Here is a 54,918-nt window from a genome sequence, read left to right on the forward strand (position 1 = left end):
GTTCGGTGGGCGGGGCGGTCTGATGTCCGCGGGTGCGTCGTGGCTGGTCGCGCCCACGCGGCGGAGCCGCACATCGATGCAGCTGCGCGCCCGTCAGGGGGATTGCGGCGAGGTCTACAGCGCCTGCGGGTAGGTGAAGAAGCGGTTCGGGTCGTACTGCTTCTTCAGGGTCGCGAGCCGCGCCGCCGCATCGCCGTAGTAGGCCTTGCGCCAGTTCGTCAGCGTGGGGTCCGTGTAGTTCTGGTACGCCGCCCCGGAGGCGTACGGCTTCATCGCGTTGTGGGCCGAGGTCAGCCAGGACTGGGCGGTGGAGCCCGTCGTGCCGGCCCGCCAGGACGCGATGTACTGCGCCAGCATGCGGGAGCGGCGGTGGACGAAGGCCGTGGCCGTGGGGGAGACGCGGTTGACCGCGCCGCCGAGGGCCGTCAGGGCGATGCTGCCCGAGCCGCCCCGCACCGACGACATCTGCTTCAGCAGTGTCTGGATTCCAGCGGCCGAGATCGAGCGGTCGAAGAAGTCGGAGCGTGCCGCGTACGTCTCCCTGCCGAGCGCGCCCTGCGGGGAGCGGCCCGGCGTGGGGCCGGGGAGGTGGCACTGCGCCTGGGAGGAGAAGGAGGAGCAGCCGGCGTAGATCTCCATGGCCTCCTCGTAGCCGCGGCGGCGCAGCGAGACGCTGGTCGCGTTCGCGCCGACCTTGTCGGCCAGGCGGTCCACCGCGTTCTTCAGCTCGGCGTAGCCGCCGATGGAGAAGCAGGCGACGGAGACGGTCGGGGTGCCTCCGGCCGCGTTCGCCAGGTGCAGGGAGGACCAGATCTCGTCGGGCTGGCCCGGGCCCCACTCCTGCCAGGCCTTGACCACCGCGGCCGCCTTCGACCAGGGCCAGGTGAGATAGCCCGTCACCGCCTGCGGGGCCGGGTGGGTCTTGAAGTGCAGTTCGGTCACGACGCCGAAGTTGCCGTTGCCCGCGCCGCGCAGGGCCCAGAACAGGTCCTTGTTCTCGGTGGCGCTCGCGACGAGTTCCTTGCCGTCCGCCGTGATCAGCGTCGCCTGGGTGAGGTTGTCGCAGGTGAGGCCGTAGGCCCGGGAGACCACGCCGTGGCCGCCGCCGAGGACCAGGCCGGAGACGCCGACGGTGGGGCAGGAGCCGGCGGGTATGGTCACGCCCTTCGCGGCGAGCCCCCGGTAGACGTCGATCAGCTTGGCGCCGGCGCCGACGACGGCCTGGCCGCCGCTCACCCGGATCTGCTTCAGCCGGGAGACGTCGAGGATCAGCTTGCCGTTGCCGGAGGACCAGCCCGCGTAGGAGTGGCCGCCGTTGCGTATCGCGACCTGGATGTGGTGGGCGCGGGCGTAGGCGAGTGTCGTGCGGATGTCGTCGGTGTGGGCGGCGTAGGCCACGGCCGCCGGCTTCAGGCCGTCGAAGCGGGTGTTGTAGAGCTGGCGGGCCGCGGCCCAGTCGCCCTCGCCCGGGCGTATCAGGGTGCCGTCCAGGTCGTGCGCGAGGGCGGTCCAGTTGGCGGGGGCGGCCAGGGCTCCGGTGGACCGGACCGACGTACCGGTGGACGATGAGGAGGACGACGAACTGCTGGTGTCCGCGTCGGCGGCCCCGCCCTTGCAGGCCGTGGCGACCGCGGCGAGGGCGGCCGCGCCGCCTCCTATGAACGTACGCCGTTCCATGCTGTGCCTCCCGATAGCTCTCGGGGAACGAGACGGCTCGCCGACCTCAGGGGTTCCAGAAGGAAGTGTCACCGCTCTGTCACCGTGGACCGGAACCAGGGTGTGCTCTCCCCGTAAGCATTCCGTGACCTAACCACAACGTCTGCAGGGGTTCACCTGGCGTTCATTTGTGGCCATCGGCGCCTTCACCTGATCTGCCTAATTTCGGCCTTACGCGATGCGGACCGCCTTGCAGGAGGCGCTCCGTGTGTCGCCCAAGTTTTCGACTCCGCACGCCGCCGGATTCAGGACGGCGGCTCCTGGAAGGAACTCTTTCAAGTGAAGCTTCAGCGCATGAATCGGCGGGCCATCGCCCTCGGTGCCATCGCCGCGTCGAGCGCCCTGGTCCTCACGGCGTGCGGCTCGGACGACACCAGCAGCAGCGGCAGCGGCGACAGCAGCGCCTCCGCCACCGGTGCCGCCAGCTCGATCAAGTGTGACAACGCCAAGGGGCAGCTGCTGTCCGACGGCTCGTCCGCGCAGAAGAACGCGATCGACGCGTGGGTCGCGCAGTTCTCCAAGGCCTGTGGCGTTCAGATCAACTACAAGGCCGGCGGCTCGGGCGCGGGTGTCACCTCCTTCACCCAGGGCCAGCTCGCCTTCGCCGGTTCCGACTCGGCGCTGAAGCCCGAAGAGGTCACCGCCTCCAAGAAGGTCTGCTCCGGCGGCCAGGGCATCGACCTGCCGATGGTCGGCGGCCCGATCGCGGTCGGCTACAACCTCTCCGGCGTGGACAACCTGGTCCTGGACGCTCCGACCCTTGCGAAGATCTTCGACAGCAAGATCACCAAGTGGAACGACCCGGCGATCAAGAAGCTGAACCCGTCCGCCAAGCTGCCCGACCTCAAGATCCAGGCGTTCCACCGCTCGGACGAGTCCGGCACCACGGACAACTTCACCAAGTACCTCAAGGCCACCGACCCGACCGACTGGAAGTACTCGGGCGGCAAGGCCTGGCAGGCCAAGGGCGGTCAGTCCGCCGCGCAGTCCTCCGGTGTGGCCGCCCAGGTCAAGCAGACCAACGGCGCCATCGGTTACTTCGAGCTCTCCTACGTCGCCGACGGCATGAAGGCCGTCAGCATCAGCACGGGTGCCAGCGCGCCGGTCGCCCCGAGCAGCGACTCCGCCTCCAAGGCGATCGCCGACGCCAAGGTCGTGGGCACGGGCCAGGACCTGTCGCTCCAGCTGAACTACGCCACCAAGGCCGACGGCGCCTACCCGATCACGCTGGTCACCTACGAGATCGCGTGCGACAAGGGCAACAAGGCGGACACCCTGCCCGCCACCAAGGCGTTCCTGCGCTACATCGCCTCCGAGGACGGCCAGAACGTCCTCAGCGGTCTGAAGTACGCCCCCATCCCCGCCGACATCATCGCCAAGGTCCGCACCACCATCGAGGGCCTGAGCTGATCTGAGTGTGCGGTCCGGTCCCGGGCCACGAACCGGGACCGGACCGCATCGTCCGGTGCACCGCCGCCATGAGCCGTACGTCGCGTACGGCTTCGCAGAGCCACGCGACCCGCACGGCTCCGCAGACCGGAGAACCCGATGGAATCTTCAACACAGATAGCCGACACTCCACCTCCCCCGCCCCTGCCCGCCGGCGCCGAAGAAAAGCGCGCCGCCCGGGGTGCCACCCGACCCGGTGACCGCATCTTCCTCGGTCTCTCCCGCGGGTCGGGCATTCTGCTGCTGGTGATCATGGCCGCGATCGCGGTCTTCCTCACCTATCGCGCCACGCTCGCGATCAGCAAGGACCACACGAGCTTCCTGACCACGTTCGAGTGGAACACCAACATCCAGCCGCCGTCCTTCGGCATCGCGGTCCTGGCCTACGGCACGGTGATCTCCTCGATCATCGCCATGGTCATCGCGGTCCCGATCGCGGTGGCCATCGCGCTGTTCCTCACGCACTACGCCCCGCGCCGCCTGGCCGGCCCCATCGCGTACGTGATCGACCTGCTCGCCGCCGTGCCGTCCATCGTCTACGGGCTGTGGGGCGCGCTGATCCTCGTACCGCACATGAACGGCCTCTTCGGCTGGCTCAACGACTACCTCGGCTGGACCGGGCTCTTCTCCTGGGAGGAGGGCGCCCCGCGCTCGATGCTCACCGTGGGCATCCTGCTCGCGATCATGATCCTGCCGATCATCACCAACGTGAGCCGCGAGGTCTTCCGCCAGGTCCCGCGGATGCACGAGGAGGCGGCCCTGGCCCTCGGCGCCACGCGCTGGGAGGTCGTCCGCATGGCCGTCCTGCCCTTCGGCCGCTCCGGCGTGATCTCCGCCTCGATGCTCGGTCTGGGCCGCGCGCTCGGCGAGACGATGGCCGTCGCGACCGTGCTCTCCCCGGACTTCCTGATCCACGCCAGCCTGCTCAACCCGGGCGGCGGCACCTTCGCCCAGAACATCGCCAGCAAGTTCGGCGAGGCGGACGAGTTCGGCCGTGACGCGCTGATCGCCTCCGGTCTGGTCCTGTTCGTCATCACCCTGCTGGTCAACGGCGCGGCCCGCATGATCATCGCCCGCCGCAAGGAGTACTCGGGGGCCAACGCATGAGCCACGCAGCAGCCGTCACCGAAAAGCGCCCCAGCACCCTGCGCGGCGCCTCCCTGCCGAAGTGGTCGCCGTGGGCGATCGCCGCCGGCTCCGTGGTCGTCGCCATCGGCATCGGCGTGGCCGCCGGCCTCGACAGCAAGGTCCAGTGGGGCCTGATCGCCGCACTGCTCTTCCTCGTCGGCACCTACACCATCGCCGCGAGCGTCGAGGGCCGCAGGCAGGCCAAGGACCGCATCGCGACCGGACTGGTCTGGACGGCCTTCCTGCTCGCCCTCGTACCGCTGGTCTCCCTGCTCTGGACGACCATCGCGCGCGGCGTCAAGGTCCTGGACGTCTACTTCCTGACCCACTCGATGGGCATCGTCGCCGACTCCCAGCCGGGCGGTGGCATCTACCACGCCATCATCGGCAGCATCGAGCAGGTCGGCCTCGCCACGATCATGGCGGCGCCGGTCGGCGTGCTCACCGCGATCTACCTCGTCGAGTACGGCCGCGGCGCTCTCGCCCGCTCGGTCACCTTCTTCGTCGACGTCATGACCGGCATCCCGTCGATCGTCGCGGGCCTGTTCATCCTGTCGCTGATGCTGATCTTCGACATGCAGCCCTTCGGCTTCGCCGGCTCGCTGGCCCTGGCCATCCTGATGATGCCGATCGTGGTCCGGTCCACGGAGGAGATGCTCAAACTCGTCCCGAACGAGCTGCGCGAGGCGTCCCTGGCGCTGGGCATCCCGAAGTGGCGCACCATCCTCAAGGTGGTCCTGCCGACCTCGATCGGCGGCATCACGACCGGCATCATGCTGGCCGTCGCCCGTATCGCGGGTGAGACCGCCCCGGTGCTGCTGCTCGTGTTCGGAAACCGGTTCATCAACAACAACCCCTTCGAGGGGGCGCAGCAGTCGCTGCCGCTGTACATCTACCAGCAGTACGCGAACAGCGCAGGCGCGAACGCGGCGTACGACCGGGCCTGGGCGGCCTCTCTCACGCTGATCGCCTTCGTGATGATCCTGAACCTGGTGGCCCGGGCGATCGCCCGCTGGAAGGCCCCGAAGACCGGTCGCTAAGGCGACAACTTCCGGCTCCGCCGGGCGGGGCCTATCGGCGACTGAAGAATTCTGGAAGTGAAGTAGTCATGGCCAAGCGAATCGACGTGAGCGGTCTCACCGCCTACTACGGCTCCCACAAGGCGATCGAGGACATCTCGATGACCGTGGAGCCCCGCACGGTGACGGCCTTCATCGGCCCCTCCGGCTGCGGCAAGTCGACGTTCCTGCGCACCCTGAACCGCATGCACGAGGTCACCCCGGGCGGCCGGGTCGAGGGCAAGGTGCTGCTGGACGACGAGGATCTGTACGGCACCGGGATCGACCCGGTGTCCGTGCGCCGGGAGATCGGCATGGTCTTCCAGCGTCCGAACCCCTTCCCGACGATGTCGATCTTCGACAACGTGGCGGCGGGGCTGCGGCTGAACGGCAGCTACAAGAAGAGCGAGCTCGCGGACATCGTGGAGAAGTCGCTCAAGGGCGCGAACCTCTGGAACGAGGTCAAGGACCGGCTGAACAAGCCGGGCTCCGGCCTCTCCGGCGGTCAGCAGCAGCGGCTGTGCATCGCGCGTGCGATCGCGGTCGAGCCCAAGGTGCTGCTCATGGACGAGCCCTGCTCCGCCCTGGACCCGATCTCGACCCTCGCCATCGAGGACCTGATCGGAGAGCTGAAGGAGCGCTTCACGATCGTCATCGTGACGCACAACATGCAGCAGGCGGCGCGTGTCTCGGACCGTACGGCGTTCTTCAACCTCGCCGCCGTCGGGCAGCCCGGCAAGCTGATCGAGATCGACGACACCGAGCGGATCTTCTCCAACCCGTCGGTCCAGGCGACCGAGGACTACATCTCCGGCCGCTTCGGCTAGGCCGGTACGGACCCCCGCGGTGCTGCATGGCGGTGCCACCGCGGGGACGATAGGGGCCCGCCCCCGGCTCCCGGGGGCGGGCCCGTCGTCGTATCCGCAGCAAAAAGGTCCCTACAGGAACGCCAGGTCCACGATCCAGTACGCCACCGCCGCCACCAGGGCCGCGGCCGGCATGGTGATGAACCAGCCCATGACGATGTTCTTGGCCACACCCCAGCGGACCGCGTTCACGCGCTTGGTGGCGCCGACGCCCATGATGGCGGAGGTGATGACGTGGGTGGTGGAGATGGGGGCCTTGAAGAGGAAGGCCGTGGTGAACATGATCGCCGCGCCGGTGGTCTCCGCGGCGAAGCCCTGCGGCGGGTCCAGCTCGATGATCTTGCGGCCGAGGGTGCGCATGATGCGCCAGCCGCCGGCGTAGGTGCCCAGCGAGAGCATGATCGCGCAGACGAGCTTGACCCAGACCGGGATCGGGTCGCCGTAGGTCTCGTGGCCGGAAATCACCAGTGCCATGACCACGACGCCCATCGTCTTCTGGGCGTCCTGGAGGCCGTGACCGAGCGCCATGCCCGCCGCCGAGACCGTCTGGGCGATACGGAAGCCGCGCTTGGCCTTGTGCGGGTTGGACCGGCGGAAGAGCCACAGGATCGCCGTCATGACGAGGTAGCCGACGATCAGACCGACGATCGGCGACAGGAACATCGGGATGACGATCTTGTCGATCACGCCGTGCCAGATGACCTCCGTGCCGCCCGCGAGGGCCGCGCCCACCAGACCGCCGAACAGAGCGTGGGAGGACGAGGAGGGCAGGCCGAAGTACCAGGTGACGAGGTTCCAGACGATCGCGCCGACCAGGCCGGAGAAGAGGATGGCCATCCCCTTCGAGCCCTGCGGGGTCTCGATCAGGCCCTCGCTGACGGTCTTGGCGATCCCGGAACCCAGAAAGGCACCCGCGAGGTTCATCACGGCGGCCATCGCGAGCGCGGCCCGGGGGGTCAGTGCACGCGTCGACACGGACGTCGCGATCGCGTTCGCCGAGTCGTGGAAGCCGTTGGTGTACGTGAAGAAGAGCGCGACCGCGACGGTCACGATCAGAGCGAAGGTGTCCATCGACGCCTCAGGACTCCTTGACGGCGATGGTCTCCACCGTGTTCGCCACGTGCTCGAAAGCGTCCGCGGCCTCTTCCAGCACGTCCACGATCTGCTTGAGCTTGAGCACCTCGATGGCTTCGTACTTGCCGTTGAAGAGGTGGGCCAGCAGCTTGCGGTGGATCTGGTCGGCCTGGTTCTCGAGCCGGTTGACCTCGATCCAGTACTCGGTGAGGTTGTCCATCGTGCGCAGGTTCGGCATGGCCTCGGCGGTCAGCTCGGCCGCCCGCGCCAGGACCTCGATCTGCTGCTCCACGCCCTTGGGGAGTTCCTCGACGTTGTAGAGGACGACCAGGTCGACGGCCTCCTCCATGAAGTCCATGATGTCGTCGAGGGACGAGGCGAGGTTGTAGATGTCCTCGCGGTCGAACGGCGTGATGAACGAGGAGTTCAGCTGGTGGAAGATCGCATGCGTGGCGTCGTCACCTGCGTGTTCCGCGGCCCGCATACGCTCTGCGATCTCGGCCCGGGCAGGTGCGTCCGCCCCGAGCAGTTCCATGAGGAGCTTCGAGCCCGTGACGATGTTGTCCGCGGACGCGGCGAACATGTCGTAGAAGCTCGTCTCCCTGGGGGTCAGACGAAAGCGCACGTGGGGTCCTCTAGGTGCTTCGGTTTCGGTCAGGCTGATGCTAGGCGCATCATCCGGCCACGGCTAATGGGCCGTCCCCCAGTGTCGCCCATCGGTCGGAGTGATCGGCACGGGGGCGGTACGGGGCTTCGATTCCGGTGTCGGCCAAGGGCCCTATACCCAGCAAAGTTCGATACGATATACCCACCTGGGGTATATGTCCGCACGTCTTGTGGGAGGACGCGATGACGACCACCGAGGCCGGCGCGACCGCGCCCTCCGACAACAGCGCACAAAACGTGACGCATGGGTACCACAAGCAGAAGGACGAACACCTCAAGCGCCTGCGCCGGATCGAGGGCCAGATCCGGGGCCTTCAGCGGATGGTGGACGAGGACACCTACTGCATCGACATACTCACCCAGGTGTCCGCCTCCACGAAGGCCCTGCAGTCCTTCGCGCTGCAGCTGCTGGAGGAGCACCTGAGGCACTGCGTCGCCGACGCCGCCGTCAAGGGCGGCGACGAGATCGACGCGAAGGTCGAGGAGGCCACGAAAGCGATCGGGCGGCTGCTGCGTACCTGATCGCGCCTGGGTGACGGGTCCGGCGGTGAGGCGCGGCGGGCGGGCCCGGCCGCGCCCCCACGCAAGCGGGGTCAGGCGTCCGCGTCCCCCGCACGGGCACGCTCTTCGGCCACTTTCAGCACCTCGTCGATGCTCTCCAGGCTGAGCCGCTCCTCCGCGGCCGAGGCCGCGATGATCAGCTCTCCGCACAGCTCGATCTCGGCGAGGGCCACGTGGTCCTGAACTGCCGTACCGCCGACCGGAGCCACGTGCATCACCTCATCTCTGCCGTTACCGACTTCCTAGAGTAGGGAGCGGCCTACGCACCGCGCATGGCACGGACGGGCTAGTTCTTGACGCCCGCCGGTCATCCTCGCGCACGGCCCGCTACTCGGCGATCTTCCCCGCGTAGATGTCCTTCGACGCCGGCAACCGTACGTCGACGGGGGACCCGAAGTCGTACAGCAGAGTCGTCGAGGCGACCGCGACCGCGCTCTTCTCCCGTCCGTTGACGAAGCTGAACCGGTGCCGGATCTTGCGGATGCGGCCCTGGTCGTCGAGGTAGGCGTCGAACGGCACCTGGGCCGTGGCGAACCCTTTCGCCGCCGCGGCGAGCGAGGCGCGGACGCCCTCGGAGGCGCCCTTCGCCGCCGTCGCGAGGTCGGCGGTGCCGCGGTAGTGCCGCACCTCGACACCCGCGAACTCGGTGCGGCCGAGGTAGGTCGCCGTGCGTGTCCCGAGCAGCAACTCGGCTGCGGCGTAGGGGTCGGTGGCCCCGCCGGTCACCAGGTTGCCGTCGGAGAGGGCGCCGGTGTCGACCCGTACCCACTTGTCGGCCGGCACGCCCGCGCCCCGGTTCTTCATGAACAGGGCGCCGGGGGTGAGGAGTTCGGTGATCGGCCGGTGCTCGGCGGTGCCGGCGGGGGTCTGCGGGAGCTGCACGCGCAGGCTGCCGACCTGCCGGCGGTAGTCGTAGTCGCCCTCGCCGCGGATGGTGACGCGGGTGCCGCCGGTGGCCATCTCCATCGACGTGCTGGCCTTCGACGTGCCCGCGTCCACCAGGGTGCCGGCGGCGTGGCGCAGGGTCTCGACGGGGTCGGAGGCATGTGGGTCCTCGGCGGCGGACCCGGTGCCGGCGCAGCCGCCGGCCCCCATGCAGACGCAGACCATCAGTCCCGCCGCAACGACCGTTCCCCTGTGCCGCAGCTCCGCCATCGCCTGTCTACCCCCAGCCGGTACGTCCGTCACGGGCTCGTTCCGCTTAACGACGGGTGGGAGGGGCCGTCACGCGCATCCGAAAGCCCGTTGCCGGAGGCAGCCGATGAATGCAGCACGCGGGCTCGGTAACGTTGTCGCCGTGGCGCAGCAGGAACATCGCACGACGACGGTCGAACAGGGCAGGTTCTGTTTCGCACGATGCAGCTGCGGGTGGCGCGGCCCCGCGCGCAGAGCTCGCAGCCAGGCGCGTACGGACGCCGATGGGCACTCGACCTCGGTGGACACCTAGCGCGGCAGCAGTTCGTCGACGAGGGTGCGGTCGCGGAACTGGGTCAGGCGGCTGCGGGCCGCGGCGGGGGAGAGCCACAGGATGCGGTCCACCTCGTCGTTGGGCGTGAAGTGGCCGCCGGACGCCTCGGCCGCCCAGTAACGCACCTGCTTGGGGCGGCCGTTGACCATGTACCGCACGGTGGCCAGCTCGCTCCCGGTGACGGCGCCGTACCCCGTCTCCTCCTCGACCTCGCGCAGCGCGCCCGTGACCGGGTCCTCGCCGCGCTTCAGTTTGCCCTTGGGGTGCGACCAGTCGTCGTACTTCGGCCGGTGGACGAGACAGATCTCCAGCTCGCCGTCGACCGGGGAACGGCGCCACAGGACGCAGCCGGCCGCCTGGATGAGGGTGTCGTTGGTCTGAGTCACCGGCTCACCGCCTCCTTCGACGGGGTTCACAGCTCAGGACGTGCTCACTGCCTGCTTCTGCCAGCACTGCTGGAAGGCGAAGCGGGCCGCCTCCACCTCGTGCCGCTGGTCCGCGTGGAGCACGCCGAGGGCGTACGCGGTGGCCGGGGCGATGCGGGGGGTGCGGGCCGCCGCGGCCGCCGCGGCCGCCGCCTCCGAGGCGTCGCGGTGGCGGTCGAGGGCCTGGCCCGCGGTCAGCAGGCGGACGTCGATGGGGCCCTTCGTGCCGTACAGCGCCTCGCGGGCGTAGCGGTGCAGGCGTAGCAGCAGCCGGACCTGGTGCCAGGGGGCGTCCTGGGGGTGCGGCGAGGGATCCGGGGAAAGGCCGTGGATCAGGGCTTCCGCGTTGTACGGGCTGCCCGCGGTGACGAGCGGCAGCGCGGCCACGGCGTCGGTCAGCCGCTCCTCGGCCGCCGCGGCCTGCGGGCGGAGGTCGGCCGTGGGTGCGGTGGCGGTGAGCGGGACCTCGCTGGCCAGGACGGCGACCTTGTCGGCGACGGCGTGGAAGCGGGAGGAACCCAGGGCCTGGAGGGCGGTGCTGTGGGCCCGTGTCCGGGCGAGCGTGAGCCGGCGTTCGAGGAGGGCACCCGCCTTGGCCGCGCCGACGGTCAGGTTGCCGCGGTCCGCCGTGGGTGTGTCCCGGCTGCCGGCGGCCACGTCGACGACGGGGGACATGCCCGCCGTGGTCGCCGTCTGGGTCGGGAAGGCCGCCGCTCCCGACAGCCTGTGCAGCGCCAGCAGCAGCCGTTCCAGTCGTGCCGCGTACGCGTGCTCCATCGTCAACGTCCCCGACAGCCAGGCCAGTTCGGGGCGCAGGAGCTCGGACCAGTCGGCCTCCAGCAGGGGGCGGAAGGTGTGCAGGCTGCCGCTGATGCGGCGGACCGAGCGGCGCAGGGCGCGCGCCGCGTCGACGGGATCCTCCGTGCCGCACTGGGCCGCGGCGCCGGTCTCCCGGTGCTGCCGCAGGGCGCGAAGGAACTCCGTGGCCTGGGCCCGCAGATAGCCCGCGAGGGCGTCACCTGTGGGGGCGGGCCCGGCCGTGGGGTCCGTCGGGTCAAGGTGTTGCTGTGCCACGCCGGCGCCTCCGGGCGTCTATGAGCATCTCCTGGACATTGCGCAGGGGTTGGCCGTCCGCGTCGGTGGCGTGCCGGACCCAGTCGCCGTCCGGCCCGAGGTGCCAGGAGGAGGTGGTGTCGGACATGCCCGTCTCCAGCAGCCGGTTCAGGGCTGCGCGGTGGGCCGGGTCGGTGACCCTGACCAGGGCCTCGATACGGCGGTCGAGGTTGCGGTGCATCATGTCGGCGCTGCCGATCCACACCTCGGGCTCGCCGCCGTTGCCGAAGGCGAAGACCCGGGAGTGTTCGAGGAAGCGGCCGAGGATCGAGCGGACCCGGATGTTCTCCGACAGGCCCGCGACGCCCGGGCGGATGGCGCAGATTCCGCGCACCCAGACCTCGACCGGCACGCCCGCCTGCGACGCCCGGTAGAGCGCGTCGATGACGGCCTCGTCGACCATCGAGTTGACCTTGATGCGGACGAAGGCGGGACGGCCCGCACGGTGGTGCTGGGCCTCCTTGTTGATCCGCGAGATCAGCCCGTCACGCAGGGACTTCGGGGCGACCAGGAGACGGCGGTAGGTCTCCCGGCGCGAGTATCCGGACAGGCGGTTGAAGAGGTCCGAGAGGTCGGCGCCCACCTGGGGATCGGCGGTGAGCAGGCCGAGGTCCTCGTAGAGCCGCGCCGTCTTCGGGTGGTAGTTGCCGGTGCCGACGTGGCTGTAGCGCCGTAGCGTGTCGCCCTCCTGGCGGACCACCAGGGAGAGCTTGCAGTGCGTCTTCAGGCCGACCAGGCCGTAGACGACGTGGCAGCCGGCCTCCTCCAGCTTGCGCGCCCACTTGATGTTGGCGTGCTCGTCGAACCGGGCCTTGATCTCGACCAGCACCAGGACCTGCTTGCCGGCCTCGGCGGCGTCGATGAGCGCGTCGACTATCGGGGAGTCGCCGGAGGTGCGGTACAGGGTCTGCTTGATGGCGAGGACGTCCGGGTCGTTGGCCGCCTGCTCCAGGAACGCCTGCACGGAGGTGGAGAAGGAGTCGTACGGGTGGTGCAGCAGGACGTCCCGGCTGCGCAGCGCCGCGAAGATGTCGGGCGCGGACGCCGACTCGACCTCGGCGAGGTCGCGGTGCACGCCGGCGACGAACTTGCGGTACTTCAGCTCGGGGCGGTCGAGGCCGGCGACGCGGAAGAGGCCCGTGAGGTCCAGGGGACCCGGGAGCGGGTACACCTCGGCCTCGGAGATCTTCAGCTCGCGCACCAGCAGGTCCAGCACCTCGCGGTCGATGGACTCCTCGACCTCCAGGCGCACCGGCGGCCCGAAGCGGCGCCGCATGAGTTCCTTCTCCAGGGCCTGGAGCAGGTTCTCGGCGTCGTCCTCCTCGACCTCGAGGTCCTCGTTGCGGGTGAGCCGGAAGGCGTGGTGTTCCAGGACCTCCATGCCCGGGAACAGCTCCTCCAGGTGGGCCGCGATGACGTCCTCGATGGGGACGTAGCGGCCGGGGGAGCTCTCCAGGAAGCGGGACAGCAGCGGCGGCACCTTGACGCGGGCGAAGTGCTTGTGGCCCGTGACGGGGTTGCGTACGACGACGGCCAGGTTCAGCGAGAGGCCGGAGATGTACGGGAAGGGGTGCGCCGGGTCGACCGCCAGCGGGGTCAGGACCGGGAAGATCTGGTGCCGGAAGAGCGTGAAGAGGCGCGCCTGCTCCTTCTCCGTCAGCTCGCTCCAGCGGACGAGGTGGATGCCCTCCTCCGCGAGCGTGGGGGCGACGTCCTCGTGGTAGCAGGCGGCGTGCCGGGCCATGAGTTCGCGCGAGCGGGCCCAGATCATCTCCAGGACTTCACGCGGCTGCAGGCCGGACGCCGAACGGGTGGCGACGCCGGTGGCGATACGGCGCTTCAGACCGGCCACCCGGACCATGAAGAACTCGTCCAGGTTGCTGGCGAAGATCGCGAGGAAGTTGGCCCGTTCGAGCAGGGGCGTGTTCGGGTCCTCGGCGAGCTCCAGAACCCGTTCGTTGAACGCGAGCCAGCTTCGCTCCCGGTCGAGGAAACGACCCTGCGGAAGCTGGGGCCCGTCGTACGGCGACTCCTCGTACGCGTCGAGATCCGCGTCGATGTCGGGTTCCAGGTCGGAAACCGCGGCGGCCACCGTGTGCGGGCGGTGCGCGGCTATGGAGCCCACGGAGGGCTGCGCGTGCTGGACCTGTGACTGGGCGGTGTCGTGCTGACTCATGAACCCATTCTTCCGCGCCACGGGTGAAACGGGCGCGTCGGAAAGTGCGGGAGGCAGGGCGTTCATGGAGCCGGGACTTGTCCCGGGTCCCCCTTGGGCGTCCCCGTTCCCCGCGGGCCCCTCTGGGGGCGGCGAAGGCTTCGGCACGGAGGGCGTCATTGGCCGAGCGTCGCAAGTCCGTCTGAACCGTTGGTTACGGCGACATGGCGTGCGGGATATCTGGGAGCGGCTCCCGGGCGTCTACGTCGACGGGCCGGACGTAAGACCCGGCTGGAGAGGCGCTCCGGAGAATACGGATGTCCCTCCCGTCGGTGGAAGCCCGGGAGGGACAGCGGGTGAACTGACGCGTCACACGGCGCGGCGGCGCAGCACGGCGAAGGCCGCTGCGGCGGCGAGGGCGGCGAGCGCCAGCAGGACGCCCGTCTCCAGGAGCTGGCGGGGCCAGTAGTCGGGGGACGGGAGGTACTCGCGGGCGAAGCGGACGATGTGGTGCTCGGCGAGGCAGTGACGGTCGGCGTAGCAGCCCGGGTCGGGGACCTTGGCGCCCGTGGTGTCGATCGCCCAGCTGTGGGAGTACGGCTCCGGCTGCGTGTAGCGGCCCTGGAAGGGCCAGTGGTTGCCGCGGAACGCGTAGACCAGGAAGTACGCGAACCCGGAGAGCGCGAGCGCGGGCAGCGTGCGGCGCACCGCGAGGCCGATGAGCGCGCCGAGGGCCAGGCCCAGCAGCGGCGCGGCGACGGTGGCAGGGCCGAGGGAGAAGTAGAGGGCGCGCGGGGTGATGCCGGCCACGAGCAGGTTGCTGTGGGCGTCCCACAGCCGGTGGTACAGCGCCGCCAGCAGGCCGTTGCCGAGGACGAGGAAGCATGCGGGCACCGCGAGCTTGGCGGCGAGCCAGCGCGCGGGGGAGACGGACTGCGTCCAGGCCAGCTGCGCGGTGCCGTCCTCCAGCTCGCGGGCGATCAGCGGCCCGGCCGCGAACAGGGCCACGGCGAAGGAGGCGAGCGTGATCAGGGTGTCGGGGTCGTAGAAGAGGTCGTTGTACGCACCCGAGGTGAAGGCGAACAGGGTCGCCGAGGACGAGGACGCCTCCAGGACCCCGCCGTAGCCGAACATCTCGAGCTTGCGCTGAGTGGCTTCGGCGGCGGGACCGGTCAGCCACAGCAGGAAGCCGGCGGTGGCGGCGACGAAGGCGAGCCAGACGCACAGGGCGGTCCGGTGCAGTCGCAGCACCGTCCAGACCAGGCCGCGCGGGCGGGTGATCGTGCGGCGGGCGGACGCGGGGGCCGGGAGGGTGGTGGCGGTCATGCCGTCACCGCCACGGGGGCAGCGGCCGTGCTCGGGGTGAGCAGGGCGGGGGCGTCGGGGGAGCGCAGATGGGCGAGCAGGAGTTCCTCCAGGGACGGTTCTTGGGTGGCCCAGGCGCCCTCGACCGGGCCGTCGCGGCGGATCAGCGCGGTGGTGCCGCGGCCGGCCGCGCGGGACTCGACGACCGTGTGCGGGGCGAGGTCGGCGGGTGTGCCGCGGCCGGTGACCACGGTGTGCGCGGCGAGCAGGTCGTCGATGCCGCCGCCGAGCCGTATCCGGCCGCCGGTCAGGAGCAGCAGGTGGTCGCAGGACTCGGCGAGCTCGCTGACGATGTGCGAGGACATCAGGACGGTGGTGCCGTGTTCGGCGGCGTCCGCCATCAGCGTGCCCATGAGCTCGTGCCGGGCGAGCGGGTCCAGGTCGGCCATCGGCTCGTCGAGCAGCAGCAGTTCGGGCCGCTTGCCGAGGGCGAGGGCGAGCGCGACGCGGGTGCGCTGGCCGCCGGAGAGGCCGCCCACCTTCAGGCCGGGGTCGAGCGAGCCCTGCTCGACGATGGCGGCGGCGCGGGCCGCGTCCCAGCGGCCCGGGTTGAGCTCGGCGCCCAGGCGCAGGGTCTCGGCGATGGTAAGCCGCGGGTAGAGCGGCTTGTTCTGACCCAGGTGGGCGACGCGGTCGCGGCACTCGCCGGGCGCGGCGCCGAGCACCGTGAGCGTGCCGGAGGTGGGCCGCAGCAGCCCGGCGGCGAGGGACAGCAGGGTCGACTTGCCCGCTCCGTTGGGGCCCACCAGTGCGCTGATCCGGCCGGCGGGCAGGCGGAAGGAACAGCCGTCGAGGGCCGCGGGGGCCCTTCGGCCGTACCGCATGCCGAGCCCGGTCGCCTCCAGGGCGACGGCCGGGGTGGTGCTCGTGGAACTCACTGGTCCCCCTCAGGGAAGAGCTGGTCGGATTTCGGGAAGTGCGCGTCGAGGACGGCGCCGAACAGGGCGTCGGCGTCCTCGCGGTCCAGTCCGGCCGCGCGGGCGCGCTGCGCCCAGGCGTCGAGTTCGGCCCGCAGGGGCGAGTCGGCCGGCTGTGTGCCGAGCGTCCTGCGGACGAAGGTGCCGAGCCCCCGGCGCGCCTCGACCAGGCCCTCGCGCTCCAGCTCGCGGTAGGCCTTGAGGACCGTGTTGGGGTTGACGGCGGTGGCCTCGACCACCTCGCGGGCCGTGGGGAGCTTGTCCCCCGGCTCCAGCAGGCCGAGGCGGAGGGCCTGCTTGGTCTGCTGGACGATCTGGACGTAGGTGGCGACGCCGGAGCGCCGGTCGATGCGGTACTCGACCACTCGTACAACCACCCTTTCACTAATTGAGTAGTGAAAGGGTGGTGGAAGGGATGCGGCAAAGTCAAGCGCGATCCTGTGAACCGATGCGGCCGGGCCGTGCGATGAGGAGACGTGAGCGAAACGAGAAGCGACGGGGAGCTGCTGCGCGCCGTCGCCGCGGACGGCGACCGGCGCGCCTTCGAGGAGCTGTACCGGCGGTACGCGCCCTGGCTGACCGCGCGCCTGCGCGGCCGCTGCGCCGACGCCGGTGTGGTCGACGACGTCGTGCAGGAGACGTTCCTGGCGATCTGGCGGGGCAAGGCCCGCTACCGGGAGGAAGGCGACGCAGCCGGGTGGCTGTGGCGCATCGGCTCGCGGCGGCTGATCGACGCGCTGCGCGGCGACGGGGCGCGCGGCCGGCTGCGGCAGGCGCTGGCGCGGCTGCGGCACCGGGACGAGGCGTCCGCGGAGGAGCGCGTGCTCGCGGGGGTGGAGCACGGGGACCTCGCGGGCGCCCTGGTCCGGCTCTCGCCGGAACTTCGGGCGGTCCTGCAGGCCACGGTCATCGACGGGCTCACCACCGGCGAGGCGGCCGTCCTGCTCGGAATTCCGCCGGGCACGGTCAAGACACGGGCGATGCGGGCCCGGAAGCAACTACGGGAGGCGCTGGCATGAGCAGGCAGGCAGGCGATCGGGTCCGCGGCGCCGCCCGCGGCCGTGCACTGACGCGGGAGGTGGCGGTATGACCTGGCATGTTGCCGAGGAAGATCTGCGGGACTACGCCCGGGGCGAGCTCGCGCCGCCCCTGCTCTGGTCCGCCGACACCCACCTCGTGGCGTGTGCGCAGTGCCGGGCGGCGCTCGCCGACGTCGGCGACCGTGCCGCGCTCGACGCCGGATGGGAGCGGCTCGACGCCGAGCTCGACGCGCCCCGGCCCGGCCGGCTCGAGTCGCTGCTGGTGCGGCTGGGGATCACCGACCACACCGCGCGGCTGCTCACGGCCACCCCGGTGCTGCGCCGCTCCTGGCTCGCGGCGGTGGTGTTCCTGCTGGTGACGACCGTCGGGGCGGTGTACACGGCCGGTTCGGCCACGCTGTTCCTCGCCCTCGCGCCGCTGCTGCCGCTCGCCGGGGTCGCGCTCGCCTACGGGCCCGCGCTGGACCCGACGTACGAGATGGCGGTCGTCGCCCCGCTGCACGGCTTCCGGCTGCTGATGATCCGTACCGTCGCCGTCCTCGCCACCGGCATCGGGCTCAATCTTCTGGCCACGCTCGCCCTGCCGTCCTACGGGCTGCACGCCCTCGCCTGGCTGCTGCCCGCCCTCGCCCTCACCGCGACCGGGCTCGCGCTCACCCCGCGGCTCGGACCGGTGCTCGCGCCGTCGCTGGTCGGCGGGGCCTGGATCGCGCTGCTCGCCACCCAGACGGGCGGCAACGGCACACCCGTGCCGTTCACCGCCGCCGGGCAGGGCGCCGCCGCCGTGCTGGCCGCCCTCTCCGTGGGGCTGCTCCTCCTCGTACGTGACCGCTTCGACTTCTTCTCCAGGAGTGCCGCATGACCCCCACCGTCTCCGCGTCAGGGCTGAGCCTCCGCTACGGCGGGACACGGGCCCTCGACGACGTGTCGCTGCGGCTGACACCGGGCGTGACCGGGCTGCTCGGGCCCAACGGGGCCGGAAAGACCACCCTGTTGCGGGTACTGGCCACGGCCGTCCCCGCCGACCGGGGCGCCTTCACCGCGCTCGGGCACGACCCCGCCACGGCGGCCGGCCGGCAGGAGGTGCGGCGCAGGCTCGGCTACCTGCCCCAGGCGCCCGGCTTCCACCCGGACTTCACGGCCTTCGAGTTCGTCGACTACGTGGCGATCCTCAAGGAGCTGACGGACCGGGCCGCGCGCCATCGCGAGGTGCGCCGCGTCCTGGACGGGGTCGACCTCGCCGACGTACGCGGCAAGCGCATCAAGAAGCTGTCCGGCGGGATGCGGCAGCGGGTCGCGCTGGCCGCGGCGCTCGTCGGCGACCCGGGCTTCCTGGTGCTGGACGAGCCGACCGTCGGCCTCGACCCCGAACAGCGCATGCGCTTCCGGGAGTTGATCGCGCAGGCGGGGGAGGGCCGCACGGTCCTGCTGTCCACGCACCAGACCGAGGACGTGGCGATGCTCTGTCACCGGGTGCTGGTGATGGCGAGCGGCCGCATCCGCTTCGACGGCACCCCGGCCGAGCTGACCGCGCAGGCGGCGGGCCGGGTGTGGAGCAGCGCCGAACGCGACCCCGGCGCGAAGGCCGGCTGGCGCACCGGCACCGGCTCCTTCCGTAACGTCGGCAGCCCGCCCGACGGCGCCGACCTGCTCGAACACACCCTGGAGGACGGCTACTTGCTCACCCTGGACGACGCGGGCGCGGAGGTGGCGGCATGACCGCGGTACTGGAGGAGACCCCGGTCGCGGTGCGCGGCGCGGGACACCGGGACTCCTGGGCGGCCGTCCTCGCCCTGGCCCGATTCGAGGCGCGCCGGCTGCTGCTGAGCGTGCCGGTGCTGCTCGCCCTCGCGGTGTATGCGGCCTGGATCGTCTGGCAGACCCCGGACTTCGAGAACGGCTACCCCGCGCTCCAGGACGCCGACCGGGCCACCCAGAGCACCCCGCTGCTGGTCGGCCTCGCGGTACTGGTGTGCGCCAACCGCGCGGTGCTGCGCTCCGTACGGCTCGACACGGAACGCCACTTCGCCGTCCTGGTGCTCCCGCGGTCCCTGCGTACGGCGGCCCACGCGCTCGCCGTCGTCCCGGCCGCCCTGCTCACCGCCGTCGGCGTGCTCGGCCAGTTCGGCTGGGCGGCGCTGCGCTCCGGCGCGGTCGGCAGCGGTTCACCCGGCGAACTGCTCGTCGGGCCGCTGACGGTGCTGCTTTTCGGCATGCTCGGGGTGCTGCTGGCCCGGCTGGTGCCGTCGCCGATCGCGGCCCCGATGCTCATCGTGGTGCTGCTCCTGATGTTCGTCGGCGGAGGGTTCCCGGCCGGCAGCGGCGAGCGCGGCACGCGCTGGCTGGCACCGGTCGTGACCTTGGCGAACTCCAAGGCGCTGCCGTCCGACCTGCTCGACCGGCCCGCCGCCTGGCACGCCCTGTATCTCGCCGGGCTCGCCCTGACCGTGGCCCTGCTCGCGGTGCTGGCGGGCGGCGGCCGCGGCTGGATCCTGTCGGGCGCCGTGGCGGGCGCGGTGGCGCTCGCGCTGACCGGCGGCGTCCTGCAGACCGGCGCCCTGCCGGCCGCGACGAAGGCGGCCCGGGAGCGGGTCTCGGTCTCCCCCGAGAAGGAGCAGACCTGCGTCAGGCGGGGGACCTCCACGTACTGCGCCTTCCCGGAGTGGGCGCCACGGGCGGACACCTGGGCCGCGGTGGTGCACGACGTGCAGTCCGCGGCCGGCGGCTCCGCCCGCACCCAGACCCTCGTCGTACGGCAGCGCATCGACGTCCGGTACGGCCTAGACAGCGACGCGGCGATCGAGCCGTCCGCGAACCCGCACCAGGTGAGCGTCGGCACCGCCTGGGGCGGCAACCGGGTCCCCGAGTTCTCCGCCGCCGTCGCCGCCGTGCTGGTCGCGGGCGACGAGAAGGCGGCGGCCTCGCTGTGCGACGGCCGGATGGTCACCGTCATGTGGCTCGCCCTGAGCCATCTGCCCGACCCGATGACCTCGCTGCGCAACGTCCGCCTCGACGACAGCGTGACCGGCTCAGCGATCGTCCTGTCACCGACGGACCCGATGGACATGACGGCGGGCCAGACCGACGTCGTACGGGAGCTGCTCGGCAGGCCGGCCGGGTCGGTCGCCGCGCGCGTGCAGGCGCACTGGGCCGAGCTGACGGCGCCGAAGGTGACGACCGCGCGGGTCGCGGAGCTGCTGGGTACGACCGCGCCGAAGGCGGCGGACAAGTGCGAGTGACCAGGGAGTTGGCCCTCCCCGTGCTGCGCGCGCTGCCCTGGCGGGCACAGGCGGCGGGGGCCGGTCTCGGGCTTCTGATCGCCGGGGCGTCGCGGCTGGCGGGCGGTACGCCGGACGCGCCCCTCGCCCTGACCCTGCTGCGCACCGCGATCCTCGCGCACGCGCTGGGCCTGGCCTTCCTCCTGGACGACCCGGCCCGCCACACCACGGCCACGGTGCCGACCCGGCGCGCCCTGCGCACGGCCCTGCGGCTCGCGCTCGTCGCCCCGGTCACCGCCCTGTGGTGGACGGCCGCGCTCCTGCTCGTCCCCTCGCAGGTACGGCCTCCGGTGGGCGCCCTCACCCTGGAGGCGGCGGCCGCCTGCGTGCTGGCCCTCGCGGCCGGCGCGGTGGCCGTCCGTCTGACGGACGCCCCTGTGCCGGGCCCGTCGGTGGCGGCGGCCTTCCTCTTCACTGCCGTCGTCACCCCCCTGCTCCTGCCGGACCGGTGGGACCTGCTGGTCCCGCTCGGGGACGAGCGGTGGGGGGCCGCGCACGAGCGGTGGGCGTGGGTGCCGGCCGGGGCGGCGGTGCTGTGGGCGCTGTGCCTGCCGGAGCCGGTGCGGCGCCGGCCGCGCATCGCCCGGATCAGGTTTCCGTCCGGTACATCAAGTCCGTCTCGTACGTGATGAATCCCAGCCGCTCGTACACCGACACCGCCGCCTTGTTGTCCCCGTCGACGTAGAGCATCGCGGTCGGCAGGCCCTGGGCCGCCAGGTGCCGCAGGCCGATCGTCGTCAGGGCCTTGCCGAGGCCGCCGCCCTGCACACCCGGCCGCACGCCGAGGACGTACACCTCGCCGAGCTGGTCCGCCGCGTGGACCTTCGTCCAGTGGAAGCCGACGAGTTCCCCGCCGCGGAAGGCGAGGAAGAAGCCCGCGGGGTCGAACCAGGGCTCGGCCATGCGGGCTTCGAGGTCGCGCTGGGTGAGGGAGCCCTGCTCCGGGTGGTGGGCGAAGGCGGCGGAGTTCACCGCGAGCCAGTCGGCGTCGTCGGTGCCGGGGACGAAGGCGCGGACCGTGACGTCCGCCGGGAGGACCGGCTCGGGCAGGTTCAGGTCGCGCAACGACCGCCGCATCTGGCGTAGTTCGCGAAAGAGCGTCAGCCCGAGCACCTGCGCGAGGTGCCGCGCCGCCGCGTGCCCGCCGTGCGCCCAGACCCGCAGCCGCTTGCCGGAGGCGGCGAGCAGCGCCGAGCCCAGCGCCCGCCCGTGCCCCAGCCCGCGGCGGGCGGGATGGACGACGAGTTCGGCGGCCGGTGCCTCCACCGGGTCGGTGTCCTCCAGCTGGGCGTAGCCGACGAGTTCGTCGCCCACGCTCAGCAGGAGATGGGACACGCCCTCGCGTGCCCCGCCGCGCAGCTGGAGCCGCCCTTGCTCGGACACCGCCTGCTGGCCGTCCTCGCGGGCGGCGTCGGCGAGCAGGGAGAGCACGGCCCCGGTCTGCTCCGGAGCGAGCACGGAGTAGGTCTCGATGGAGCGGTTCCGGCCGTGCCGGACGGTGTCGTCGCTGGTCATGCGTATGAGGGTAGTTGGCGCGACCCGCAAAGTGGCGGTCAAGGGAGAGGCAAAGGGAAACCAGGATGTAACCACGTATCCCTTTTCGCGCTACGCGCGTTGACCCTATTCTGCGCCGGACGGTCCACTCACCCAGCAGACCCACAGGGGGGCGTATGTCAGCCACTTCTCAGCCGAGTCCGCGCCACAGACGGACGCTCCGTCTCGTCGCCGCGGCCGCCGGTCTCGCCACCGCCGGTGCGCTCGCCGCAGCGCTTCCGGCCGACGCGCACGAGTCCAAGGGCGGCGGCCACCACGGCCCGGGCCGCTACCAGGACGTGCAACTGCTGTCCTTCAACGACCTGCACGGCAATCTGGAGCCGCCGGCCGGCTCCTCCGGGCGGGTCACCGAGCTCCAGCCCGACGGCACCACGAAGACCGTCGACGCGGGCGGCGTCGAGTACCTCGCGACCCATCTGCGCGACGCCCGCAAGGGCCACCCGTACTCCGTCACCGCGGCCGGCGGCGACATGGTCGGCGCCTCCCCGCTGATCTCGGGCCTCTTCCACGACGAGCCCACCATCGAGGCGCTGAACAAGCTCGACCTGGACGTCACGTCCGTCGGCAACCACGAGTTCGACGAGGGCGCCAAGGAGCTGGCCCGTCTGCAGAACGGCGGCTGCCACCCCACCGACGGCTGCTACACGGACAAGAAGTTCAAGGGCGCCGACTTCCCGTACCTCGCCGCCAACGTCCTCGACGAGAAGACGGGCAAGCCGATCCTCAGGCCGTACTGGGTCTGGAAGAAGAAGGACGTCAAGATCGGCTTCATCGGCGTGACGCTGGAGGGCACACCCGACGTCGTCTCCGCCGAGGGCGTCAAGGGCCTGAAGTTCAAGGACGAGGTCGAGACGATCGACAAGTACGCCAAGGTGCTGCAGAAGCAGGGCGTGAAGTCGATCGTGGCGCTCATCCACGAGGGCGGCTTCCCGGCCTCGGGGGCGTACAACTACGACTGCGACGCCGCGGGCGCGGGCAGCGGCATCTCCGGCCCCATCGTCGACATCGCCAAGAACATCACCCCGGCCGTGGACGCCCTGGTCACCGGCCACACCCACAACGCGTACGTCTGCACGATCCCCGACCCGTCGGGCAAGCCCCGCATGGTCACCTCGGCCGCGTCCTTCGGCCGCCTCTACACGGACACCACGCTGACGTACGACCGGCGCACCGGTGACATCGCCCGTACGGCGGTGAAGTCGGCGAACCACGTGGTCACCCGGACCGTCCCCAAGGCGCCCGACATGACGGCGCTGATCGGCCGGTGGAACACCCTCGCGGCGCCGATCGGCAACCGCCCGATCGGCTACATCTCGGCCGACGTGCCGAGCACCGGCACCGAGTCCCCGATGGGCGACCTCATCGCCGACGCCCAGCTGGCGTACGGCAAGGAGCTGGACCCGCAGACCGACCTCGCGCTGATGAACCCCGGCGGCGTGCGGGCGGGCCTGACCTATCAGGCCACCGGCAGCGAGGGCGACGGCGTGGTGACGTACGCCGAGGGCTTCACGGTGCAGCCGTTCGCCAACACCGTGAACCTTCAGGACTTCACCGGCGCCCAGCTGGTGCAGGTCCTCAAGGAGCAGGTGAGCGGGGCCAACGCGAGCTCGCCGAAGGTCCTGCAGCCGTCGTCCGGTCTGACGTACACCCTGGACCTGACGAAGACGGGTGCGGACCGCGTCGTCACCGACTCCATCAGGCTGAACGGCGCCGCGATCGACCCGGCCGCCACCTACCGCGTCGCGACCAACAGCTTCCTCGCCGGCGGCGGCGACGGCTTCACGACGCTGGGACAGGGCACGAACGACCTGGTCGGCACCGACGACCTGACGGCCCTGGCGAACTACCTGACGGCCAACTCCTCGGCGTCCAGCCCGATTTCGCCGCCCGTACCCGGCCGGATCACGATCGTGAGCTAAGTCGCACAGGCGCGGTAGAGGTTGCGTGTGGGGCCGGTGCCCATGGTCGGATGGTTCGATGCGTACCCCCCACATATCGACGCATGCCGGTATAAACATCTTTGACACCTTCGACGGTTTTGTCGCGAACGAGGGTGAGGAGGACGAGGAACCCTGGGCGCCGCCCAACCACCGGCGAGGCAGCCGCCGCCGCAAACGCGGCCGCCTCGCCGGACTGCCCTTCGCGCTCAAGGCGGTGGCGGGCCTCTGCGTCCTCACCGCCTTCCTCACCCTCGCCGACCGCTGGGCGCTGCTCTACGCCGAGCACCGCGCGGCCCAGGTCCTCAAGTCCCGGCTGAAGCTGACCGCGGCGCCCGAAGTGGAGATCGCCGGATTTCCCTTCCTGACCCAACTCGCCGACGGGCGGCTGCACTCGGTGCGGGTGACCGTGCCGGACGTCGCGGCCGACCGGGTCACGCTCGCCAAGGTCACCGCGACCGCCCACGACGTACGGCTGGACGCCCCCGATGGGCCGACGTCCGTACGGGGCGCGGGAATTCCCCGGCTCGACGGCGACGTCCTGCTCTCCTTCGCCGACCTCAACCGTGAACTCGGCGCCTCCCAGGTCACGTTCACCGGCCGCGGCCACGACCGCGTGCTGGCCCGCGGCACCTTCCCGGTGGCCGGCCACGACCTCCGGCTGCGCGCCGACGCCCGCATCGGCCGCGACGGCGACCACGGCGTCGCCACGCAGATCGGCGGCATGCAGCTCGACATCGGCGACCTGGCGACCTACCGGCCCGGCACCCGGGCCACCGAGGGCCTGCATCTGACCCGCCGCTCCGTCGCGCGCCTCACGCGCGAGACACGCAAGGCGAAGGCGCTGTTCTCGGTCCCGGCGGTGGTACGGCGGCTCGGCGTGCCCGACTCCGTCGTACGCGAGGCCCTGCGCTCCGACGACAAGCTGGCCCGGGTGACCGGCACACCGCGCTTCATCCACCGGGCCATGCGCCTGAACCTGATCGACCTGGCCCTGTCCCACCCCGCCCTGCTCAAGCGCCTCGGCTTCGACCCGGCCCTGCTGAACGAACTGCCCCGGCTCACCCGTCCCGTCCTCGCCGACCGCCTCTCGCTGGGCTTCCGGCTGCCCGCACCGCACCGCGGCGCTCTGCGGCTGCGGGACGTACGGGTGGAGAAGGACGGGATCAGGGTGCGGATCGAGGGCGCGGGGCTGGCCGTCGGATAAGTCCTGTGTGAATGCGGGTTCGGTTCCCGGGTTTCTCTGAGAGTTTAGTTTCAGAGGTAACGCACATCGAATCATATTGACGTCTAAGGCGAAACGGCTTTTTCGCCTTCGGGAATGCCGTAGTGTTTTCCATGTCGAAAGCGAACGACCCGAAAGTCAAGGAGAACACGATGAGCTTCCACAAGATCGCCCCCGTCAAGCAGACCCGCAAGCCCGCCCCGGCCCCCAAGAAGAAGGCCCCGAAGAAGCCGGCGCCGAAGCGTCCCGTCGGCCACAAGTGCTGACAAAGGATTTACCTCGGTAAATCAAAGCAATTCACAGCCTGAATACCCAGACGGAATAAGAAGGGCCGCTGCCATGAGCTTCCACAAGATCGCCCCGGTGAAGAAGTCCCACAAGCCCGCCCCGGCCCCGAAGAAGAAGGCGCCGAAGAAGCCGGCCCCGAAGCGCCCCGTCGGCCACCAGCGCTGATTTCCCCCGCGAGGCGGGGCCACCGGAGACGGCGAGCGTGAGCTCGCGCCGGTGGCCCCGCCTCGGCCATGTCCAGGGCCGTGTGCCCGAAGGGAGTCGACCATGAGCGAGGTCCGTGCGGCCTTCAGCCGTTTCTGGCCGCTGACCCGCGGCGACCGCAGGTGGCTCGCGGTCGTCGTCGGATGCGTGGTGGTGGCCGCGCTCGCCGAGACCGCCTCGATCCTGCTGTTCGCCGAGCTCACCGACCATGCCCTCAAGGCCGGTTCGCTCGCCGCCTTCTGGGGCCCGGCCGGCGCCTGGCTGGGTGTCGCCGCGCTCGGGGCACTCGTCGGCTACCTGGGCAACTCACTCGCCACCTGGACCGCCGAGAGATTCGTGCTGCGGCTGCGGGCGGGCGTGTTCCGGCACGTCCAGCGGCTCCCGCCGCACTTCTTCCAGCGGCACCGCCACGGCGATCTGGTCGAGCGGCTGACCGGTGACGTCGAGGCCATCGAGCGGATGGTCGTCTCCGGTGTGGTCGGTACGGTCTCCGCCGCCTTCTCGGCCGTCTTCTACGCGGCCGCCGCCCTCTGTCTGCGCTGGGACCTGGCCCTGGCCACGTTCGTCCTCGCGCCCCTGTTCCTGCTCGCCGCCCGCCGCTTCTCCGGCAGCATCAGGACCGCCTCCCAGGACGAACGGGTCGCCGACGGCGCGATCACCTCCGTGGTGGAGGAGTCGCTCGGCAACATCGTCCTCACCCAGGCCTACAACCGTGGTCGGGACGAGGAGCGGCGGCTCGACCGCGAGGCCCGCGCCTGGATGAAGGCGTCCGTGCGGGGGGCCCGGCTGAGCGAGATGTACGAGCAGTTCGTCGAGGTCGTCGAGACGCTGTGCGTCCTCGCGGTGATCGGCCTCGGCGTCTGGGAGATCTCGGCCGGCCGCATGACCCTGGGCGGGCTCCTGGCCTTCGCCGCCTTCATCGGCTACCTCTATCCGCCGGTCCGCAGCCTCGGACAGCTCGGCCTCACCCTCACCGCCGCGACCGCGGGCGCCCAGCGCCTGAACGAGATCCTGGACGCGCGGCCGTCCGTCACCGACCCCGTCGAGCCGGTCGCCGAGTGGCCGGTGCGCGGCTGGGTCGCCTTCCACGACGTGTCCTTCCGCTACCCCGCCTCGCCCCGCGCCTCCCTGCGCGACGTGACCTTCACCGCGGGCCCCGGCGAGCTGGTCCTCGTCACCGGCGCGAGCGGCGCCGGCAAGTCGACCCTGTCCAAACTGCTCACCCGCTTCTACGACCCCGCGCAGGGCACGATCACGCTCGACGGCGTCCCGCTGCCGGACATGAACCTGGAGTTCCTGCGCGAGAACGTGGCCCTGCTGCCCCAGCAGACCCTCGTCCTCAGCGGCACGATCCGCGAGAACATCGCCTGCGGGCGGCCCGGCGCGAGCGACGCGGAGATCGAGCGGGCGGCCCGGGAGGCGGCGGCACACCACTTCATCGAGGCCCTGCCCGAGGGCTACGACACCGCCATCGCGCCCGGCACGGCGGCCCTCTCCGGCGGCCAGCTCCAGCGCATCGCCATCGCCCGCGCGATGCTGCGCGCCGCACCGGTCCTCGTCCTGGACGAGCCGACGGCGGGCCTGGACGCGGTCGCCGCCCGGCAGGTGGTGCAGCCGCTGCGCAGGCTGATGGCGGGCCGTACGACGATCATGATCACGCACGATCTGAGCCTCGCGCCGGACGCGGACAGGATCCTGGTCGTCGACCGCGGACGGCTGGTGGAGGCGGGCACCCACCCCGAACTCCTCGCCCGGCGGGGCGCCTACGCGCGGCTCGCCGAGCCGCTGCCGGACGCCGTCGCCGACCTGCCCCCGGCGCACGACGAGACCATGATCCTCAGGTGGTAGCCCGCCGGGTGTGGCCGAGGCCGCGCACGGTCTGGACGATCCGCGGTTCGCCGCGCCGCCGGCCCGTCGAGGCCGGGCCCCGTCCCTGGGGACCTGCACCAGTTCGAGGGCCGCGGCCGTCCCCGGCGAGGAGCGTCTCGTACCCCGCACGCCGGCGTCGTCGTCGGCCGGCCCAACCGTTGTCTTCCGCGCCATCCGAACACGGCGGGACGAAGGGCTGTGCCGGGACTGGCAGAGGGATGTGCGTGAGGTGGGGGATGCCCGCCGGGAGCCGTCATGTCTCCTGGAAGTCGTCGGCGTTCACGGCGACGATGGCGCTGCCGCCGGGCGCCGTACGTGCCGGAGCCGTCCGGATTCTGCGTCCCCGCCGACCCCTCCGGTGCGGCTCCCGGGCCCGTTACGCCGCTTCCGGCGGCGGCGTGGGCGCCCCCGGCAGCCGTACCGTCACCGCCGTGCCGCCGCCCTCCGCCCGTTCCAGCGTGACCTCGCCGCCGGCCTGCTGGACGGTGCGGGCCACTATGGACAGGCCGAGGCCCGAGCCGGGCAGGGCGCGGGCGCTGGGGGAGCGCCAGAAGCGGTCGAAGACGTGCGGGAGTTCGTCGGCGTCGATGCCGGGGCCGTGGTCGCGGACGGTGAGGATTCCGCTGCCGAGCTCCACCTCGATCGTGCCGTGGTCCGGGCTGAACTTCACCGCGTTGTCGAGGATGTTGACGATGGCCCGCTCCAGGGCGGAGGGCTCGGCGCGGACGTACCAGGGCTGGAGGTCGGCGGTGATCGTCAGTTCCGGGCCGCGCAGCCGGGCGCGGCGCAGCGCGGCCTCCACGGTGTCCTCCAGCGACACGACCTGCACCCGTTCGCCGCGCTGGCCCTCCGACCGCGACAGCTCCTGGAGGTCGCCGATCAGCGCGGCCAGTTCGGTCATCTGCGCCTTCACGGACGCGAGCAGCGCCTTGCGGTCCGCCTCCGGCAGGGGGCGGCCGGTCTCCTCGCTCCGGCTGAGCAGCTCGATGTTCGTGCGCAGCGAGGTGAGCGGGGTGCGCAGTTCGTGCCCGGCGTCAGCGATGAGCTGCTGCTGCAGGTCGCGGGAGCTGGCCAGGGCGGACGTCATCGAGTTGAACGACCGCGACAGCCGCGCGACTTCGTCCTCGGCGTCGTCCTCCACGGGAATGCGCACACTCAGGTCCTCGGTCCGCGCGACGGTCTCCACGGCCTCGGTGAGCTTGTCCACGGGCCGCAGCCCGGCCCGAGCGACGGCCAGTCCGGCCGCCCCGGCGCCGAGAACCCCGATCCCGCTGACGAGGAGCAGGATGAGGGCGAGTTCGTTGAGGGTGGACCGGGTGCTCTTGAGGGGGGTCGCGAGGAGTACGGCGACGCCCTTCGAGTCGTTCTGGTCGACGCCCAGATAGAGGGTCAGCACCCGTACCGCGTTGCCGTCGTCGTCCGTGCCGTCGCGGTACAACCCCGCATTGGGCTTCGCGTCCCTGATGACCTGCTTGTCGGCGCCGGTGACCTTCACCGTGCCGGGGGAGGTCGGGTCGACGCAGGGATGGCCCTCTTCCTTGATGGCCTGGACGTAGTCGTTCCGTCCGTGGAACGGCTGGGTGTTCTCCTCCGGGGTCTGCGTGCACCTCGCCAGAAGCGCCTGGACCGTACCGGGCCGCCGGGCCATGTCCTTGAGGTCGCCGTCGACCTGGTCGTACAACTTCCCCTGCACGATGAACCAACAAGTCACCGAGACCGCCGCCACCGCGAAAGCCACAGCGGCAGCGACGAGCATCGCCAGTCGCGACCGGATCGGAAGCGTCTGGAAGCGTCGTAGGACCTTCCTCACTCCGCGCCACCCTGGCGCAGCACATACCCCACCCCGCGCACCGTGTGCACGAGGCGCGGCTCGCCGCCCGCCTCGGTCTTGCGGCGCAGGTACATGACGTAGACGTCAAGGGAGTTGGACGAGGGCTCGAAGTCGAAGCCCCACACGGCCTTCAGGATCTGCTCGCGCGTGAGGACCTGCCGCGGGTGGGCCATGAACATCTCCAGAAGCGTGAACTCGGTGCGCGTCAGCTCCACCGGCCGTCCGCCCCGCGTCACCTCCCGCGTCGCCAGATCCATCCGCAGGTCCGCGAAGGACAGTGCCTCGTCCTCCTGGTCCGTGCCGGCGAGGGCCGCGGCAGCGTAGGAGCTGCGCCGCAGCAGCGCGCGGACACGGGCGAAGAGCTCGTCCAGCTCGAAGGGCTTGACCAGGTAGTCGTCCGCGCCGGCGTCCAGACCGGTCACCCGGTCCCCGACGGTGTCGCGGGCCGTGAGCATCAGGATCGGCGTCGTCGTGCCGGCCCCGCGCATGCGGCGTGCGGCGGTCAGGCCGTCCATGCGCGGCATCTGGATGTCGAGGACGACCAGGTCGGGCTGGTACGCGGTCGTCTTCTCCAGAGCGTCCGCGCCGTCCACGGCGACCTCGGTGTCGTACCCCTCGAAGGCGAGGCTGCGCTGGAGTGCCTCACGCACCGCGGGCTCGTCGTCGACGATCAGGATGCGCTGGGGGTCACGGTCGCCATCGGCGGAGCTCATGGGCTTCGGGTTCCTCGGGTGCGGTGGGACGGCAAGGGGCTGAAAGTACCTGTATCTGCTTGAACCTGCTGAACGCCTTCAGCCTCGCATGTTTGCCCGCGGTCGCGTACGGAGCCGGTGGGCGCGCGATCAGCCGCGCAGCGCCGCCAGATGGTTCAGCGGCACCCTGCGCCGGTGCGGGCGGGCGGCCGAGGTGCGCAGGCCCATCAGCTGGGGGACCGCCACCACCTCGGGAGCCCGGCCCTCGGGGGCGTGCAGTTCGTACGCCACCTCCAGGGCCAGGGCGAGGCCGGCGGGGTCGAGGCCGGAGACCGGGTGGGACACCTGCTTGATCATGACGTGCTCCCTGCTCGTGCGGAGTGGGGTCAGCTGTCGCTGCCGCCCGCCCTGAGACTGGCCAGGTCGGACTTGACGGTGTTGATCGGGATGGCGAAGCCGAGGCCGATGTTGCCGGCGTCGGAGGAGCCCGAGGACGACTGCGAACCGGCGCTGTACATCGCGGAGTTGATGCCGATGATGTTGCCCGCGGCGTCGATCAGCGCGCCGCCGGAGTTGCCCGGGTTGAGCGAGGCGTCGGTCTGGATCGCCTTGTACGTCGTCGTCGAGGAGCCGGTGTCGCCGTTGAACTGCTGACCGCCGAAGGAGAACGGCCACTGGCCGTTGCCGCCGCCCTGTCCCTGTCCCTGGCCCTGTCCCTGGCTCTCGTCGGTCGAGACGGTCACGTCACGGTTGAGCGCGGAGACGATGCCGCTGGTGACGGTGCCGCTCAGGCCCTCGGGGGAGCCGATCGCCACGACGGTGTCGCCGACCTGCACGCCGCTGGAGTTGCCGAGGCCGGCCGCCTTGAGTCCGGAGGCGTTCTCCAGCTTGATCAGGGCGAGGTCCTTCTTGCTGTCGGTGCCGACGACCTTAGCGGTGTAGCTCTTGCCGTCGTTGGTCGTCACCTTGATCGACGAGGCGCCGGAGACGACGTGGTTGTTGGTGACGATCTCGCCGTCGCTGGTGATGATCACGCCGGAGCCGGTGGACTGGCCGGCGTTGGAGGTGGCGCCGATCTCGACCACGCTGGGGCTCACGGCCGCGGCGATGGTGGCGACGTCGCCCTTCTTGCTGGACGGCACCACGCTGGTGCTGGTGCTGCCGGCGGCGACGGTGTCACTGCCGGTCAGCTGCTGGAAGGCGTACGCGGTACCGCCGCCGATGGCCGCGGCGACGATCGCCACGGCGGCCAGCAGGGCGACGGGGCCCCGGGTCCGCTTCTTCGGCGCCGGGGCGGACACCGGCTCCGCGAGGAGAGCCGTACCGCCGCCGTTGCCGTCACCGCCGTAGCCGCCGTAACCGGCACCCTCGACCGTGACCGGCTGTGCCGGCTGCACCGGCGGCTGCACCGGCGGGGGCGGCCACTCGGGGTTCACCGGGGAGGAGGCGTGCTGCTGAGCGCCCTGGTACGGGTTCTCGTAACTCTCGTACTCGCCGCTGCGGCGGAAGCTCTCGGTCATGGAACAAAGCCTGTCCCGTGACCATGAGAGCTTCCTGAGTGCTGGCTGAGAAGCCCGGCAGAACCTCGTTTGCCCGATATAAAGACGCGGCGCAGCCGGGGCCAAAGGGAAACGGGGAGTGGCCGTGACATGAGATCACGGCAGTCGGCGGACGAATACTTCTCGGGTTTGTGTAAGCCCTGTGTAAAGCGTGACCAGGGGGGCGCAATCTTGGTCGGTACACGCTCTTTGATTCGTCAACCATCACAGGAGACCTAGGTGATACGTGCCCTGCGCGGCCGCCTCAGACGCCCCGTCACGGCGTTTCCCGCGGCCGCCCTCGCGCTCGCCCTCAGCTGTGCCGGCATCCTCGCCGCCCAGCCGGCGAACGCGTCGGACGGACTGCCCGACCCTGGTGTGAAGGCCCAGCAGCAGACCGCCCCGCAGCCCACCGCCCCGGACCAGGAGCTGCACTCCCGCGTGATCAAGGCCGCGGAGAAGACGGCCACACCGAGGACGGCCAAGGCGAGCCCGTTCATCATCGGCGGCAGCGAGACGACGATCTCCAGCGCGCCGTGGATGGTCCAGCTCGCCTACTACGACGACACCACCGGCGACGGGTACTTCTGCGGCGGCACCCTCGTCGCCCCGAACAAGGTCCTCACCGCCGCCCACTGCGTCGCGGGCCTGGACTGGGTGAAGAACGGCGCCGTCCTGGCCGGGACGACCGACCTGTACGACTCCACGAACGGCACCGTGGCAGGTGTGTGGCGTCAGTGGAGCCACCCGAAGTACAACGCCGCGGCCATCCAGAACGACGTCGCGGTCCTCACCCTGGACCGCCCGCTGGACATGCCCACGCTGCGGCCGGCCTCCTCGAACGACGACGCGCTCTACACGGCGGGCCGCGACTCCATGGTCTACGGCTGGGGTCTGACCTCCGGCGCCGACGGCGCGGACCTGTCGGCCAAGCTGAAGACCGCGCCGCTGTCCCTGGTCGCCGACTCGACCTGCAACAGCGCCATGCAGAGCGTCCTCGGCGAGGACGACTTCGCCGAGGGCTCGATGCTCTGCGCGGGCACCCCGGCCACCGGCGGCGACGCCGGCACCACCACGCCGTGCAACGGCGACTCCGGCGGCCCGCTGGTCTCCGGCGGAAAGATCATCGGCATCGTGTCCTGGGGCGTCCAGGGCTGCACCGCGCAGGGCGCCTACCCCGTCTTCACCAAGGTGAAGGCGTACACCTGGGCCGCCCAGCCGCGCATCGACGACACCGACCTGTCCTACGACGGCAAGGCGGACCTGCTGGCCCGCACGCCGTCCGGCAACCTCTTCGAGCAGGACAGCAAGGGCACGGCCCTCGCGCAGCGGGCCTACACCGGCAACGGCTGGGAGGGCATCAGCTGGGGCCTGCAGGCAGACCTGGACCGGGACTTCTACCAGGACCTGATCGTCCGTGACAAGGCCGACGGCAAGCTGCACCGCAGCTACTTCGACCACGCCACGGGCCAGTTCACGTGGATGCAGATCAGCTCGGTGTGGGGCGGCTACAAGTCGTACGCCATCCCCGGCGACATGACCGGCGACGCCCGCCCCGACCTGGTCGCGGTGGACGCGGACGGCTCGGTCTACCTCTACCCGGGCAAGGGCGACGGCGAGTTCTACGGCCGCGTCAAGGTCGTCGACAAGGCCTGGAAGGGCGTGAAGATCTTCGGCCACGGAGACCTGTCAGGCGACGGCAAGGCCGACCTGCTGGTCCGCAACGGCTCGGGCGTGCTGTACCTGTACCGCGGCACCCAGCAGGAGCACACGCCCTGGTCGTCCCGCATCCAGGCCCGGACCGGCTGGAACTTCACCTCCTACGTGGCCAACGGCGACGTGACCGGCGACGGCGTCGCCGACGTGATGGCCCGCGACTCGGGCGGCACGCTGTGGCTGTACCCCGGCACCGGCAAGGTGTCGAGCAGTCTGTTCGGCTCGCGCGTCAAGCTGGGGGCCGGCTTCAACCAGTACAACCTGCTGTTCTGAGACACCCGGCTCGAAGGTGTACGGCGGTGCTGCTCAGCCCTCGCAGCCGCAGGACCGCCGTACCACCAGGCTGGAGGGGAACTGCTTGAGCCGCTCCCGCCGTGACCCCGCCACCCGCAGCCCGTCGTCGAGCACGAGGTCGACCGCGGCCCTGGCCATCGCGGAGCGGTCGGAGGCGACCGTGGTCAGGGGCGGGTCGGCGAGCCCCGCCTCCTTGATGTCGTCGAAGCCGGCCACCGCCAGCTCGCCCGGCACGTCGATGCGCAGCTCGCGCGCCGCCCGCAGCACGCCGATCGCCTGGTCGTCGGTGGAGCAGAAGATCGCGGGCGGGCGCCGGGGCCCGGCGAAGATCTCCAGGGCCACCTTGTAGGCGTCGTAGCGGTTGTACGGCGCCTCGAAGAGCCGGCCCTCGGTCGGGATCCCGGCCTCCTCCATCGCGCGCCGCCAGCCCTCGACGTGGTCGGAGACCGGGTCTCCGACGACGGGTGTCTGGGCGGTGCCGCCCATACAGGCGACGTACTCGTAGCCGTGCCCGAGCAGATGGGTGACGGCCTGCCGGGCGCCGTCCAGGTCGTCGATCACCACGGCGACGTCGTCGATGGCCTCGGGCCGCTCGTGCAGCAGGACCACCCGGGCGTCCCAGGCCTCTATCTCGGCGGCCGCCAGGTCGTTCAGGGCGTGGCTGACGAGGATCAGCCCGGAGACCCGCATGCCGAGGAAGGCCCGCAGATAGTGGACCTCGCGCTCGGCCACGTAGTCGGTGTTGCCGACGAGCACCATCTTTCCGCGCTCGGAGGCGGCCTGTTCGACCGCGTGCGCCATCTCCCCGAAGAAGGGCTGACGCGCGTCCGGGATGATCAGGCCTATGAGATCCGTGCGCCGCGACGCCATCGCCTGAGCGACCCGGTCGGGCCGGTACCCCAGCTCCTTGATGGCGGCGAGGACACGCTCGCGCGTGGCCGGGGCGACCGGCCGGGGTCCGTTGTTGATGACATAGCTGACGACGGCGGTGGATGTCCCCGCCAGTCGTGCCACGTCATCCCGAGTCACCTTGGCCACGCGCGGAGTCTACGCGGATATACCCGCCCCGGGCAGGGCGGAAGAGGCATCGCTCGGGACCGTCCGTGCGGAAGCGATGCCCCCGTCGGGGGTCCGCTATGCCTCCGCCGTCACCTCGGCACCGTCCCGGGTGGCCGCCTCGTCCGCACTGTCCGGCTTTGCCCGGTCCGCCTTGGCCTTGGCGTCCTCGGAGGAGCGATCGGCCTTCTCGGGCGTAACGAATCGATAACCGACGTTCCGGACGGTCCCGATCAGCGACTCGTGCTCGGGTCCGAGCTTGGCGCGCAGCCGACGTACGTGGACGTCGACCGTGCGGGTGCCGCCGAAGTAGTCGTAGCCCCAGACCTCCTGGAGCAGCTGTGCGCGCGTGAAGACGCGGCCCGGGTGCTGCGCGAGGTACTTCAGGAGCTCGAACTCCTTGAAGGTGAGGTCGAGGACCCGGCCCTTGAGCTTGGCGGAGTACGTCGCCTCGTCCACCGACAGGTCGCCGTTGCGGATCTCCATGGGGGAGTCGTCGTTGACGATCTGCTGCCGGCCCATGGCCAGCCGCAGCCGCGCCTCCACCTCCGCCGGACCGGCGGTGTCGAGCAGTACGTCGTCGATGCCCCAGTCGGCGGTGACGGCGGCGAGGCCGCCCTCGGTGACGACGAGGACGAGCGGACAGCCGGGGCCGGTGGAGCGCAGGAGCTGGCACAGGCTGCGCACCTGTGGCAGGTCACGGCGGCCGTCGACGAGGATGACGTCGGCGCCGGGGGTGTCGACCAGGGCGGGCCCCTCCGCGGGAGCCACGCGCACGTTGTGCAGAAGAAGGCCGAGGGCGGGAAGCACCTCCGTCGACGGCTGGAGGGCGTTGGTCAGGAGCAGCAGAGAACTCATACGTCTGGTTCCTCCTCGGTCCCTGCGAGGACGTGTGCGGTGCGTCACCTGCTCTGCGATCCCGGGGCCCCGTACACCGGCGGTCACCTGGAATTTCCCGGCAGTTCCCGCTTCGTATACAACGCTTCCGAAAGCACAAAAGGACCCGGGGGCTACGCTGCCCGAGTCCTCTGCCCAGCAGAATAGCCCACATGAGCATCACTCCGGCAGGTCATGTGGCGCGTTCCACCGCCCGTCCGCATCGCGAGACGGTCACTCGCACGCCTTTGCGGACGTTTCTGACCGCGGACGACGGAGTGCCGATCGATGCCGTATACGATCCGCCGGCGATCGGGCCCGACGTCTCCGGGACACCCGCCCTTGATCTCGTGTTCGTGATCGCGCACGGCTTCACGGGCGACGTGGACAAGCCGCACGTGCGCCGCGTGGTCGAGGCGTTCGCGCAGTACGGCGCGGTGGTCTCCTTCTCCTTCCGGGGCCACGGCGCGTCCGGCGGGCGGTCCACGGTCGGCGACCGTGAGGTGCTCGACCTGGCGGCCGCGGTGGAGTGGGCCCGCGAGCGAGGGCACGCGCGCGTGGCGACCGTCGGCTTCTCCATGGGCGGCTCGGTGGTGCTGCGGCACGCGGCGTTGTACGGGCCGGGGCGCGAGGGGCGCACGGAAGCGTCCACGGACGCGGTGGTTTCGGTGAGTGCACCGGCCCGCTGGTACTACCGGGGGACCGCCCCTATGCGGAAACTCCACTGGCTGGTAACGCGCCCCGAGGGCCGTCTGGTGGGCCGCTACGGATTCGGTACGCGCATCCACCACCGCGAGTGGGACCCCGTGCCGCTGTCGCCCGTGGAGGCCGTCCCGCGGATCGCCCCCACACCGCTGCTCGTCGTGCACGGCGACCGCGACGGATACTTCCCGCTCGACCACCCCCGCATGCTCGCCGCCGCGGCCGGTGACCACGGCCGGCTCTGGATCGAGGGCGGCATGGGGCACGCCGAGCACGCGGCCACGGACGAGCTGCTGGACCGGATCGGGGACTGGGCCGTCGCACGGGCGGGCTAGCCTGACCGGGTACACAGCCGACCGGCTGCCCATTGACCGTTAGTTGAGGAACCGGATGCCAAAGGTCACGGTGCGCTTCTGGGCCGCCGCGAAGGCCGCGGCCGGGGTCGCCGAGGAGCCGTACGACGCGGCCACCCTCGCCGAGGCGCTCGACGCCGTGCGCGAGCGACACCCCGGTGAACTGACACGCGTCCTGCGGCGATGCTCGTTCCTCGTCGACGGTGACCCCGTGGGCACCCGCGGACATGAGACGGTACGGCTGGCCGACGGCGGCACGGTCGAGGTGCTCCCGCCGTTCGCAGGAGGGTGAGGATGACCGATCAGCCGTACGACCCGTACCAGCAGCCGCAGCAGCAGGCGTGGCCCGGGCAGCAGCAGCCGCATCAGCAGCAGCCGCAGCAGGGCTACGAGGGATACGAGGGGCACGAGGCGTACGACGACCCGTACGCCGCCCAGCAGTACACGCAGCACTGGCAGGGGCAGACGTGGGAGGCGCAGGCCCAGACGCCCGCGCCTTCGGCGATGTCCGGCGCGGAGACGGCGTACATGGCGCAGCAAGCGCCTCAGCCGCCCGCACAGCAGTGGCAGCAGCCGCAGGCCCCCGCGGCGGCCGCGCCTGCCGCCGGTGAGTCCGCGGACGCGGGCTACGGCCCCGCCACGCTCGCCGGCAACGCCCGCAACACCGACGCCCAGCGGGCCCGCCTCGAAGGGCGTTCGCCGATCATCGAGCCGGGCATGCAGCCGGCCGCGCTCACCGCGCTGCTGGGGCTGCTGCTGGCGGGTACGGCGGCGGTGGGGTCGTACGCCCTGGTCGTCCCGCTCGTCGTGCTCCAGGCGGTCACCGCGGCGGGCTGGTTCCGGCTGAACGGCATGTGGCCGGCCCGGCAGGGCATCGCGCTGGCCTTCCTCGGCGCACTGGCCGCGGACGTCGCGCTGCTGGTGGCGGGCCGGGACAACGCCCCGGCGGCGATCCTCGGCACCCTCGGCGTCTGGGTCCTGCTCTCGCTCGTCCTCCAGCTGCGCTCGCACGCGGACCCGGACGAGCGGATGTACGGCCTGATGGCGGGTGTCGCCTCGGCGGCGCTGGCCATCGTCGCGGCCGGATACCTCGCCGCCTCGGCCGACGCGGCGACCGTGGGAGCGGCCGCGGTGGCCGTGGCCGTGCCGGCCCGCGCCCTGCCGCTGCCCACGCCGGCATCGGTCGTCGTCTCACTGCTCGCCGCCGCGGGCGCGGGCATCGCGGCCGGCTCGATGACCGGCTTCGGCACGAAGGGCGCGCTGCTGGGCGCGTGCGCCGCGGTGTGCGCGCTGATCGGCCACCGGGTGGCGAGCTACGACTACCCGTCGAAGTTCGTGCACTTCACGGCGGGCGTCGCCCTGCCGCTGACGGCCGCGGCGCCGGTGGTGTACGTGCTGGGGCGGGCTCTCGGATAGGGCCCGGCCGTGCCGCGGCGGCTCCTGTCACAGGTGATCGACAATTCGGGGGCGGTCGCCCGCACCAGGGTTACGCTCGCGCTGGGCGGCCACCCGGTCGTCGGGACCACTCGTGATCGTCCGGCCAGGTGGGGGAACATCGCATGCGCGCGCTGCGAATACTTCTGATCGTCGTCGTGATCCTCGGCGGCCTGTTCGTGGTGGCGGACCGGGTCGCGGTGTACTTCGCCGAGGACGAGGCGGCCTCCAAGCTGAAGACCACCGAGAACCTCGCCTCCACCCCGGACGTGTCCATCAACGGCTTCCCCTTCCTCACCCAGGTCGCCTCCGGGAAGCTGGACGACGTCGAGGTCGGCATCAAGGACTACGAGGCCGACACCGGCGAAGGCGGCAAGGGCGGACCGGCCACGATCCGCATCGACGACCTGAAGGCGCACATGAAGGGCGTCTCCTTCTCCGGCGACTACAGCTCCGCCACCGCGTCCAGCGCCACGGGCACCGCGACCATCGCCTACGACGAGCTGCTCAAGGCGGCCAAGTCGCAGCCGACGCAGATCATCAGCGGGGTCACCGCCCAGGTCGTCGGCCTCTCCGACGGCGGCAACGGCAAGATCCGGGTCGACGTCAAGTTCCGGACCCCGCTCGGCACCCGGACGTATCCCGTGCTCAGCACGGTGGCCGTCCACGGCGACGACGTGCAGGTGCACGCCGACAACCTGCCCAAGCTGGTCGTCGACCTCGCCGACTCCCGCGTCCGCGCGATCACCGACTTCAAGCAGACCATCGACCGGCTGCCGGGCGACGTGAAGCTGGACAGCGTGCAGGCCGCGGAGGACGGCGTGCAGATCACGGTGAAGGGTTCGAACGTCAAGCTCGCGGGGTAGTACGTCGGGCGGCGTGCGGCCGCTGGTGTGCGGCCGGTGGTGTGCGGCGCGTGGCGCCGGAGGTGACCGCCGGGTGTCCGAAACGCGAGACGTCGACGTCCGCACCGTAACTGTGATGACCGGTACATCCGCCCGGGAGCCGTGCCGCGACGGCCCCGGCCGAGATCGTTTCCCACATCCCGGACATTCACGTCTCACCATACGACACACCGGTGACATGCCAGCCTGTCCGTCCCTACGATCGACGTCATGAAGCGACAGGCGGATCTCACGAAGCGGCGGGCAGTCGACCTGTGCCGCGTCGCCGCCATGCTCTGTCGCACCTTCTGAGCGGAAGCTCGACTTCCGCATCCCCGCCGCCCTGACCAGGGCATCTCTGCGCGCCGCCGCCTGCGCGCGCGCAACCTCGCACTCGCACGCCCCGCCGCAACTGCCCCGGAGGAGAGAAGAAGATGAGCCGCAGCGACGTCCTCGTCGACGCCGACTGGGTCCAGGAGAACCTGGACTCCCCGAACATCGCGATCGTGGAGGTGGACGAAGACACGTCCGCCTACGAGAAGAACCACATCAAGAACGCGATCCGCATCGACTGGACCGCGGACCTTCAGGACCCGGTGCGCCGCGACTTCATCGACCAGGAGGGCTTCGAGAAGCTCCTGTCGGCGAAGGGCATCGCCAACGACACGCTGGTGATCCTCTACGGCGGCAACAACAACTGGTTCGCGTCCTACGCCTACTGGTACTTCAAGCTCTACGGCCACGACAGCGTCAAGCTGCTCGACGGTGGCCGCAAGAAGTGGGAGCTGGATGCCCGCGAGCTGGTCGAGGAGGTCCCGGAGCGGGCCGCCACCGACTACAAGGCGAAGCCGCAGAACACCGCGATCCGTGCCTTCCGTGACGACGTCGTCGCCGCGATCGGCGCGCAGAACCTGGTCGACGTCCGGTCGCCCGACGAGTTCTCGGGCAAGCTGCTCGCCCCGGCCCACCTGCCGCAGGAGCAGTCCCAGCGCCCGGGCCACGTCCCGAGCGCCCGCAACATCCCGTGGTCGAAGAACGCCAACGACGACGGCACCTTCAAGTCGGACGAGGAGCTCAAGGAGCTCTACGTCGACGAGCAGGTCGACCTCGCCAAGGACACCATCGCCTACTGCCGCATCGGTGAGCGCTCCGCGCTGACCTGGTTCGTGCTGCACGAGCTGCTCGGTGTCGAGAACGTCAAGAACTACGACGGCTCCTGGACCGAGTACGGCAGCCTCGTCGGCGTTCCGATCGAGCTCGGTGCCAACAAGTAACCCGACCAGCCCGTAAACCGACCGGCCTTCCCTCCGGTCAGACCCCTCTTGGAGAAAGACATGTGTGGAGCGAAGGCCGGCGGCCCGGACGCCTCGACGATCAAGCCCGGTGAGACCACGATCCAGGGCCAGGTGACCCGCGACGGCGAGCCGGTGACGGGCTACGTCCGTCTCCTGGACTCGACCGGCGAGTTCACCGCGGAGGTCCCCACCTCCGCCACCGGACAGTTCCGCTTCTACGCGGCCGAGGGCACCTGGACGCTTCGCGCCCTGGTCCCCGGTGGCACCGCCGACCGCACGGTCGTCGCCCAGCAGGGCGGCCTGGCGGAGGTCGCGATCGCGGTCTGACGCCTTGACCCGCACGCGAAGGGCCGCACCTCTCCAGGTGCGGCCCTTCGCCGTGCCCGGGCTGCGGGTCGCTGCGGCCGACTCCGTCCGCCGGCGTCCGGCGGTGGGCCCGCGTCGGTGGTCGTGATCAGCCCCGCCCGTAGTCACGACGGACCGGCCCTCCCGGGCCTACCCTGTAGTCATGTACGCACGGCGACGGCGCATGTACTTCGCCATGATGGGCACCTGCATCGGGTTGTTCGTCCTGGCGTGGGGGGTCGTGCGCATCTGGTCGATCCCGGCGGCCGTGGGCATGTGTGTCGTGGCGATGCTGATCCCGCCCGTCGCCGCCATGGTCGCCAACCGGCGGGGTCCCGAGGACCGCTGGTGGGACGATCCGTCCGGCGACCCGAAGTCCGACGAGTGGTGGGACGAGCTGGACGGCAAGCGACGCCGTCAGTAGACGAGCGCCTGCGTCTCGTCGCCGAGTGCCTCCTGCACGAAGACCTGCGCGCCCGCGATCCGTACGCCCTCCAGGACGTCCTTCTCCGTGATGTCCCGCCGCGCGGCGCACTGCGTGCACAGGGTGACGCGCCCGCCCGCGAGCAGGGAGTCCAGCAGGTCCGGCAGCGGAGCGGCGTGCGGCAGCTCGAACTCCGCCGCGCGCCCGGGCAGCGCGAACCACGCGGACTCGCCGGTCAGCCACAGGGAGACGTCGACACCGCTGGCCAGGGCCACCGCCGCCACCGTGAACGCCTGCGAGCACCGCTCGGGCGCGTCGGCGCCCGCCGTCACCTTGATCACGAGCTTCTTCGCCATGGTCGAATCGTAATCAACGCCCCTACAACTGCGGCCTTTGGCCATGAGTCTCCTGTGAGCGCGCGTACGGAACGCGCGCCTCATGTTTGTGGGGGGACGTGTTGGAAGTACCCGAAGAGGCGGTCGACGCACCGGTTGCGCAGGTAGCGCCGCAAACGCCCGCCGCGCCCGCACGCCGTGGCCGCACCATCCTGCTCGTCGCCGGCGCCGCGCTCCTCGGCATCGTCGCCGGCACCTGCACCGGATACCTGATCCAGGCCGACCGCGAGCCGACGAAGCTGCCTCCGCTGTCCCAGCCCGTCCTGACGCAGGCGAAGGGCAAGGCCCACGAGCCGCTGTCCGCCGCCCAGGACCGCCAGGTGAGGGCCGACGGCGACCTGCGCAAGCTGCTGCTGAAGAAGCCGCGCGGCGCGAAGACGGCGGACTGGACGCCCGGCGACGGCTGGATGGACCTGGCCGCATACGCCGAGTCCTACCAGAAGCCCGGCACCATGTTCGGCCGCCTCGTCACCGACGAGTTCCGCCGCGCGGCCGTCACCGGCTGGCAGGCCGGCGGCAACCAGACCGTGGAGATCCGGCTGATCCAGTTCCGCCAGCAGGAGTCCCTGGAGGCCGCCGACTCCAGCGACAGCAGCCAATACTGGGCGGACCGGGAGCCCGACACCGACAGCTGGACCATCCCCGGCACGGGGAGCGGCATGGCGTACGTCCACCACCGCCCGGACTCCAAAGCCGGTTACCTGCCGCTCTACGGCGCGCAGGCGCACGCCTACCGCGGCGACATCACCATGGAGATCTGGATCTACGACACCAAGCCGATCACCAAGGCCAGGATCATGGACCTGGCCGAGCGGCAGATGGAGCGGCTGAGAGCGAGAACGCCGACGAGCCGAACGAGCCCGTCACGGAGCCGACCGCAGAGCCGCCCACCGTGCCGAACGAGCCCGCTGCCGAGCCCGCCACAGAGCCGAACGAGCCCGTCGCCCAGCCGCCCAGGACGCGTCGCTCCCGCCGCCGTATCGCCACCGTCGCGGGATCCGTCCTGCTCGCGGCGGCCGTGGTCGCCGGCGTCGCCCAGACCGTCGTCACCGTGAACGGCGCCGACCGCGACGCCGGTGCCGCCCGCTGGAAGTTCCCCGAGCCGAAGAGCGCCGGCGACGAGAAGAAGGAGCCCGCGCGCGGGCTCTCCGGGATGCTCATGGCGTACGCCAACGGCTGGAAGCGCGGCCCGGACCTCGGCGAGTTCGCTGCCGACACCGAGCTCAGCGGCGCCCAGGCCACCGCCCTGCGCAAGGAGTCGCTGCGGAACCTGCCGCGCACCGAGCGCAGGCAACTGGAGAAGCTGATCGACAAGCAGCACATCGAGGGCATGGCGATACGCAGCTACGTCAGGGAGGCCGGCAGCTCCTTCTTCACGGACACCGCCGCGGCCGTGACCGTCCAGCTGTCCCAGATGAAGAACCGGGCCGCCGTCCGCAACATCGCGACCTCCCAGAAGGAGTTCTTCGACGGGCTCGGCGCATTCCGCAAGGGCCCGAAGATCAAGGGCCACCGGGAAGCCGCGTGCTTCCTGCCGCCGAAGGACTCCCACAAGGACCTCGACTCGATGTTCTGCTCCGCCTACCGGGGAGACGTCCTGGTCACCGTGACCGCGAACGGGGTCAAGCCGTTCGACGCCGAGGGGGTTGCGGAGCTCCTGGAGGGCCAGCTCGACCGTATCGCCGAGCCGGGAGAGGCCGTATGACCGAGCAGACCGAACCCACGGTGCGCACCGAGCCGCAGACCGAGCCGCAGACGGTCAGCCTGCCGCCGCTCCAGGACCGGGCCCCGGACACCGTCCCCGTGAAGAAGGACCGCCGTGTCCTGCGCGCCGTCCTGCGCTGGACCGCCGCCGTCGTGGTGTTCGCGGCGGTCGGTGCGGGAACGGCGTACGGCATCACGGGCATGGACCGGACCGACGTACCGGGACTGTCGACGCGGTCGGACGGGCGCTGGGACTACCCGACGCTCGTGAAGCCGCCGCTGCCGTCCGGCAGCCCGGCCCCCTTCGACGAGCGCAACCTGGCCGGCGCCCACTACGCCGACCTGCGCGAACTCCTCCTGCCCGCGCCGCGGGGAGCGGTCGAGGACAAGAAGCTGCGCGGCAGGGACGGCTGGCTGCGGGCCAAGGACTTCCTGGCCGAGTACACGGAGAAGGACGCCCGGGGCGAACTGGGCCAGGCCTTCGTGGACAACGGCCTGCGGCATGTCACGGCCCGCGGCTGGAGCACCCCGGACGGCACCCGCACCCGTATCTACCTGCTGCAGTTCGGCACCGCGGCCGTCGTGGACGAGCTGTTCCAGCAGAAGCTCGCCCCGGTCTCCGGCCCCCGCGAGCACCTGCGCGGTGCCGGCACCTCCCTCTTCGACGACGACTTCCCGACCGCGGCCCACGACTACAACATCCCGTACTCCGTGTACGTCGAGTCCAAGCCGTACGGCGCCGAACAGGTCCGGCAGGGATATCTGTCCGCCGGTGACGTCCTCGCGGTGATCGTGCAGTCGAGGAAGGGCACGGCGAAGGCCGTTCCCTTCCGGCAGACGGTGGCCCTGCAGAGCGAGCTGCTGGGCTGACTCCCGCTCGGGCGCACCTCACGGCGTACCTCACAAAGAGGGCCCGCCCCCGGCCGCGTAAGCTGGGGGCGGCCTTTGTACCGCTCATCGCTCGACAAGGAGCACCCCGTGCTTGAGGCATTCTTCGAGACCCTGCTGGTCCTGGTCTGCGTCGGCGTCCTCGCCTTCGCCGGTCTGACCGTGAAGAAGCTGTACCAGGGCCAGCGCTGACCCCCATCAAGGAACTGCCGACCCCATGATCGAGATCCCGTCCGACCTCCACAAGGACCTCGTCCCGCTCGTCTTCCTGCTCGGCAACTGGGCCGGCGCGGGCGTGCACGACTTCCCCGGCTCCGAGAAGTGCAACTTCGGGCAGGAGGTCACCTTCACCCACGACGGCCGTGACTTCCTGGAGTACCACTCCCACACCTGGGTGCTGGACAACGACGGGAACAAGGTCCGGCCGCTGGAGTCCGAGTCCGGTTTCTGGCGCATCGACGCCGACCGCAAGGTCGAGGTCACGATGACCCGCGACGACGGCGTCATCGAGATCTGGTACGGCGAACTCGCCACCCAGAAGCCGCAGATCGACCTGGTCACCGACGCGGTGGCCCGTACGGCCGCCTCCGCCCCGTACTCCGGCGGCAAGCGCCTGTACGGCTACGTCAAGAGCGACCTCATGTGGGTCGGCGAGAAGCAGACCCCCGAGGTCGAGCTGCGCCCCTACATGTCGGCGCACCTGAAGAAGGTCGTCAGCCCCGAGGACGTCGAGCGCTGGGCCAAGGCCCTGCCGGACGACATGCCCGACGACGGGATCGCCTTCTTCAAGTAGTCCTAGACTCTCTGGTGTGGTGAGCACCGACTGGAAGAGCGACCTCAGGCAGCGCGGCTACCGGCTGACGCCGCAGCGGCAGCTTGTCCTCGAAGCCGTGGACACCCTTGAGCACGCGACCCCCGACGACATCCTCGTGGAAGTGAGGAAGACGGCGTCGGGGGTCAACATCTCCACCGTGTACCGCACCCTGGAGCTCCTGGAGGAGCTCGGGCTGGTCAGCCACGCCCACCTGGGGCACGGCGCGCCGACGTACCACCTCGCAGACCGGCACCACCACATCCACCTGGTCTGCCGGGACTGCCAGAACGTGATCGAGGCCGATGTGTCGGTGGCCGCGGAGTTCACCGCGAAGCTGCGCCGGGAGTTCGGCTTCGAGACGGACATGAAGCACTTCGCGATCTTCGGCAGATGCCGCGACTGCTCCCTGCAGGGTTCAACTACCGAGTCGTAGGCTTGTGCCCATGAAGAGCCCCCTGCTGTCCCTGCCCGGCGCCGTCCCCGCCGAGGGCGCGGACGAAGGCGTAGCCGCCCACTACGGCGATCTGTTCCGCGAGCAGCGCACCCTCGCCGACGGGTCCGGCTTCGTCGACCTCTCGCACCGCGGTGTCGTCACCGTCACCGGCCCGGACCGGCTGAGCTGGCTGCACCTGCTGCTCACCCAGCACGTCAGCGACCTCCCGCCCGGCCTGGCCACCGAGGCGCTGATCCTCTCCGCGCACGGCCACATCGAGCACGCGCTCTACCTGGTCGACGACGGAGAGACGGTCTGGGCCCACGTCGAGCCCGGCACACAGGACGCCCTCATCGCCTACCTGGAGTCGATGAAGTTCTTCTACCAGGTCGAAGTCGCCGACCGCACGGCCGAGTTCGCGGTGGTGCACCTGCCGGCCGGTTCGATCGCCGAGGTCCCGGAGGGCGTCGCCGTACGCGAGACGCCGTACGGCCGCGACCTCTTCCTGCCGCGCGCGGAGCTGGAGTCCTACGCCGAGAAGGCCGGCCCGCCCGCCGGGATCCTGGCCTACGAGGCCCTGCGCGTCGAGCAGCACCGCCCGCGCCTCGGCTTCGAGACCGATCACCGCACCATCCCGCACGAGCTGGGCTGGATCGGCAGCGCGGTCCATCTGCAGAAGGGCTGCTACCGCGGCCAGGAGACCGTCGCCCGCGTCCAGAACCTGGGCAAGCCCCCGCGCCGCCTGGTCTTCCTCCACCTGGACGGCAGCGAGGTCCATCTGCCCACCCCGGGCACGGAGCTCCGCCTCGCGGACGACGAGCCCGACGGCCGCAAGATCGGCACCATCACGACGTCCGTACGCCACCACGAGCTGGGCCCGGTCGCCCTGGCCCTGGTGAAGCGGAACGTGCCCCTGGACGCGAGGCTCCTGGCCGGAGACACGGCGGCGGCGCAGGAAGTGGTCGTCGAGCCGTAGCGTCGCGACCGCGGCTTCGCCGTGACCGGGCCCGCTAGATCTCCAGCAGGACCGTGAACGGGCCGTCGTTCGTGAGCGACACCCGCATCTTGGCGCCGAAGCGGCCGGTGGCCACGGTGGCGCCGAGAGCCCGCAGTCGGGCCACGACCTCCTCGACGAGGGGCTCGGCGACGTCGCCCGGGGCGGCCGCGTTCCAGGTGGGCCGGCGCCCCTTGCGGGCGTCGCCGTACAGCGTGAACTGGCTGATGACGAGCAGCGGGGCGTCGATGTCGCTGCACGACTTCTCGTCCTCGAGCATGCGGATCGACCAGAGCTTGCGGGCTAGCTGGGCCGCCTTCTCCTTGGTGTCCTCGTGCGTCACCCCGACCAGGACGCACAGCCCCTCACCGGTGATCTCCCCGACCGTCTCGCCGTCCACGACGACGTCCGCGCCGTCCACTCTCTGCACCACTGCACGCATACGACCATCATGCCGGTCCGTTCGGACGGGACTGCACCGGCATTCTTTTTGCTCCTTAACCCCCCATCTGGGGCCGATCGGGGGCACTCGGTCACATAGCGGCCACTTGGGGTGGCACGATGCTTGCACAAGCCGGTCGAGGGGACGGTAGAGGCACATGAGCACACCGAGTACCGGGCAGCCGCTTGCGGCTGTCTCGTTGATCAGAACGGGGGAGCGGATGGCCTTGCGGCCGCCCGTGCAGCGCACCGACAGCCCGGGCCCGTACCTGCCCGCCGGCCCGCCGGAGCGCGATCTGACCACGCTGAGCCTGCCCGAACTGCGCACGCTGCGCCGGGACGCCCAGCGCGACGAGGCCGACCTCAGCTACGTACGGCGGCTGCTGCAGGGCCGTATCGACATCCTGCGCGCGGAACAGGCGCGGCGGTCACCGGCGGGCGCGGGCTCCGTGGTCGACCGCCTCCCGGAGATCCTCACGGACGCGCCGGCCCGCCAGCGCTCCTCCGCCCGCCACGTCACGCTGGGCACGCCGCACAACGAGGAGTACCGGCGCCTGGCCGCCGACATGCTCGCCGAGGTCGAACTCTCGGACCTGACCGCCCGGACCGACCTCGAACTGACCACCGCGATGGCCCGCCTGGTCCGCTACGAGCAGCAGGTGTCCCAGCGTCGTCACCGCCTCCAGCGGACGGCGGACGGCTGCAGCGCGGAGATCGCACGCCGGTACCGGGAAGGGGAGGCACAGGTCGACGATCTGCTGACGTGAAGCCGGGGTGAGGTGACGGGGGCGCGGGCGCGGGGGCGGTGAGCAGCGGCGGGGCGGGGGACGGGCAAGGGGCGGCGGCCGAGAAATCCGGGCGACACCCCACCGCCGTGGACCTACGGTGATCCCATGACCCGCGCGCACTCCGACATAGACGTCCGCCTGATCACCGAGGCCGAACTGCCCGAGTGGCTCCGCGCAGTGAAGAACGGGTTCCTGCGCGCGTCGGCCGTCACCGAAGAGGAACTCGAGGCGCGCCGCGAGCGCTTCGAGGAGAGCCGATACCTCGGGGCTTTCGACGGGGGACGCTGCGTGGCGACCTTCCGTTCGTTCGCACAGGAGCTCACCGCTGTCGGCGGCACCCAGGTCGCCGCCGACGCCATCTCCGGCGTCACGGTCACCGCCACCCACCGTCGGCGCGGCCTGCTGACCCGGATGATGAGCCAGGACCTCGCGGCCGCCAAGGAGCGCGGCGACACCGTGGCCACCCTGATCGCCGCCGAATACCCGATCTACGGCCGCTACGGCTTCGGCCCCGCCACCTCGGTCGCCGAGTGGACCGTGGACGTCCCGCGCGCGGGCCTGGACCCCCGCTGGTCCGGCCCGGGCGACGGCGGCCGCATCGACATCGTGGGCGCCGAGGACGTCCGCAAACTCGGCCCCGAACTGCACGACCGGGTCCGCGGCGCCATACCCGGCGTCATCAGCCGCAGCGAGTGGTGGTGGCGGCTCAACACCGGAGTCGTGCGGCTCGACCCGAAGTGGACGGAGCCGTTCTACGCCGTGTACCGCGCGGCGAGCGGCGAGGTCGAGGGCCTGGTCGCCTACGAGGTCGACGACAAGTGGGGCGACGCCAAGCAGCCGCAGGACACGGCGACCGTACGGGACCTGCTCGCGGCGACGCCGGCCGCGGCGCGCGCCCTGTGGGGCTACCTCTGCTCCATCGACTGGGTCACCCACGTCAAGAGCGGCCAGCGGGCCCCCGACGACCTGCTCCCGCTCCTCCTGCCGGACGCGCGGGCCGCCCGCATCACCTCGGCCGCGGACTGGCTGTGGGTGCGGATCCTGGATGTCATACGGGCGCTGGAGTCGCGGACGTACGAGGGCGCGGGCTCGCTGGTGCTGGAGGTCGCCGACCGCGCCGGCCTGGCGGGTGGCCGCTACCGGCTGGAGGCGTCCGCGCAGGGCGCGTCCTGCACACCGACCACCGAGTCCGCCGAACTCACCCTGGACGTGGGCGATCTGGCGAGGCTGTGGCTCGGCGACGAGTCGGTCGCACGGCTGGTGGCGCTCGGCCGGGTCCAGGAAGAACGAGCGGGCGCCGCCCTGGTGGGCGACGCCCTGCTGCGTACGTCCAGGCGCCCGTGGTGCCCGGACATGTTCTGAACTCCTTTTCCGTAGACGGCTGTTGACTCATCCGTAGCTGTTCGGTTGTGACGGTGCTGATGTGACTGTTCAGTTGTGACTGTGCTGTTGAGTTGTGGCTGTGCCGTTGGGGCTCTTCAGTTGTCGCTGTTCGGTTGTGGCTGTGCTGGTGCGGCTGGCCGGGCTCCCGGCTCCCCTCCGGAAGGGGGCCCGGCCAGCCGGATCCTGGGGCCGGCGAACCGGTCGGGCTCAGCCGGACTGGGCGAGCAGCATCACGAGGATGACCGCGCCGAGGCCGCTGATCGCGGTGTTCCTGGCCTTGAGTCCCACCGACAGTGCGACGAAGGCGATGATGCCCAGGGGCCCGTACTTCCACTGGATGAGCTGCTCGAATCCGATGGCGAGGGCGGCGGCGGCGAGGGCGACGAGCGGCATGACGGTCCCTCCTTCGGGACGGGGAGGCGGACCCCGTGGTTGCGGCCAACCATCCTGAAGTTTGACCATGTTCCTGAAGTTGGTCACCAACTTCACTGTACTTATCTCCGCTTGGAACCGGCTTATAACCACCTCCTCGGGAACTGCCCAAAGATGGCGGGGAGTTGTAGGGTTTGGTCGTGGACCCGAAACATGCCGCCGTCAATGGGCGGAGTCGGTCACAGCGGTCACAGACGTCACCGACATCTCATCAGGATGTGGCCGACGAGTTGCGTGCCCGCATCAGGTCGGGTCAGCTGCGACCGGGTCAACGCATGCCTACCCAGGCCACTTTGGCGGACGAGTTCGGCGTCGAGCGCGGCGCCGTACGCCAGGCGCTGCGCATTCTGCAGTCGGAGCACCTGCTGACCAACGTATCCAAGGGGAGCCCGGCGACCGTGGCTCCTGACCTGGGCCTGGGCAAGGCGCTGAGCGGTCCGGGAGCCCCGCCGCTGCCGACGATGGTGGCTCTTGCCCCGCGCATAGCGGACGCCTTCGCGGCCACGCACGTCGAGATAGATGCCCTGTGCCTGACCTCGGTCTCCCTGACGCTCGCCATCGGTGAGCCGCTGCGCCGTATCCACGAGGGGCGACTGAAACCGGCCAAGGTCGACGTCCGAGTGCTGCTGCCCAGCCGCGACATCGACCTCGCCTTCCCGACGCCGGTCGACCCGTCGGTGGACGGCCGGCTGCAGCGCCGCTGGCTGGCTCAGCGGAACGCCCAGGGCCAGGTGCTGCGGCACAACCTGCTGGCGCTGCGCGCCACGCACGGCATCGACGTGAACGTCACCTTCCGCGCGCTGCCCTTCACCCCGCCCGTGAAGTTGTACCTGCTCAACGGCGAGGAAGCGCTGTTCGCGTACTACACCCTCACGCGCCGCGAGGAGGAGGTCGACCACGAACACCTGGAGATGTACGACGCCGAGGGCACCCAGTCGATGCTGTTCGCCTTCGCGCAGGGCGCCGGCCTGCGCGACACCACCTTCGTCGAGCAGTCCCACCTGTGGTTCAACGCACTGTGGGAGACGATCAGTTCGGAGCTTGTGCTCACGAGCTGACGTCTCCCACAGCGTCTGACCAGGCCGGGTTCACGCTCATAGAGCGGGCCCCGCGACCAGCAGGGCGAGCACGACGGCTCCCATGGAGCTGACGGCCGGGTTCTTGGCCTTGATGCCTATGGTGAGCAGGAGCAGGCCGATGATGCCGGTGGCGCCGTAGCGCCAGGAGATCATCTGCTCGATGCCGACGACGAACACGGCGGAGAGGAGAGCGAGAGCAGGCACGGTGGTTCCCCCTTCAGGCTGCGCGGGGCGGGACGGTGCGGTGGGGGGTTGTGCAAGGGGAGCGGAGGCGGACTCAGACAGGAAGCAAACCTTCCGCCAACTCCTGGAAGTTGGCAGCCAACTCTGATGTAGTTGTCCCCACTTGGCACCCACTCATAAACCAAGCTCCAAACAACTCCACGTAGATGGATACGAGTTGTAGCGTTTGGTTGTGACCCAGGAGAACGTGGCAGTGAACGGCAGCAGAAGACTCTCGCCCCAGGAGATCGCCGACATCCTGCGGGAACGCATCCGCACCGGTGACCTCAAGGCAGGAGACCGCCTGCCCACCCAGGCCGAACTCGCCGACGAGTTCGGAGTGGAACGAGGCACCGTCCGCCAGGCCCTGCGCGCTCTCCAGGAAGACGGGTTGCTGAGCAATGTGAGCAAGGGGAGCCCACCACGGATCGCGGAGCCGCCGGCACCGACGGCGGAGGAACCTCAGCCGACGATGGTGGGGCTGGCGCCCCGGCTGACGGAGGCGTTCTCGGCGCAGCACGTACGCGTCGACGTCGTGTGCCACACCTCCGAGACCTTGATGCTGGCCCTCGGCGAACCGCTCCGCCGCATCCACGACGGCAGCATCCGCCCCAACTCGATCGCCTTCCGCATCCTGCTGCCGAGCCGGGACATCAACTTGGCGTTTCCTGTGCTGGTGGAAGGGAGCCAGGGTGACGACATGGTCCACAAACGCTGGTTGTCGATGCGCGACGCCCAGGCTCAGGTGCTGAAGCACAACTTGCAGGCCATCCGGTTCACGCATGGCATCGATGTGCAGGTCACGTTCCGGGCGCTCCCTTTCACACCACCGGTGAAGCTGTACCTCCTGAATGGGGACGAGGCGCTGATTGGGTACTACATCCCGACCAAGCGGGCGGAAGAGTGGCAGAGTCGGACTCTGGAGATGTACGACGCCCTCGGCTCCGCCTCCGTCCTGTTCTCCTTCGCCAAGCGAGCCGGTCAGCGTGACGAGGCGTTTGTGGAGGAATCCCAGAAGTGGTTCGACGCCCTCTGGGAAACCATCACGACGGACCTGACACTCTCCTAGTGACTTCTGATACGACGCAGACTGAACGGATGACGGCGAAGACCGAGCGACTGCGGGAGTTGGCAGGGCACGCCCACGTCGTGCTTTGGGACTTCGATGGCCCAATCTGCAGTCTGTTCGCCGGGCACTCGGCGGATCAGGTGGCGGATGGCCTGGTGGAGTGGCTCGAAGGGCGCGGGCTGCACGACCTGCTGACCGATGACGAGAGGGACACCGAGGATCCCCATGTGGTGCTTCGTGCAGTCGACCGTCGCCACCCAGCCAGCGACCTGGTGGTGGACCTGGAGGAACGTCTAACCCGGGAAGAGTTGGAGGCTGTGGCGACAGCTTGGCCCACGCCCTTCGCCGACCCGCTTATCCGTACTTGGACGGCAGTAGGCGCGCGTTTGGCGATCGCCACGAACAACTCTCCTGACGTGGTCCGCGCCTACCTGGCGACGCGAGGGCTGCTCGACTGCTTCGGGCCGCACATCTACGGCCGCAGCCACGACCTGCAGTACCTCAAACCTCATCCTCATTACCTCAACCGAGCCCTGACAGTCATGGGCGTCGCTCCGACAAGCGCTCTGTTCATCGGCGACACACCCACCGACTGCCAGGCAGCCCGTGAGGCCGGGGTTCCGTTCCTTGGCTACGCGCGTAACGAGCGGAAGGAGAAGCTGTTGCAGGACGCGGGAGCTACGGACATCGTCAGTTCCTTGAAGCCGTTGCTGACCGTGGTAAGGGCGAGCTCCGGTCCCGGGGAGAGGGACGTGGCCAGGAGTGATTGATCCGAACGGGTCATCTTGCATGAGGAGTTGTCCGGAACGAGCAGGTTGAGGCAAAAGGCCGCTCGAGTCCTGGACGTGCATGAATACACCTGTGCAGCTTGCGGCAGGGGAGGCAAAGTTATGTACTTGTTGGCATGCCGCACGGGCGGAGCCGCTAGCCTCGGCCCATCATGTCCCCGCAGCCACACGAAAAGCGCCAAACACTTGCGCATCGCCTTCTGGAGGTACGCCTCCAAGGCAGGGCTGCGGTCCTGAAGGGACACCACAACACCAACTACGTGCTGCGTATCGGTCTGCCACTGGCTGTGGTACTCGGTGTCATGCCCTTCGTGCGGTTCAAATACCGGGTGCCGTTGAAGACGGTGGAGGTGGTCCCGCGTATCTGGCGCAGTGAGGTCGATGTGCTTGCGGTTGTCTGCCGACACCTGCGTGAGGTCCCCCGTGGTTTCGCGGTACAGGGTGACCGTTCCCTGCACAGGTACCGCAGGGGCATTGTGCTCAGCGAGCAGAATCCTCACGGACCTGTCGACGAGAACATGCTGCGTGAGTTTGCGGCTTTCTTCGTCCGCACTGCCAAGGTGCCAGTGAAAGAACTCCCAGCGCCCCCCAGAGACTGGCCGGTTGATGGCGAGAGTGCCAAGTTCTTGCACTGGCTCATCGAGTTCACCGAGCGGCGCGTGCATCTGCCCAATCGGGAGCGATTCGGTGACCTCTTCGATCAGGTGGGCATTCCTGCGGACGCAATGGCGGCGTTCAAGGAACGCCATCTCAGCCTGGTCTCCCGCCGCTTCGTCCTTCTGCACACCGACGTCCATCGCGCGAACGTCGTCGTCCGCCGTAAAGGGATCACGGTAATCGATTGGGAATTGGCAATATACGGCGATCCTCTGCATGATCTTGCTACCCACATCGTACGGATGGGATACAGCCCGACGGAACGGCGACAAATGGTCGACCTGTGGGAGCGGGCCATGCAGGCGGCCGATCTTGGGCCTTTGACTGCGGGTCTGCACGATGATCTCGACACCTACGTGGATTTCGAGTACGCGCAGTCGGTGTACCCGGACGTCATGCGGGCCGCGCTCGGTCTTCCGACCGAGGCCGGGGATGAGCACTTCCGGGTGGCGGCAGAGAGGGTGTGGTCGGCCATGGACAGGGCCCGCGGTCCCTTGGAGCTCAAGTCCGTGAAGGACGTGGACCAGATCATGGAAGCCCTGCGGAAGTGGCACAGCATGGACGCGGTGTCGGCGGAGACGACCGTCGTGTGACGGTAACGCTGCCAGGAATCAGTCGGCCGCGAATCCAAGGTGATTGTTCTGACCTCTTCCTGACCGCCCGTCGAGCAGGGCACCATGAGCAGGCTCGGTGCAAGTCGCTTGCTGTCAGGGGGAGATGGTGTCGGACACAAGGACGTCCTGGAGCGACAGGTTGGTCGCCGGATGGGCGCGTGCGGAGTCCACAGTCACGAAGGTTTTCCTGGCCGCAGTCTTCGCCGTCGGACTGGTGGCGCAGTTCGTCAAGCCCGTCGGTGATGCACTGCAGGACAAGGTGTATCTGGGCGGTGCGCTGCTGACCGTCGTGGGTTACGTGCTCTACGCCGAGGTGCAACGACTCAATGCGGCACATGCTGAGCGTCGAGAGTCGGAGGAGGCTCTGGGGCTCACGGTGCAGCGGCTCGACCGACAAGTGGAGGACCTGAAAGGGATGCTGCGCCTACGGGCGGGACAGATGGTCAAGCCGACCGAGCTGAAGGACGAGTTCAAGCGGGCCCTCGAGTCAGGGCAAGCGGTCCAACTGTGGGCAATGGGGTTCACAGGAGAGACGTTCGTTGATCAAGTGAAGAACACTCTCCAGGAGCTGAGTGAAAACTCCCGGCGAACTGTGAAGTTACGAGTTCTGGTACCGGACTTCTCCAAGGAAATCGAGATCCCCGGTCAGATGGGCGCGGATGGCAAGGTCGCCGATGCACCACACTTCCGCGATCATCTAAGGCGTCAGATTCTCGACTACGAACGCAGTCTGAGGTTTCAAATAGAGCGGATGGCCGACGCGCGGAGAGGATCCCTGTCGGTTGAGTTCCGCGCCCTCCACATGTCACCCTCGCTCAAGCTCTACTTCATCAATGATGGTGACAACGACGTGGTCTACGAGGGAATCTACGACAAGATCGACCTGCACCCTAACCCTTGGAACACTGCGGACGCCGACCGTCTTTTGGACCTCATGGGGTACGACTCCCTTCTGACCCGCTGGTCCCTGGACGACGGTGATCACGCTCGGACGGTTATCAGGCGCAGGCGTGAGCTCTTCGAGACGTTTTGGGAAGCTGCGCATAAATTGGTGTCGGTGCGCGTTCCGGTTCCTCCAGATATCGCTTGATTTCACGGCTATCACCATATGACGCACGTTCTGCCTTGGGAGGCCCGGACCGGCGCTGGGTCAAGTGCCGGGAGCCGCACGATCAGATTCTTCGGTTCGATTGCAGGTGCTTCAAGTCCGAGGAGGAACTGCTTCGGGTCCTGAGGCAGCTCGACATCGTGTGGCTGTCCGATGTTGTGGACATCGGAGGGACACCCTTTCAGATGTCCATCGAGGGGCGGACTGTCGGCGACAGACGGTGGCGGTCAAGCCGCCGCATGCCCGACGCGACCTTCATCAATTGGTCAATCTGTGCCGCGAGATGGTGCAGATTGTGCCGAGCATGCTTAGC

Annotated in this window: 59 protein-coding genes (1 of these 59 only partly in view); 37 read left to right on the top strand and 22 right to left on the bottom strand. The window is 70.3% G+C overall.

The window, feature by feature from the left end; genetic code table 11:
* Window positions 1-114: 114 nt before the first annotated feature.
* Window positions 115-1,677 carry an FAD-binding oxidoreductase gene (locus tag ACGFYN_RS40815; protein ID WP_393871064.1) on the bottom strand — a complete coding sequence of 521 codons (1,563 nt, stop codon included), beginning with the start codon at window positions 1,675-1,677 and terminating at the stop codon, window positions 115-117.
* 318 nt (window positions 1,678-1,995) lie between these two features.
* On the opposite strand from ACGFYN_RS40815, the gene pstS reads away from it, so the two are divergent.
* The 4 genes from pstS (at window position 1,996) to pstB (ending at window position 6,178) form a co-directional block, all read left to right on the top strand.
* Window positions 1,996-3,126, top strand: coding sequence for a phosphate ABC transporter substrate-binding protein PstS (gene pstS, locus ACGFYN_RS40820; RefSeq protein ID WP_393871065.1), 1,131 nt, complete (start codon window positions 1,996-1,998; stop codon window positions 3,124-3,126).
* A 138-nt stretch (window positions 3,127-3,264) separates the two neighbouring features.
* Complete coding sequence (gene pstC, locus ACGFYN_RS40825; protein ID WP_393871066.1) at window positions 3,265-4,272, top strand: phosphate ABC transporter permease subunit PstC; 1,008 nt, start codon at window positions 3,265-3,267, stop codon at window positions 4,270-4,272.
* Window positions 4,269-5,333 (top strand): phosphate ABC transporter permease PstA, encoded by a 1,065-nt coding sequence (pstA, locus tag ACGFYN_RS40830; RefSeq protein WP_393871067.1) that lies wholly within the window; start codon window positions 4,269-4,271, stop codon window positions 5,331-5,333. The genes pstC and pstA overlap by 4 nt, the downstream gene beginning before the upstream one ends.
* A 68-nt stretch (window positions 5,334-5,401) precedes the next feature.
* Complete coding sequence (gene pstB, locus ACGFYN_RS40835; RefSeq protein ID WP_393871068.1) at window positions 5,402-6,178, top strand: phosphate ABC transporter ATP-binding protein PstB; 777 nt, start codon at window positions 5,402-5,404, stop codon at window positions 6,176-6,178.
* 111 nt (window positions 6,179-6,289) lie between these two features.
* Here pstB and ACGFYN_RS40840 read toward each other — a convergent pair whose 3' ends face one another.
* Window positions 6,290-7,288, bottom strand: a complete 999-nt coding sequence (locus ACGFYN_RS40840; RefSeq protein WP_393871069.1) for an anion permease — start codon at window positions 7,286-7,288, stop codon at window positions 6,290-6,292.
* Window positions 7,289-7,295: 7 nt separating this feature from the next.
* Complete coding sequence (locus ACGFYN_RS40845) at window positions 7,296-7,916, bottom strand: DUF47 domain-containing protein (RefSeq protein WP_393871070.1); 621 nt, start codon at window positions 7,914-7,916, stop codon at window positions 7,296-7,298.
* Between the two features lie 224 nt (window positions 7,917-8,140).
* On the opposite strand from ACGFYN_RS40845, the gene ACGFYN_RS40850 reads away from it, so the two are divergent.
* The gene (locus tag ACGFYN_RS40850; RefSeq protein WP_393871071.1) at window positions 8,141-8,479 is read left to right on the top strand and encodes a metal-sensitive transcriptional regulator; all 339 of its coding nucleotides are present in this window, start codon (window positions 8,141-8,143) and stop codon (window positions 8,477-8,479) included.
* A 71-nt stretch (window positions 8,480-8,550) separates the two neighbouring features.
* Here the strand turns inward: ACGFYN_RS40850 and ACGFYN_RS40855 are convergent, their stop codons facing one another.
* Window positions 8,551-8,733: a hypothetical protein gene (locus ACGFYN_RS40855; protein ID WP_016436830.1), complete on the bottom strand. Its 183-nt coding sequence runs from the start codon at window positions 8,731-8,733 to the stop codon at window positions 8,551-8,553.
* Between the two features lie 112 nt (window positions 8,734-8,845).
* Complete coding sequence (locus ACGFYN_RS40860) at window positions 8,846-9,673, bottom strand: hypothetical protein (RefSeq protein WP_393871072.1); 828 nt, start codon at window positions 9,671-9,673, stop codon at window positions 8,846-8,848.
* 106 nt (window positions 9,674-9,779) lie between these two features.
* Here ACGFYN_RS40860 and ACGFYN_RS40865 point away from each other — a divergent pair, with 106 nt between their 5' ends.
* Complete coding sequence (locus ACGFYN_RS40865) at window positions 9,780-9,965, top strand: hypothetical protein (RefSeq protein WP_393871073.1); 186 nt, start codon at window positions 9,780-9,782, stop codon at window positions 9,963-9,965.
* On the opposite strand, the gene ACGFYN_RS40870 is transcribed toward ACGFYN_RS40865, so the two are convergent.
* The 6 genes from ACGFYN_RS40870 to ACGFYN_RS40895 form a co-directional block, all read right to left on the bottom strand.
* Window positions 9,962-10,372, bottom strand: coding sequence for an NUDIX hydrolase (locus tag ACGFYN_RS40870; protein ID WP_393871074.1), 411 nt, complete (start codon window positions 10,370-10,372; stop codon window positions 9,962-9,964). The genes ACGFYN_RS40865 and ACGFYN_RS40870 overlap by 4 nt on opposite strands.
* A 33-nt stretch (window positions 10,373-10,405) precedes the next feature.
* Window positions 10,406-11,485: a CHAD domain-containing protein gene (locus ACGFYN_RS40875; RefSeq protein WP_393871075.1), complete on the bottom strand. Its 1,080-nt coding sequence runs from the start codon at window positions 11,483-11,485 to the stop codon at window positions 10,406-10,408.
* Window positions 11,466-13,700: an RNA degradosome polyphosphate kinase gene (locus ACGFYN_RS40880; protein ID WP_393871076.1), complete on the bottom strand. Its 2,235-nt coding sequence runs from the start codon at window positions 13,698-13,700 to the stop codon at window positions 11,466-11,468. Before ACGFYN_RS40880 ends, ACGFYN_RS40875 begins: the two co-directional genes overlap by 20 nt.
* A gap of 348 nt (window positions 13,701-14,048) precedes the next feature.
* Window positions 14,049-15,005 (bottom strand): hypothetical protein, encoded by a 957-nt coding sequence (locus tag ACGFYN_RS40885; RefSeq protein WP_393871077.1) that lies wholly within the window; start codon window positions 15,003-15,005, stop codon window positions 14,049-14,051.
* Window positions 15,002-15,922 (bottom strand): ABC transporter ATP-binding protein, encoded by a 921-nt coding sequence (locus ACGFYN_RS40890; RefSeq protein ID WP_393871078.1) that lies wholly within the window; start codon window positions 15,920-15,922, stop codon window positions 15,002-15,004. Before ACGFYN_RS40890 ends, ACGFYN_RS40885 begins: the two co-directional genes overlap by 4 nt.
* Window positions 15,919-16,326, bottom strand: a complete 408-nt coding sequence (locus tag ACGFYN_RS40895) for a GntR family transcriptional regulator (protein WP_393871121.1) — start codon at window positions 16,324-16,326, stop codon at window positions 15,919-15,921. Before ACGFYN_RS40895 ends, ACGFYN_RS40890 begins: the two co-directional genes overlap by 4 nt.
* A 111-nt stretch (window positions 16,327-16,437) precedes the next feature.
* Here ACGFYN_RS40895 and ACGFYN_RS40900 point away from each other — a divergent pair, with 111 nt between their 5' ends.
* From ACGFYN_RS40900 to ACGFYN_RS40920, 5 genes are all read left to right on the top strand, one after another.
* Complete coding sequence (locus ACGFYN_RS40900) at window positions 16,438-16,980, top strand: RNA polymerase sigma factor (protein WP_393871079.1); 543 nt, start codon at window positions 16,438-16,440, stop codon at window positions 16,978-16,980.
* A gap of 67 nt (window positions 16,981-17,047) precedes the next feature.
* The gene (locus ACGFYN_RS40905; RefSeq protein ID WP_393871080.1) at window positions 17,048-17,863 is read left to right on the top strand and encodes a zf-HC2 domain-containing protein; all 816 of its coding nucleotides are present in this window, start codon (window positions 17,048-17,050) and stop codon (window positions 17,861-17,863) included.
* The gene (locus tag ACGFYN_RS40910; RefSeq protein WP_393871081.1) at window positions 17,860-18,720 is read left to right on the top strand and encodes an ABC transporter ATP-binding protein; all 861 of its coding nucleotides are present in this window, start codon (window positions 17,860-17,862) and stop codon (window positions 18,718-18,720) included. Before ACGFYN_RS40905 ends, ACGFYN_RS40910 begins: the two co-directional genes overlap by 4 nt.
* Entirely contained in the window at window positions 18,717-20,240 is a 1,524-nt protein-coding gene (locus ACGFYN_RS40915; protein ID WP_393871082.1) for an ABC transporter permease, read from the top strand. Before ACGFYN_RS40910 ends, ACGFYN_RS40915 begins: the two co-directional genes overlap by 4 nt.
* A complete protein-coding gene (locus ACGFYN_RS40920) occupies window positions 20,231-20,908 on the top strand; it encodes an ABC transporter (RefSeq protein ID WP_393871083.1) in 678 nt (225 codons plus the stop codon). Before ACGFYN_RS40915 ends, ACGFYN_RS40920 begins: the two co-directional genes overlap by 10 nt.
* On the opposite strand, the gene mshD is transcribed toward ACGFYN_RS40920, so the two are convergent.
* A complete protein-coding gene (gene mshD / locus ACGFYN_RS40925) occupies window positions 20,868-21,794 on the bottom strand; it encodes a mycothiol synthase (RefSeq protein WP_393871084.1) in 927 nt (308 codons plus the stop codon). The two genes, ACGFYN_RS40920 and mshD, sit on opposite strands and share 41 nt — an antisense overlap.
* A gap of 155 nt (window positions 21,795-21,949) precedes the next feature.
* Between mshD and ACGFYN_RS40930 the strand changes: the two genes are divergently transcribed.
* The 3 genes from ACGFYN_RS40930 to ACGFYN_RS40940 all read left to right on the top strand — a co-directional run bounded on the left by ACGFYN_RS40930 (window position 21,950) and on the right by ACGFYN_RS40940 (window position 27,335).
* Window positions 21,950-23,752, top strand: a complete 1,803-nt coding sequence (locus ACGFYN_RS40930; RefSeq protein ID WP_393871085.1) for a bifunctional metallophosphatase/5'-nucleotidase — start codon at window positions 21,950-21,952, stop codon at window positions 23,750-23,752.
* Between the two features lie 58 nt (window positions 23,753-23,810).
* Entirely contained in the window at window positions 23,811-24,977 is a 1,167-nt protein-coding gene (locus tag ACGFYN_RS40935; protein WP_393871086.1) for a DUF2993 domain-containing protein, read from the top strand.
* A 573-nt stretch (window positions 24,978-25,550) separates the two neighbouring features.
* Window positions 25,551-27,335: an ABC transporter ATP-binding protein gene (locus ACGFYN_RS40940; protein ID WP_393871087.1), complete on the top strand. Its 1,785-nt coding sequence runs from the start codon at window positions 25,551-25,553 to the stop codon at window positions 27,333-27,335.
* Between the two features lie 397 nt (window positions 27,336-27,732).
* On the opposite strand, the gene ACGFYN_RS40945 is transcribed toward ACGFYN_RS40940, so the two are convergent.
* The 4 genes from ACGFYN_RS40945 to ACGFYN_RS40960 form a co-directional block, all read right to left on the bottom strand.
* Window positions 27,733-29,166, bottom strand: coding sequence for an ATP-binding protein (locus ACGFYN_RS40945; protein ID WP_393871088.1), 1,434 nt, complete (start codon window positions 29,164-29,166; stop codon window positions 27,733-27,735).
* Window positions 29,163-29,900 (bottom strand): response regulator transcription factor, encoded by a 738-nt coding sequence (locus tag ACGFYN_RS40950; RefSeq protein WP_393871089.1) that lies wholly within the window; start codon window positions 29,898-29,900, stop codon window positions 29,163-29,165. The genes ACGFYN_RS40945 and ACGFYN_RS40950 overlap by 4 nt, the downstream gene beginning before the upstream one ends.
* A 129-nt stretch (window positions 29,901-30,029) precedes the next feature.
* A complete protein-coding gene (locus ACGFYN_RS40955; RefSeq protein ID WP_393871090.1) occupies window positions 30,030-30,236 on the bottom strand; it encodes a hypothetical protein in 207 nt (68 codons plus the stop codon).
* A 29-nt stretch (window positions 30,237-30,265) separates the two neighbouring features.
* On the bottom strand, window positions 30,266-31,399 hold the full coding sequence (locus ACGFYN_RS40960) for a S1C family serine protease (protein ID WP_393871091.1): 1,134 nt from the start codon (window positions 31,397-31,399) through the stop codon (window positions 30,266-30,268).
* A 258-nt stretch (window positions 31,400-31,657) separates the two neighbouring features.
* Here ACGFYN_RS40960 and ACGFYN_RS40965 point away from each other — a divergent pair, with 258 nt between their 5' ends.
* Window positions 31,658-33,406 carry a trypsin-like serine protease gene (locus ACGFYN_RS40965; protein ID WP_393871092.1) on the top strand — a complete coding sequence of 583 codons (1,749 nt, stop codon included), beginning with the start codon at window positions 31,658-31,660 and terminating at the stop codon, window positions 33,404-33,406.
* 33 nt (window positions 33,407-33,439) lie between these two features.
* Here ACGFYN_RS40965 and ACGFYN_RS40970 read toward each other — a convergent pair whose 3' ends face one another.
* A complete protein-coding gene (locus ACGFYN_RS40970) occupies window positions 33,440-34,465 on the bottom strand; it encodes a LacI family DNA-binding transcriptional regulator (protein WP_393871093.1) in 1,026 nt (341 codons plus the stop codon).
* A 96-nt stretch (window positions 34,466-34,561) separates the two neighbouring features.
* Window positions 34,562-35,341 (bottom strand): winged-helix domain-containing protein, encoded by a 780-nt coding sequence (locus tag ACGFYN_RS40975; RefSeq protein WP_393871094.1) that lies wholly within the window; start codon window positions 35,339-35,341, stop codon window positions 34,562-34,564.
* 191 nt (window positions 35,342-35,532) lie between these two features.
* Between ACGFYN_RS40975 and ACGFYN_RS40980 the strand changes: the two genes are divergently transcribed.
* The 8 genes from ACGFYN_RS40980 (at window position 35,533) to ACGFYN_RS41015 (ending at window position 40,796) form a co-directional block, all read left to right on the top strand.
* Window positions 35,533-36,396 (top strand): alpha/beta hydrolase family protein, encoded by an 864-nt coding sequence (locus tag ACGFYN_RS40980; protein ID WP_393871095.1) that lies wholly within the window; start codon window positions 35,533-35,535, stop codon window positions 36,394-36,396.
* A 55-nt stretch (window positions 36,397-36,451) separates the two neighbouring features.
* On the top strand, window positions 36,452-36,706 hold the full coding sequence (locus ACGFYN_RS40985) for a MoaD/ThiS family protein (protein ID WP_393871096.1): 255 nt from the start codon (window positions 36,452-36,454) through the stop codon (window positions 36,704-36,706).
* 2 nt (window positions 36,707-36,708) lie between these two features.
* Window positions 36,709-37,830: a hypothetical protein gene (locus ACGFYN_RS40990; RefSeq protein ID WP_393871097.1), complete on the top strand. Its 1,122-nt coding sequence runs from the start codon at window positions 36,709-36,711 to the stop codon at window positions 37,828-37,830.
* Between the two features lie 143 nt (window positions 37,831-37,973).
* Window positions 37,974-38,714: a DUF2993 domain-containing protein gene (locus tag ACGFYN_RS40995; protein WP_393871098.1), complete on the top strand. Its 741-nt coding sequence runs from the start codon at window positions 37,974-37,976 to the stop codon at window positions 38,712-38,714.
* 249 nt (window positions 38,715-38,963) lie between these two features.
* Window positions 38,964-39,044: a putative leader peptide gene (locus ACGFYN_RS41000; protein WP_350310325.1), complete on the top strand. Its 81-nt coding sequence runs from the start codon at window positions 38,964-38,966 to the stop codon at window positions 39,042-39,044.
* A gap of 122 nt (window positions 39,045-39,166) precedes the next feature.
* Window positions 39,167-40,006, top strand: a complete 840-nt coding sequence (locus ACGFYN_RS41005) for a sulfurtransferase (protein WP_393871099.1) — start codon at window positions 39,167-39,169, stop codon at window positions 40,004-40,006.
* 60 nt (window positions 40,007-40,066) lie between these two features.
* On the top strand, window positions 40,067-40,354 hold the full coding sequence (locus ACGFYN_RS41010) for a DUF1416 domain-containing protein (RefSeq protein ID WP_006348354.1): 288 nt from the start codon (window positions 40,067-40,069) through the stop codon (window positions 40,352-40,354).
* A gap of 181 nt (window positions 40,355-40,535) precedes the next feature.
* Window positions 40,536-40,796: a DUF3099 domain-containing protein gene (locus tag ACGFYN_RS41015; protein WP_393871100.1), complete on the top strand. Its 261-nt coding sequence runs from the start codon at window positions 40,536-40,538 to the stop codon at window positions 40,794-40,796.
* Here the strand turns inward: ACGFYN_RS41015 and ACGFYN_RS41020 are convergent.
* Window positions 40,790-41,152, bottom strand: coding sequence for a DsrE family protein (locus tag ACGFYN_RS41020; protein WP_393871101.1), 363 nt, complete (start codon window positions 41,150-41,152; stop codon window positions 40,790-40,792). The genes ACGFYN_RS41015 and ACGFYN_RS41020 overlap by 7 nt on opposite strands.
* A gap of 98 nt (window positions 41,153-41,250) precedes the next feature.
* Between ACGFYN_RS41020 and ACGFYN_RS41025 the strand changes: the two genes are divergently transcribed.
* The 6 genes from ACGFYN_RS41025 to ACGFYN_RS41050 all read left to right on the top strand — a co-directional run bounded on the left by ACGFYN_RS41025 (window position 41,251) and on the right by ACGFYN_RS41050 (window position 46,006).
* The gene (locus ACGFYN_RS41025; RefSeq protein WP_393871102.1) at window positions 41,251-42,246 is read left to right on the top strand and encodes a hypothetical protein; all 996 of its coding nucleotides are present in this window, start codon (window positions 41,251-41,253) and stop codon (window positions 42,244-42,246) included.
* Window positions 42,243-42,896, top strand: a complete 654-nt coding sequence (locus tag ACGFYN_RS41030) for a hypothetical protein (protein ID WP_393871103.1) — start codon at window positions 42,243-42,245, stop codon at window positions 42,894-42,896. Before ACGFYN_RS41025 ends, ACGFYN_RS41030 begins: the two co-directional genes overlap by 4 nt.
* Window positions 42,893-43,765: a hypothetical protein gene (locus ACGFYN_RS41035; protein ID WP_393871104.1), complete on the top strand. Its 873-nt coding sequence runs from the start codon at window positions 42,893-42,895 to the stop codon at window positions 43,763-43,765. Before ACGFYN_RS41030 ends, ACGFYN_RS41035 begins: the two co-directional genes overlap by 4 nt.
* A 235-nt stretch (window positions 43,766-44,000) precedes the next feature.
* On the top strand, window positions 44,001-44,576 hold the full coding sequence (locus ACGFYN_RS41040; protein WP_393871105.1) for an FABP family protein: 576 nt from the start codon (window positions 44,001-44,003) through the stop codon (window positions 44,574-44,576).
* A 16-nt stretch (window positions 44,577-44,592) separates the two neighbouring features.
* Window positions 44,593-45,030, top strand: coding sequence for a Fur family transcriptional regulator (locus ACGFYN_RS41045; RefSeq protein ID WP_393871106.1), 438 nt, complete (start codon window positions 44,593-44,595; stop codon window positions 45,028-45,030).
* Between the two features lie 10 nt (window positions 45,031-45,040).
* Entirely contained in the window at window positions 45,041-46,006 is a 966-nt protein-coding gene (locus tag ACGFYN_RS41050) for a YgfZ/GcvT domain-containing protein (protein WP_393871107.1), read from the top strand.
* A 34-nt stretch (window positions 46,007-46,040) separates the two neighbouring features.
* Here the strand turns inward: ACGFYN_RS41050 and dtd are convergent, their stop codons facing one another.
* Entirely contained in the window at window positions 46,041-46,466 is a 426-nt protein-coding gene (gene dtd, locus ACGFYN_RS41055; protein WP_393871108.1) for a D-aminoacyl-tRNA deacylase, read from the bottom strand.
* 157 nt (window positions 46,467-46,623) lie between these two features.
* Between dtd and ACGFYN_RS41060 the strand changes: the two genes are divergently transcribed.
* Together ACGFYN_RS41060 and ACGFYN_RS41065 are read left to right on the top strand one after the other, a co-directional pair.
* On the top strand, window positions 46,624-47,232 hold the full coding sequence (locus ACGFYN_RS41060; RefSeq protein WP_393871109.1) for an aerial mycelium formation protein: 609 nt from the start codon (window positions 46,624-46,626) through the stop codon (window positions 47,230-47,232).
* A 126-nt stretch (window positions 47,233-47,358) separates the two neighbouring features.
* Entirely contained in the window at window positions 47,359-48,615 is a 1,257-nt protein-coding gene (locus ACGFYN_RS41065; protein WP_393871110.1) for a GNAT family N-acetyltransferase, read from the top strand.
* Between the two features lie 228 nt (window positions 48,616-48,843).
* Here the strand turns inward: ACGFYN_RS41065 and ACGFYN_RS41070 are convergent, their stop codons facing one another.
* The gene (locus ACGFYN_RS41070; RefSeq protein WP_393871111.1) at window positions 48,844-49,029 is read right to left on the bottom strand and encodes a hypothetical protein; all 186 of its coding nucleotides are present in this window, start codon (window positions 49,027-49,029) and stop codon (window positions 48,844-48,846) included.
* Window positions 49,030-49,202: 173 nt separating this feature from the next.
* Between ACGFYN_RS41070 and ACGFYN_RS41075 the strand changes: the two genes are divergently transcribed.
* Window positions 49,203-50,126: a winged helix-turn-helix domain-containing protein gene (locus ACGFYN_RS41075; protein WP_393871112.1), complete on the top strand. Its 924-nt coding sequence runs from the start codon at window positions 49,203-49,205 to the stop codon at window positions 50,124-50,126.
* 36 nt (window positions 50,127-50,162) lie between these two features.
* Here ACGFYN_RS41075 and ACGFYN_RS41080 read toward each other — a convergent pair whose 3' ends face one another.
* Window positions 50,163-50,351 carry a hypothetical protein gene (locus tag ACGFYN_RS41080; protein WP_384251301.1) on the bottom strand — a complete coding sequence of 63 codons (189 nt, stop codon included), beginning with the start codon at window positions 50,349-50,351 and terminating at the stop codon, window positions 50,163-50,165.
* 205 nt (window positions 50,352-50,556) lie between these two features.
* Between ACGFYN_RS41080 and ACGFYN_RS41085 the strand changes: the two genes are divergently transcribed.
* From ACGFYN_RS41085 to ACGFYN_RS41105, 5 genes are all read left to right on the top strand, one after another.
* Entirely contained in the window at window positions 50,557-51,438 is an 882-nt protein-coding gene (locus ACGFYN_RS41085; protein WP_393871113.1) for a GntR family transcriptional regulator, read from the top strand.
* 29 nt (window positions 51,439-51,467) lie between these two features.
* Window positions 51,468-52,208 (top strand): HAD family hydrolase, encoded by a 741-nt coding sequence (locus ACGFYN_RS41090; protein ID WP_393871114.1) that lies wholly within the window; start codon window positions 51,468-51,470, stop codon window positions 52,206-52,208.
* A 170-nt stretch (window positions 52,209-52,378) separates the two neighbouring features.
* A complete protein-coding gene (locus ACGFYN_RS41095) occupies window positions 52,379-53,476 on the top strand; it encodes a phosphotransferase (RefSeq protein ID WP_393871115.1) in 1,098 nt (365 codons plus the stop codon).
* 160 nt (window positions 53,477-53,636) lie between these two features.
* Complete coding sequence (locus ACGFYN_RS41100; RefSeq protein ID WP_393871116.1) at window positions 53,637-54,587, top strand: ATP/GTP-binding protein; 951 nt, start codon at window positions 53,637-53,639, stop codon at window positions 54,585-54,587.
* A gap of 257 nt (window positions 54,588-54,844) precedes the next feature.
* On the top strand, window positions 54,845-54,918 hold the 5' end (the start) of the coding sequence (locus tag ACGFYN_RS41105) for a phosphotransferase family protein (protein ID WP_393871117.1). 592 nt of this gene lie beyond the right edge of the window; 74 of the gene's 666 nt are visible here — the first part of the coding sequence; it begins with the start codon at window positions 54,845-54,847; its stop codon lies off the right edge, out of view.

The sequence above is a fragment of the Streptomyces sp. NPDC048419 genome, assembly GCF_043200415.1.
Taxonomy (GTDB): domain Bacteria; phylum Actinomycetota; class Actinomycetes; order Streptomycetales; family Streptomycetaceae; genus Streptomyces.

Excerpts from the sequence above, each read along its gene's own strand:
- ACGFYN_RS40815 (WP_393871064.1), bottom strand. The coding sequence starts at position 1,677 with ATGGAACGGCGTACGTTCATAGGAGGCGGCGCGGCCGCCCTCGCCGCG.
- pstC (WP_393871066.1), top strand. The coding sequence starts at position 3,265 with ATGGAATCTTCAACACAGATAGCCGACACTCCACCTCCCCCGCCCCTG.
- pstA (WP_393871067.1), top strand. The coding sequence starts at position 4,269 with ATGAGCCACGCAGCAGCCGTCACCGAAAAGCGCCCCAGCACCCTGCGC.
- pstB (WP_393871068.1), top strand. The coding sequence starts at position 5,402 with ATGGCCAAGCGAATCGACGTGAGCGGTCTCACCGCCTACTACGGCTCC.
- ACGFYN_RS40840 (WP_393871069.1), bottom strand. The coding sequence starts at position 7,288 with ATGGACACCTTCGCTCTGATCGTGACCGTCGCGGTCGCGCTCTTCTTC.
- ACGFYN_RS40850 (WP_393871071.1), top strand. The coding sequence starts at position 8,141 with ATGACGACCACCGAGGCCGGCGCGACCGCGCCCTCCGACAACAGCGCA.
- ACGFYN_RS40855 (WP_016436830.1), bottom strand. The coding sequence starts at position 8,733 with ATGCACGTGGCTCCGGTCGGCGGTACGGCAGTTCAGGACCACGTGGCC.
- ACGFYN_RS40860 (WP_393871072.1), bottom strand. The coding sequence starts at position 9,673 with ATGGCGGAGCTGCGGCACAGGGGAACGGTCGTTGCGGCGGGACTGATG.
- ACGFYN_RS40865 (WP_393871073.1), top strand. The coding sequence starts at position 9,780 with ATGAATGCAGCACGCGGGCTCGGTAACGTTGTCGCCGTGGCGCAGCAG.
- ACGFYN_RS40880 (WP_393871076.1), bottom strand. The coding sequence starts at position 13,700 with ATGAGTCAGCACGACACCGCCCAGTCACAGGTCCAGCACGCGCAGCCC.
- ACGFYN_RS40885 (WP_393871077.1), bottom strand. The coding sequence starts at position 15,005 with ATGACCGCCACCACCCTCCCGGCCCCCGCGTCCGCCCGCCGCACGATC.
- ACGFYN_RS40905 (WP_393871080.1), top strand. The coding sequence starts at position 17,048 with ATGACCTGGCATGTTGCCGAGGAAGATCTGCGGGACTACGCCCGGGGC.
- ACGFYN_RS40910 (WP_393871081.1), top strand. The coding sequence starts at position 17,860 with ATGACCCCCACCGTCTCCGCGTCAGGGCTGAGCCTCCGCTACGGCGGG.
- ACGFYN_RS40915 (WP_393871082.1), top strand. The coding sequence starts at position 18,717 with ATGACCGCGGTACTGGAGGAGACCCCGGTCGCGGTGCGCGGCGCGGGA.
- mshD (WP_393871084.1), bottom strand. The coding sequence starts at position 21,794 with ATGACCAGCGACGACACCGTCCGGCACGGCCGGAACCGCTCCATCGAG.
- ACGFYN_RS40930 (WP_393871085.1), top strand. The coding sequence starts at position 21,950 with ATGTCAGCCACTTCTCAGCCGAGTCCGCGCCACAGACGGACGCTCCGT.
- ACGFYN_RS40935 (WP_393871086.1), top strand. The coding sequence starts at position 23,811 with ATGCGTACCCCCCACATATCGACGCATGCCGGTATAAACATCTTTGAC.
- ACGFYN_RS40940 (WP_393871087.1), top strand. The coding sequence starts at position 25,551 with ATGAGCGAGGTCCGTGCGGCCTTCAGCCGTTTCTGGCCGCTGACCCGC.
- ACGFYN_RS40950 (WP_393871089.1), bottom strand. The coding sequence starts at position 29,900 with ATGAGCTCCGCCGATGGCGACCGTGACCCCCAGCGCATCCTGATCGTC.
- ACGFYN_RS40955 (WP_393871090.1), bottom strand. The coding sequence starts at position 30,236 with ATGATCAAGCAGGTGTCCCACCCGGTCTCCGGCCTCGACCCCGCCGGC.
- ACGFYN_RS40960 (WP_393871091.1), bottom strand. The coding sequence starts at position 31,399 with ATGACCGAGAGCTTCCGCCGCAGCGGCGAGTACGAGAGTTACGAGAAC.
- ACGFYN_RS40975 (WP_393871094.1), bottom strand. The coding sequence starts at position 35,341 with ATGAGTTCTCTGCTGCTCCTGACCAACGCCCTCCAGCCGTCGACGGAG.
- ACGFYN_RS40980 (WP_393871095.1), top strand. The coding sequence starts at position 35,533 with ATGAGCATCACTCCGGCAGGTCATGTGGCGCGTTCCACCGCCCGTCCG.
- ACGFYN_RS40985 (WP_393871096.1), top strand. The coding sequence starts at position 36,452 with ATGCCAAAGGTCACGGTGCGCTTCTGGGCCGCCGCGAAGGCCGCGGCC.
- ACGFYN_RS40990 (WP_393871097.1), top strand. The coding sequence starts at position 36,709 with ATGACCGATCAGCCGTACGACCCGTACCAGCAGCCGCAGCAGCAGGCG.
- ACGFYN_RS40995 (WP_393871098.1), top strand. The coding sequence starts at position 37,974 with ATGCGCGCGCTGCGAATACTTCTGATCGTCGTCGTGATCCTCGGCGGC.
- ACGFYN_RS41000 (WP_350310325.1), top strand. The coding sequence starts at position 38,964 with ATGAAGCGACAGGCGGATCTCACGAAGCGGCGGGCAGTCGACCTGTGC.
- ACGFYN_RS41005 (WP_393871099.1), top strand. The coding sequence starts at position 39,167 with ATGAGCCGCAGCGACGTCCTCGTCGACGCCGACTGGGTCCAGGAGAAC.
- ACGFYN_RS41010 (WP_006348354.1), top strand. The coding sequence starts at position 40,067 with ATGTGTGGAGCGAAGGCCGGCGGCCCGGACGCCTCGACGATCAAGCCC.
- ACGFYN_RS41015 (WP_393871100.1), top strand. The coding sequence starts at position 40,536 with ATGTACGCACGGCGACGGCGCATGTACTTCGCCATGATGGGCACCTGC.
- ACGFYN_RS41020 (WP_393871101.1), bottom strand. The coding sequence starts at position 41,152 with ATGGCGAAGAAGCTCGTGATCAAGGTGACGGCGGGCGCCGACGCGCCC.
- ACGFYN_RS41035 (WP_393871104.1), top strand. The coding sequence starts at position 42,893 with ATGACCGAGCAGACCGAACCCACGGTGCGCACCGAGCCGCAGACCGAG.
- ACGFYN_RS41040 (WP_393871105.1), top strand. The coding sequence starts at position 44,001 with ATGATCGAGATCCCGTCCGACCTCCACAAGGACCTCGTCCCGCTCGTC.
- ACGFYN_RS41050 (WP_393871107.1), top strand. The coding sequence starts at position 45,041 with ATGAAGAGCCCCCTGCTGTCCCTGCCCGGCGCCGTCCCCGCCGAGGGC.
- dtd (WP_393871108.1), bottom strand. The coding sequence starts at position 46,466 with ATGCGTGCAGTGGTGCAGAGAGTGGACGGCGCGGACGTCGTCGTGGAC.
- ACGFYN_RS41060 (WP_393871109.1), top strand. The coding sequence starts at position 46,624 with ATGAGCACACCGAGTACCGGGCAGCCGCTTGCGGCTGTCTCGTTGATC.
- ACGFYN_RS41065 (WP_393871110.1), top strand. The coding sequence starts at position 47,359 with ATGACCCGCGCGCACTCCGACATAGACGTCCGCCTGATCACCGAGGCC.
- ACGFYN_RS41070 (WP_393871111.1), bottom strand. The coding sequence starts at position 49,029 with ATGCCGCTCGTCGCCCTCGCCGCCGCCGCCCTCGCCATCGGATTCGAG.
- ACGFYN_RS41090 (WP_393871114.1), top strand. The coding sequence starts at position 51,468 with ATGACGGCGAAGACCGAGCGACTGCGGGAGTTGGCAGGGCACGCCCAC.
- ACGFYN_RS41095 (WP_393871115.1), top strand. The coding sequence starts at position 52,379 with ATGTCCCCGCAGCCACACGAAAAGCGCCAAACACTTGCGCATCGCCTT.